Genomic DNA, 57091 nt, shown 5'->3' with positions numbered 1-57091 from the left:
TGTTGCACCGCCAGCCGGTCGGGAATCGCGGTCGGCATCACCAGGGAGCCGAAGTTCTCGCGCAGCTCCGAGACCCGGAACTGGTGCTCGTACGACCGCACGCGCAGCTTGTTCACCAGCACGCCGATCGGCCGCAGCGAAGGATTGCTGTCCTCGCGGATCCGTTCGATCGCTTCGAGCGCGCGCTGGGCGCCCGCGACCGCGTACATTGTGGGCTCAGTCACAATAAGCGCGCTGTCGGCCGCCACGAGTGCCGATTTCGTGAGCCGGCCCAGCGACGGCGGGCAGTCGATGATCGCCAGCTCGTACGGTTCCTCGCGCAACGGGTTCTGGTGCAGCTCGTCGAGCGCGCGGGAAAGGTTTTCCAGGCGGCGGCCGTCGGAGTCGGGTTCGTTGAGCGACTCCAGCTCCTCGGCGCCGACCAGCACGTCGATCTCCTCGCTCCACACGCTGGGCGCGATCGCGCGTTCGAGGACGGCCCGCGCGGGCGTCTCGAGCACGTCGGCGAGCGTCGCGTCGGTGAACGGCGGGTCGAGCGAGGTGGTGGCGTTGCCCTGCGGGTCGAGGTCGGCTACGAGCGCGCGGGTTCCCCTACGCAGCGCGGCCGACGCGATACCGAGCGCGACCGTCGTTTTGCCGACACCACCCTTGAGGCTGAGAACGGCGACCGTGTGCACTCGACACAGCCTACGGGCCGCCCGCCGGTGCGGTAGTGCGGAAGGTGGCGAACGCCGCTGCGGCGCCCACGCGGGTCACGGCAAGTGACCGGCGGCCATTACCCTGTCGCCCATGAAGACCGACACCGTGGCCGCCCGGGGTTCGGGCGCTGTTCGCCGGGCGCTCGAGGCCGAACTGCGGGCCGCCCGCGCCCGCGGCGTGGAGCAGCCGGTCGTCGTCGACGTCGGCGGCGGGAGCGGCGGCTGGGCGGTGCCGTTCGCCTCGGCCGGATGCCTGGTCACCGTGGTCGAACCGAACCCGAACGCGCTCGCGACGCTGCGCCGGCGCGCCGAGGAAGAGGGCGTCTCCGGCCGGATCACGGTGATCGCGGACGACTCCGACGCACTGGGCGCGCACGTCCCGGCCGGGTCGGCGGACCTGGTGCTGGCGCACGGCCTGCTGGAGGTCGTGGACGACCCGCGCGCGGTGCTCGACGCACTCGCCACGGCCGTCTCGCCGGGCGGAGCCGTGTCGGTGCTGGTGGCCAACCGCACCGCGGCCGTGCTGCATCGCGCGCTGGCCGGCCGGATCACCGAGGCGCAGCGGCTGCTGGAAGGTTCTGATGGGGTTGTCGCTGGGGACACCGTACTGCGCAGGTACGACAGTTCCGGCCTGACCGAGTCGCTCGTGGCCGCCGGCTTGGAGGTCACGCTGCTACAGGGCGACCGCGTGATCTCGGACGTCGTGCCGGGCGGAGTCCGCGAGGACGAGCTGGCGGAGTTCGAGCTGAGCGCTTCGGCGGTGCCCGCGCTGCGCGACGTCGCGGGCCGGTTGCACGCGATCGCCCGGCGGGGCTGAGCAGCTCAGTTCCTAGCCGCGCCGCGGTGCGGGAATCGTCCTGGCGGGACCGCGAACCACCCGTAAGCGTGGTCGCCGCGGCCCGAGCGCCGGGAATTGTCGGTGGCGGCAGGTAGCGTCCGGAGGCGTGGGGAGAAACGCCGAACTGCCGAGCGGGATGGCCCGCTACCGCGTCACCACGGGCGCGACCGAGCTGCCGGACGACACCGGCTGCTCGATCCTTCACGTGGACATGGACGCCTTCTTCGTGTCGTGCGAACTGCGCACGCGGCCGGAGCTGGCGGGCCAGCCGGTCGTCGTGTCCGGCGGCGGCCCGCGCTCGGTCGTCGCTGCGGCCAGCTATCCGGCGCGGCGCTTCGGCGTGCGCTCGGCCATGCCGTTCGCCACGGCCAAACGGCTCTGCCCGCAGCTGGTGTGCATCCAGCCGACGCCAGGGCTGTACGGCGAGGTGTCGCGCGGCGTCATGGGGATTTTCCGGCAGCTGACGCCGCTGGTCGAGCCGCTGAGCCTGGACGAGGCGTTCCTGGACGTAGGAGGCGCGCTGCGGCGGCTGGGCACCACTCCGGGCGTGCTGGGGGCGCGGATTCGGGAACGAGTGCAGGCGGAGCACGGGATCTCGTGCTCAGTCGGGGTCGCGAAGGTGAAATTCGTGGCGAAACTGGCGTCGGGGATGGCCAAACCGGACGGGATGGTGATCGTCCCCGCCGCCGAGACGCTGGAGTTCCTGCACCCGCTGCCGGTGTCGGCGCTGTGGGGCGTGGGGAAGCGGACCGAGGAACAGCTGCGGCAGCACGGCTGGCACACGATCGCGGACATCGCCGCCACCCCGCCCGCCCGGCTGCGGCGTTCGGTGGGCCGGGCCGTCGGGGATCACCTGTGGGCGCTGGCGAACGGCCATGACGACCGGGCGGTGGAACCGGAGTCGGCGGAGAAGTCGATCGGAGCCGAGCACACCTTCGACGTCGACGTCCTGAACCGCGACGAGCTGAGTCTCGAGCTGCTGCGCCTGTCCGAACGGGTCGGGGCGACGCTCCGGTCGCGCGAGCTGCGCGGGAGGACGGTGTCGATCAAGGTGCGGTTCGCCGATTTCCGCACCATCACCCGGGCGCGCACCGTGCTCTCGGCGACCGACGTGGCCCGCGACATCCACCGCACGGCGGTCGAGCTGCTGACCGAGCACGCGCCGACCGGAGCGGTCCGGCTGATCGGGGTGCGGGTCGAGGGCCTGGACACCGGAGACGGCGGGGAGCAGCTGTCGTTCGCGAACGATGAGCCGCGCTGGCGGGACGCCGAGGTGGCGGCGGACGTGGCAAGGCTGAAGTTCGGCTCGGCGGCGATTCGGCCGGCTTCGCTGCTTTCTCCAAGGGAGGAGTGAGGCTGGTTGCTCTTCGGGCGGAGTGAGGCTGGTTGCCGAGTCTTTGCGGGACAGCCGTGCTTCACCTGCGGCCGGGCGTTCGCCAAGGTCGGTCGGCTGGGCGTCCACCGCTGTCCGACGCATTCCGGCTGGCCTTCTCCCGACAGGGCGTGCCGGCACTGCCGGGCTTGCCCGTCTCGGCAGGTTCGTGCGGAATTCGCCGGAATGGGAGCTTGGTCGGCGATAAGGGTCCGGTGCGGGGTCAGCGGCGAGGGTCCGGAATAGGGGTTCGCCGGTAGCTCTGAGTCAACAGGCGTCGGGTCGTTCGTGCGGTGGGGGATTGCCGGTCTCGGCGGTCGTCGGGTGAATAAATGCCGGAGGGTATCGATCGGCGGAAGATCGTCCCGGCCGGGGCGTCGGCAGGGCGGGTGGTCGGCGCGAGGACGCTCTCTCTCCGTGACGAGGGACCCCGCCCGGGGGAGGCCGACAGGGCGGCAGGGGGCTCTGGACTGCGCCGAAGGGGGTGACTTCCGTCGCGGTAACGCACTGTCAACCCGCATCTTGCGGGATTTCCCCCGATTCGATCATTTCAGGATCGGGGATCGGGTAGTCGGACGAGCGCGGGGCTCGTATCCTGGACAGTGCCACCCCGCCTGGGGTTGGCTGTTGGGTCCAGGACGTTGCGCGGCCCGGCGCCCGCGACAGCTGTGCCGGAGGAGGAAAGATGCCACTCTCCGAGCATGAGCAGCGGCTGCTCGACCAGATCGAGCGCGAGCTCTATGCCGAGGACCCCAAGTTCGCATCCACGGTGCGAGGCACCCGGTTGCGCCGACCCGCGCGCCGTCGGCGCATCCAGGGGATCGCCCTGTTCGTGGTGGGCGTTGCGCTGCTGGTGCTCGGCGTGGTGATCCCGGTGTTGCGGGTCGCCGACGTGCCGGTGGTCAGCGTGCTCGGGTTCCTCGTGATGTTCTTCGGGGTCATGATGGCCGTCACGTCGCTGCGCCACAGCGACAGCGGCGGCAAGAACAGCCATGACGACGGAGGCGGCGGGGGGAAGCAATCCGGCCGCAAGAGCTCCTTCACGCAGCGCATGGAGGAACGTTTCCGCCAGCGCTTCGAAGGCCAATAGCACGACGGCGAATCCGCGCTTCTCCCCTCGGGGCGGAGCGCGGATTCTCGTGCGCGGGCCCGGACTGCACCGGTTAGCGGGACACGGGTTCCCTGACTGCTGGGTTGCGCCCTGCGGGCAAGGCGCGTGCTCGGCCTGCGCTGGCTTCGGTTCGCTCCGCTCCGGTTCGCTTCGGCTCGGTGCAGGCTCGACGCGCTCCCGGTTCGGGAGATGCTCGGCCGGAGGCCGGAGGCCGGACGCCGGACGCCGGACGCCGGGTGCGCGGCGTCGCCGGGCGGCTGTCGGCGACGCGCAGTGCGATGGCTGGATCCGGCCTGCCGTTGGAACGGTTCTGGGGCAACGCTTCAGGGCGCCGGTTCGGCTGGCGGCCCGGGCTAGTCGGGCGCGGCCCTGCGGTGACCTCGGCTTGAGCGAGGTGCTTTGCTAGCCCGAGCCCGAGCCCGAGCCCGAGCCCGAGCCCGAGCCCGAGCCCGAGCCCGAGCCCGAGCCCGAGCCCGGTCGGGAAGGTCGTTGCGGTTCGCCGAATCCTGAACAGTTGGCGTGCTGGTTGGGTTTGCGGCGTCGGTGTGCCGTGAAATGGCGGACTGCCCGGGCTTTCCGGTGCCCGGAACTTGCGGGCAGACACAATCGGCCCGAACGGCGCCTCCGCGCCCGCGAAATCAGGAAATCTCGGCCTCGATCTGAGCGAGCTGCGCGGCGAGGATTTCTTCGAACGCAGCGTGGCGGTCCGCTCCGAGAGGGCGGACCTCGCGGGCGAAGAAGGCCAACGCGGGAAACCGTTCGGGATCGGCGCCGAGCACCGCGACGCGGAACTGTTCCAGGCCCTGTTCGTACTCCTCCGCGGTGATGGTGCTGATGCCTGCCTCGGACGCGATCAGCGCGGCCAGGAGAAGCACGATGCGGTGGTAGCGCACCGGGACCTGCTCGTCGGGCAGCCCGGACGCGCGCAGGGCCTGCAGCAGTTCCTCCATGACCAGCCGGGATCCGGTGCCGCCGGAGGCGTAGCGGCCCCACACTGTCGCCAGCTGGGGCTGCTCGCCGAAGGCCGCGTGCAGGCGCAGGCTCAGTGCGGTGATGCGCTGCTTCCAGTCGCCTTCGGGGCGGTAGCCGTCCATGGCGGCCAAGAGAATCCGGTCGGCGACGGCGCGCAGCAGTTCGGTCTTGTTGCGGAAATGCCGGTAGAGGCTTGACGGATCAGTCCCGAGCGCCGCGGCGAGTTTGCGGACGCTGAACGACTCGGCGTCGCTCGTGCGCAGCAGGTCCGCCGCCGTGTCCAGGATTTCGTCGGTCGACCATCGCCTGCGGCCCGTCATCTCGCCCCTCTCGTCCGGGCCAGCATAACCTATGCACTTGCTGATGCACACAGTGTGTGCATAATGAGGATAAAGCGCTGGCTGCCTCCGAGGCGCATCCGGCGCATCGACTGGGGAAGAAGGAAACATGAGCGAACTCGCTGCCGAGACCCGACCGCCGGAGCCGGATTTCTCGGTGATCACGACCGAGGAACTCCTGGTTTACCGCGAGGCGGAGAACCGCTTCCGGGCCTCGGGCGTGGCGCGGGCGATTCTCGGGGAGCCGCATCCTGATGCCGCGATCGAGCGGCGGGAGATCGCGCTGCCTGGCCGCGACCTTCCGGTGCGGGTCTATCGGCCCGCGCGAGACCGAACCGGACTGCCGTTGGTGGTCCACGTCCACGGCGGTGGCTTCGTAGGCACGGCCGTGCAGTGCGACTGGACCAACAGTCACCTCGCCGCACGGCTGCCCGCGGTCGTCGTTTCGGTCGAACACCGTCTGCTTGCTGCCGACAGTCCGCTCGCGAACGCTGCCGACGACGGCTGGGACGTGCTTCGCCACGTGGTGCGGCAGGCTGCGGAGTGGGGCGTCGACTCGGGGCGCGCGGCTGTGTTCGGGGAGAGTTGCGGAGCGCTGATCAGCGCGCTGACGGCCGTCCGCGCCAGGGACGCCGGGCTGGAACTCAAAGCGCAAGTGCTGGTCAACCCGGTCGCGGATGTCACCGAGACGATGTTCGACTACCCCTCGATCGCCGAATACGCGTACCGCCCGAGCCGGGCCCTGCCGCTGTTGCAGCTTTTCCGGCGGCTCGCCGTCCCGCCGGGAGCCGACGCCAGCGCCGTTTCGCCACTGTCCACAGAGGACTTGAGCGGGCTCGCCCCGGCGCTTGTGGTGGTGCCGACTCAGGACGCGGTCGCCGACCACGGCCGCCGTTACGCCGAGCGACTGCACGAGGCGGGAACCTCGGTGCGGCTTACCGAATACCCGGGCGCGAAGCACGCGTTCCTCACTCTGCCCGGCGTGGAGCCGCAGGCCGAGGCCGCTCAGGCGGAGATCCTCGCGTTCCTCCGCGCTGCCCTGGCGGAGTGACGGAGGAGCGTCCGCACCGCTTTCCCGGCCATGGCGTCGCGATGGCCGGGAAAGCACTGGCGAGAGCGGCACGGCCGTCGTTGAGGGCTTGCGCATCGAGGGCGCTGCGTCGCCGGAGATCTTCTGTTCTCCCAGGGAAGTTCGGAACTGTCCGAGCCGCACCCTGAATCAGCTTGCCACCGATCACGAGACGCCCCGACGCCACGGCTCTCACCGAGGCACTGGACTCCTCACCGATCTGCGGTAACCGAGTTCACCGCCGTCGGCGAAGCACTGACCGGGGGAACAACCGGCCCCGCATCGACAACGGCGCGGTCCGGCGCAGACTGTCCCGCAGCTGCCCGAAGGCAGGCTCCAACGTCGCGTCCGGGGCCGGTTCGTCGCTGTACCAGCTGCGTTCCACCGCGCCCAGCACGGTGCGCAAAGCCTCCCGGCCAGGCTCGTCCAGGCGGTGGCGTTCGGCGATCTTTCCGCCGGCCACGCGGACCGTGTCGCTGTCGGCGATCGGCAGGTCCCGGTCCGCGCATTCGGCCTTCAGCTCGCGCCACGCCGCGTCGGCCGCGCCGGGGGAGTGCGTCGCGATCGTCTGGAGGTGGCGGCGGCGCACCAGGTCCCGGATCGCGGCGGGGCCGCCGGTCGCCGCCAGGATCAGCACGACGACCAAGGCGAACCACCACGACACGGTCCCGGCGAGCAGGCCGAGCGCGGCGACCAGCAGGACGGCTCCGGTCAGCGGCAGCCACAAGGCGGCCAGGTGCAGCGGAGTCGGTGCGGTGACCGGGTTTCTGACCAGCACGTTGCCGTCGGGCGCGGCGCCCGGCGGGACACCGGACGGGGTCAAGCCGGGCCGGGGGCGGCGGCGCAGGAAGTAAGCCGCCGCGACGGCCGCGGCGCCGAGGACGGCCAGGGCCAGGGCGAGCCAGGTCAGCCAGCTGTCGTCCGGAGTGGTGTCCGCGGGCGCGGCGGGAGCGGCCTGGTCGTGAGTCTTGTCGGCCGACGCGCCGGTGGACGGGGCGGTCGAGCGCGGGGCCTTCGGGAGGTCGTCGGTCGCGTTGGGCTGTTGCGGGTTGTGGGTGTTCTGCTCGAGGTACGGCGGGACGATGCCGCGTCCGTCGGCGAGCGGCGTCGGGTCGAAGCTGACCCAGCCCTTGTCCCCGAAGTACGCCTCGACCCACGCGTGCGCGTCCTGCGAGCTGATCGACTGGTAGTCGCCCTTGGTGACGCCGGGGGTGAAGCCGATCGCCACGCGCGCGGGGATGTGCGCGACCCGCAGCATCACCGCCATCGCCGACGCGTATTGCTCGCAGTAGCCCCGTTTTCCCTTGAGGATGAAGTCGGCGAGCGCATCGGCGTCGGTGGCGTCGGCGGTCTTCGTGTCGTACACGAAACCGTTCTGCGCGCTGAAGTACTGCCACAGCGCGGTGGCCCGGTCGAAGTTGTTCGTCTTGCCCGCGGTGAGCTGGTCGGTCAGCGCCGAGACCCGCCGGTCGACCTGGCCGATCCGCGTGTACAGCGCGGGCACCTCGTCGGATTTCGGCGCGGCGTCCCGCAGTTCGTCGGCGGTCGGCTCCTTCAGCGACGCGGTTTCCACGTACGCCGGCGCGGGTTCGCTCGCCGTGGTGAACACCGAGCCGCTGACCCGGTCGTACAGCCACTGCGGCGGCACGCCCCGGAGCGCGCGCGGGGCTCCGTAGACCGGCAGCCAGTTGTCGACCCAGCGCGTCGGCTGGATCTGGATCTGCCGCGACACTCCGGTGCCGTCGTCGCCGGGCGCGGCGGGCAGCGTGCTGTTCGCGAGCACGCCGGACTGCGCCTGGCCGCCGGCGCGCAGTCCCCAGCCCTTGTTCGGGGTGTAGGTGTCCAAGGTGAACGCGCGCATCAGCCGCCGGTCCGCGCCGAGGCCGCGCACCTGGAACAGTTCGGTGTTCTGGCCCTGGTCGAGCAGTCCGCGCAGCTGCGTGAACGGCGCGATGCCGAAGCCGCCGGTCCCGTCGCCGTCGCCGCCCGGGCCGGAGCCGAACGGGATCTTGCCGACGGTCCCGACCATGGTGATCCCGCCGCCCAGCAGGCCGAGCACGATCGCCGAGCTGACCACGGCCACCGGCGCTTGCGCGAGCCGCAGCATGCTGCCGGACCCGGGCGCGTCGCGGTTGCGCCAGCGACGGTGCCGGTGGTTGCCGTCGAGGGCGAGCAGGCAGGCGAAGGCTCCCGCGCCGAGCACGAACGTCCACCACGGCATCAGTTCGTCCGACAACGCCGCGGGCACCGCGTACACGCAGAGCAGCACGAGCCCGGTCGCCGCGGGCGCTGCGGCGGCGACGGCGAGCGTGTCGACCAGCACCGCGACCAGGCCGACCGCGATCGTGACCAGACACAGGATCGGCTGCGTGCTGTCGACCGGCGGGAGGCCGATCCGGATCTGGTCGGCCGCCGCGGTGAGCGTGGCCTGCAGTTCGCCGAAAGCGGTGGGGCCGGGGAAAATCGTGAGGACGCCCTGCGTCGTGAACGCCCCGGTGATGAGGAACAGCAGCACGAGCAGCTGCCCGAACCCGGCGACGACGGTGGGCGCGCGCAGCGAGCGCAGCGCCAGGCCGGTGCCCGCGACGAGCACGACGGCCACGAAGAGGTACCCGAACCAGGCCCATCCGGAGACGACGCTGGTCAGCGACGTGGCCGCGCACAGCGTCGCGAGCCCGGCGGCGATCGGCGGCAGCACGCTGCTCCGCCACGCGGGCGGCGGATCGGTCGGCTGCGGGGTGGGGGTGTGCGGGATCGGCGGCGCGCCGGACGGGCGGGGAGCGGTGGTGGTCATCGGGTCCCCCTGCGTACTCGTGAGTGGCGATCCCGGTGAGAACCGTGATTGCCGCTCACGACGATGGTCGTTGCGCTCATCGCGTTCCGCCGATCACCGTCGACCGGTGGGTGCCCGCGCGGCACAGCAGCCCCCACACCTCGGGCATCGGCGTCTTCGGACCGGCCACCACGACGCCCCAGCCGGCACCGCGCAGCAGCTCCGCCGATTCCTTCGTCGCCGCGGCGAGGTGGTCCGGCGAGGCCGAACCCGCCCAGGTCGGGGTGTCCAAAAGAACGGCGAGGCTGCGGACGCCGCGCGCCCGGTACCGGGTCAGCTCGTGCACCGATTCCGCGCTCACCGTGCCCAGGATCGCGATCAGTTCCTGTCCTTCGGCCGGATCGTGGCCGAGCGTCACGTCTCGCTGGTGTGCCGGCTGAAGTGCGGCCAGCGCGTCGAGCACCAGGTTGTCGTAGCCTTCGCCGCCGTCGCCGGGAGAGTCCGCGAGGGCGACGCCGTGCTCGGTCACCAGCCGGACCCGGTGCCCGGTCCGTCGCAGGTGCAGCGACACCGAAGCGGCGAACGACACCGCCCACTCCAGGCTCGCCGTCGGACCGCTCCCGTGGTGCGCCGCCGCGCGGTGGTCCAGCAACACAGTTGTGCCGCCGCGCCAAGGGCGTTCCTCGATGCGGACCATGATCTCGTCGCGGCGCGCGGTCGAACGCCAGTGGACTTTCCGCATGTCGTCGCCGGTGCGGTAATGCCGCACGATCACGTCCGGCTCGCCCTGCCCGGAATGCAGCCGGACGCTTCCGTCGTCGCCCGCTCCCGCCCCGGCGCCGCCGGGCAGACCCCACAACGGCACCACGCGCGGCACGACGACCAGCCGCGAATGGCCGATCAGCTCCCGCTCGAACTCGCACAGCCCGAACGGGTCGGTGATCGTCGCGCGCAACGGGCCGACCTGCTGGATCCCGCGCATGCCCGGCCGCAGCGGATACCGCAGCAGCACGCGCCGGTCGTGCGGCAGCCGTTCGACCACGAACCGCGGCCGGGAGCCCAGCGCGTACGGGACGCCGTCCTCCAGCAGCACCTCGCCGCCGGGCAGCCGTCCGCTGCGCCACAGCTCCAGGTCGACCTCGCCGGTCGAGCCCGCCGCCACCCGGTCCGGGCGCAGCGTCCTGGCCGCGCCGAGACGGAGCCGGGTGGCCGAGATGTAGGCGGCGACCAGCAGCGGCAGGGCGACCACGAACACCGCGACCCGCAGCAGGTCGCGTTCGTTGAGCACCAGCGAGCACACCGCGGCCGCGATCCCGGCGGCGAGGAGGCAACGGCCTCGGGTGGTGAGGCCGGACAGCGCGCGCAGCATGCGGATTCCCTGTTTTGGGTAGCGGGACGCGCCTCAGCGGGCCGAGCCCTGGGGGACGGGAACGCGGTGCAGCACCGCGCGGACCACGTCGGTCGCCGATCGGCGGGCGGCGTGCGCCTCGGTGGTGAGCACCAGCCGGTGCGCCAGCACGGGCACGGCGACCGTGTGCAGGTCGTCGGGCACCACGTAGTCGCGCCCGGACAGCGCGGCCTGCGCCCGCGCGGCCCGGACCAGGTGCAGCGTCGCGCGCGGCGAGGCGCCGAGCCGGATCTCCGGCACCTGCCGGGTCGCCGACACGACGTCGACGGCGTACCGGCGGACCTCCGGCGCGATGTGCACGCCGCGGACGGTCTCGATCAGCCGCAGCATCGTCTCGCCGTCGGACACCGGGGTCAGGTCCGCGAGCGGATTGTGCCCGGAATGCTCGTCGACCATGGCCAGTTCGGCCTGCTGGTCGGGGTAGCCGATGGACACCCGCGCGGTGAACCGGTCGCGCTGGGCCTCGGGCAGCGCGTAGGTGCCCTCCATCTCGATCGGGTTCTGCGTCGCGATCACCATGAACGGCGCGCCGAGCGTGTACGTGCTCGTGTCGACCGTGACCTGGTGCTCCTCCATGCACTCCAGCAGCGCGGACTGCGTCTTCGGCGAGGCCCGGTTGATCTCGTCGCCCACCACGATGTTCGCGAACACCGGGCCGGGCCGGAATTCGAACTCGCCGCTCTGCCGGTTGTAGATGGAGACGCCGGTGACGTCGCTGGGCAGCAGGTCGGGAGTGAACTGCACGCGGCTGACGGTGCAGTCGATCGAGCGCGCGAGCGCCTTCGCGAGCGAGGTCTTGCCGACGCCCGGCACGTCCTCGACGAGCAGGTGACCCTCGGCCAGGAGGGTCACCAGCGCGATCCGGATGACGTCCGGCTTGCCGACGAGGACGCGTTCCACGTTCGCGGCGATACGGCGGGCGGTGTCGTGCAGTTCGCCGAGGCCGGCCGCCGGGACCCGCGCCAGCCCGTCCGCGGACTCGACCGCCGGGTACGGCGGCTGCCCGGACCCGTTTCCGTGCGGTCCGGCGGGGGAAGCGGACTGGATTCTCGACGTCACTCGACCTCCTGGTGGCGCAATAGCTGGACGCGAACCGGCGGGGATGCGCGCCTTGTCCAGCGTTCTCCCCAGTGTGTCAAACCCGGGAGAACTGGGCGGCGGAACCCCGAGATCGTTTCATGGTGACGCCCAGCCACCCCGGCACTCCTTCTTACGGGTGATTATGAGGCATTTTCAGGTGATCCCGCTGACCGTATGCACTGTCGTATGCTCCGAAACGAAGTCGCCCGACCACGGTTCGACGTCGGAAGAGGTGCATCCGCGCATGAGCGAGGCCGAGGCGGAACGGAAAGCCGGGCTCCCGGGACTGTCCGGCGGCCGGTTCGCGGTCACGCCCGAGCTGGCGTCCGCGACGTATTCGAAGCTGGGCGAACTGCAGGACGTCGTCGGCGAGATGGTCCGCGAGGCCGCGGTGCTCGGCCGGTCGGTGCCGCTCGGCGGCGGGTACGCCGGCGAGGTCGGCGCGTTCATGGCGAAGTACGGCCTCGGCCGTGACGGCTCGGCGGTCGACCAGCTCACCGCGTTCGGGAAAGAGATCGCCGGGCTGAAGAAACGCATCGGCGGCGCGCTGGAGAAATACCGCGACCAGGACAGCGAAGCCGCCGAAGGCGTGGACTGCACCGGTGGCTGACCGTTTCGCGGCGCGCGCCGCGCTCCTTCTTCTCCCGCTCTCCGGGCTGACGGTGCTGGTTTCGTGCGGCCGGATGCCCGGCATCTCGCACGCCGCGCCCGCCGACGGAGGCCCGCCTGCACCCGCGCCGCCGTCCTCGTCGGCTCCTTCGCTGGCCAAGCTCGACCCGTGCACGCTGCTCTCGCCGCAGGACCGGTCGTCGGCCGGGCTCACCGGGCAGGGCAAGCCGAAGACGATCGGCGAGGCGCGCGCCTGCGACTGGACGGTGCCTTCGACCTTCGGCGTCACCGTCACCCTCGACGAGACCAACGGACTGGCCAACCTCGACCTCTCCGACGGCAAGCGCGCCAAGAAAGACGTCGGCTCGCACCAGGCGGTGCAGGTGTCCGGCAGCCGCGGCACCTGCGCGGTGCTGCTCGACGTCGGCGGCGCGCAGAGCGTGCAGGTCGACGTGAACAACGCGAACTTCGCCGACTCCGCGCTCGCCTGCTCGCGGGCGAGCGACGTGGCCGGACTGCTCGAGCCGAAGCTGCCGTGAACCCCGTGCGAGGAGGAAAGTCGTGACCGACACCCCGGCTGAGGCCCCGGCCCCCGAGCCGACGGCCCGGTACGAAGCGTTCAGCCACGCGGCGCTGGCCGCGCAGGCGGTCGACGGCAACGACCCGGCCGCGGCAGGCGAATCGGGCACGCGGTGGGCCGGGCTGTCGCAACGGCTCGAGGACTCGATCGGCGGGCTGGTCGCGTTGTCCGCGGGCAGCGAGGAGAGCTGGCAGGGCGACGCCGGCGACGCGATGCGGTCGGTGCTCGGCAAAGCGTCCGGCTGGCTAGCCGAAACCTCCGTCGTGTCGGCGAAGGTCGGGGAAGCCGTGCAGGGACAGGCCGAGGTCGCTGCGCGGGCCCGGGCCGACATGCCCGCGCCGGTGGACTTCGACCCGGCGGCGATGATCCGTTCCGCCGCCGCGAGCGGGAACCTGGTGCAGCTGGCCGGGCTGTCGTCCGCCATGGACGAGCGCCGCGCCGAAGCCGAGGCCGCCCGGCAGAAGGCGATCGACGTCCTGCGCACCCGGGACACGGCGTTGCGCGGACTTGTGCCCGAAGGCGGTTTCCCGGCGGTCCCGCCGCTCGGCGCGGGGCCGGCTTGATCAGCCTCTCGGCGTCCGCGTTCGACATCGTCTGGGCCGACCTCGGCCTCGACGCGCCGCCCGCGCCGCTGGCGGTGCGCAGCGTCGGGGAGACCGACGCCGACCGGTCCGCGATCCGCGCGGAGGTCTACCGGAACCTCGGCGAACGCGGCCTCTTCGACGGCCGGCTCGACGCCGCACTGGAGAACAGCCTGCGGCTGCTGGCGGCCGCGGACCGGTACGTGGAGTGCGAGGCGCTCGCGGACATGACCGCCGACGAGCCCTTCCGCGCGGTCGCCGCGATCCGGGGCCGGAACGCGGTGCTGGCCGTGCAGCCGGCGCGGACGATCGGCGTGCGCAGCATCGGGGAGAGCGAACTGGCCTCGGCGATCGTCGACGTGCTGCCCGAGCTTTCGGCCGGTCCCGGCTACGGCGTCCGGCTGCCCGCGGCGGGGGAGCCGCCCGGCGGCGCGCAGGGGGAGGAGCTGCGGGCGATCCAGGCCCGGCCGGTGTACGCGGCGGGGCAGTTCACCGTCCACGTCCGCGACCGGGCCGGGAAACTGACCCGGACCGGCGGGCTGACGTGGTTCGACACGGACGCCGGGGCGTATTCGGCGGTGTCCTCGCCGGGCCGCGGCGGGCAGGAGTGGGTGACGGTGTCGCCGGTCGACAGCCCGCGGCTCGTGGAGCGGGTCATGGAGCTGCTGCCCGGCTGATCCGGGCGGTCTGAAGTGGACGGTCGCGGGCCGCCGCTGTCGACAATGGACGGTTCCCCACTCGCACCCACCCGGGCATCCACGCCTCCGCACCGGACGCGGCGCAGCACCTCACCCGTCCCCACCGGGCACCCCACAACGCCCCCCACTCGCCCCCACCGCGGCACCGGCTGAGCCGGATCGGGCTCCCCACAACGTCCCCGCCTCGTCTCCCGGCCCGTCGCAGCGCCGTCGCGCCGAGCTCCCCACCGCGCCCCCCACCAGACCCCACCGAGGTTCCCCACCTCGCTCCACCCGCCTCCCCACCAGCCCCCACCGGGTCCCCCACCGACCCCCACCACGGGTCCCCACGCTGCCGAAACTCGGACGTTTCACGCGTCCCGAGGTTGCGGAAGACCCCGGTGCGGGGGATCTTCGCCACGGTCCCCCCACCCGGCCCCCACCTGGACCCACCTCCGTGACCTGCGCAAACGCGCCACTCGACGGAGTGGCACGCGCGCAAGACTCGTTGACTGTGGTGAAAAGTGGGGTACGGTGGTGGCCAGTGGGGCGGAAGGGAGCCCCCGAGCCGGAACCGGGCGGGGAGCCAACCGGATCCGGTAGGGAGGTGGAGGCCGGTGTTCCTCGGCACCCACACCCCGAAGCTGGACGACAAAGGGCGGCTCACGCTGCCCGCGAAGTTCCGCGAAGCCTTGGCAGGCGGGCTGATGGTCACCAAGGGGCAGGACCACTGTCTCTTCGTCTTCCCCCGTGCCGAGTTCGAGCAGATGGCCAGGAAGGTCGCCGAAGCCCCGTTCACGAACGAGGCGGTGCGGGCCTACCAGCGCTACCTGTTCGCCGGGACGGACGAGCAACGTCCGGACGGGCAAGGGCGCGTAGCCATCGCGCCGGAGCTGCGCCGGTACGCGGGGCTCAACAAGGAGTGCGTGGTGATCGGCGCGATCACCCGGCTCGAGATCTGGGATGCCCAGGCGTGGCAGGGCTACCTGGACGAACACGAGGACAGCTACGCACAGGCTCGGGAGGAAGTTCTGCCGGGCGTCTTCTAGGAGACGCCCTCAGCGCACCTGCGTCGTCGGGGGACGCGGGTACGCCGTTCGACGCGGATGCCGTGAGGCCTCTGTCCGCTCTTTGACCCTGGCGCACCTTCCCCGGTGCCAGGTCAGCAAGCGGGCGGGCAGGGACCTGACGGCATCCGCCGCATCTTCCCCGGAAACACTCGCGGCAGGAAGGGGGAAGACATGACGGACGAAGCCGAGCACGTTCCGGTGCTGCTGGACCGCATCGTCGAGCTGTTCGCCCCCGCATTGGCCGATCGCGACGCCGTTCTCGTCGACGCGACCGTGGGCCTCGGCGGTCATTCCGACGCGCTGCTCGCCGCGTTTCCCCGGCTCCGGCTGATCGGCCTCGACCGCGATCCCGCCGCGCTCGAGCGCTCCGCGGAGCGGCTCGCGCGGCACGGCGACCGCGTCGACCTCGTGCACACGGTCTACGACGGACTTCCCGAAGCGGTGTCCGGACTGGGACTGTCGCAAGTGGACGGAATCCTCTTCGACCTCGGCGTCTCGTCGATGCAGCTCGACCGCACCGAACGCGGGTTCGCCTATTCGCAGGACGCGCCGCTGGACATGCGGATGGATCCGACCACCGGGTTCACCGCCGCCGACGTGCTCAACACCTACGCGCCCGGCGAGCTGATCCGGATCCTGCGCGACTACGGCGAGGAACGCTTCGCGCAGCGGATCGTCCGCGCCGTGGTGGCGGAACGGGAGAAGGAACCGTTCACCCGCAGCGGAAGGCTGGTCGAACTGCTCTACTCCGCGGTGCCGGCGGCGAGCAGGCGCACCGGCGGGCATCCGGCGAAGCGCACCTTCCAGGCGCTGCGGATCGAGGTCAACGGCGAGCTGGAAGTGCTGCGCCGGGCGATGCCCGCGGCGCTGGGCGCGCTGGCGATGGACGGCCGGATCGTCGTCGAGTCCTATCAGTCCCTCGAGGACCGGCTGGTGAAGCAGGCGCTCGCGGAACTGGCGAAATCCCGGACGCCGGAAGGGCTTCCGGTCGAACTTCCCGGGCACGGGCCGGAATTGAAGCTCCTCACGCGGGGAGCGGAGAAGGCCGGCGAGAGCGAGATCGAGCACAACCCGCGGGCCGCCTCCGTGCGGCTGCGCGCAGCACAACGGATCGGAGAGCCGCGATGACCGCACCTACGAAGTCCCGCCGCTCGTCGTCGACCGCTGCGGAGCGGGCACCGCGGAACACCGTCACCGAGACGGAAGTCCCGGGGCGGCGGCGCACGACGGCCGCCGAGCGCGCGTACGCCCGGCGGGCGCAGCGGGCCGACCTGCTGCGCCAGCGCGCGCCGAAAAGGCCTGTCGCGGAACCGGAAACCGTCGTCGCGAAGACTGCGGGAACGCGGTTCAAGCTGCGCTGGCCCCGGTCGCGCGCGTCGTTCGTGCTCGTGATGATGGGGCTGCTGGCGGTCGGGGTCGCCGCGACGCTGTGGTTCACCACGCAGGCGATCGCTGATTCGTACCGGCTCGAAAAACTGCGCACGGACAGCGCTTCGCTCATGGAGACCAAGGACCGGCTGGAGCGCGAGGTCGCGAAGGCCCAGTCCCCGGCGTCTCTCGCGCCCGCGGCCAAGCAGCTGGGCATGGTGCCCGGCGGCGACCCGGCGCGCATCGTCGTCGGCAAGGACGGCAAGACGACCGTCGTCGGCGAACCGAAGAAGGCCCAGCCGGACGAGCAGGACTCGGCCGCGCCCCCGGCGCAGCCGGCCGCTCCGCCGGAGGGCGGCATCGAAGGCGACCTGTCGGGCACGCCCGCGGGGACCGCGGGAGGGCAGTGATGGCGGCAGGGGGCAACAGCCGTTCCCGGGCGGCGGGCAGCGCGCGGCGGACTTACGCCGCGGGCACCCGCCGCGCGGTCGCGAAACGGGGCAACGGCGGACAGCGCAGCCGGTTTTCCGCGGTGCGCATCATGCTGGTCGTGCTGATGGTGGTGGCGGGCGCGAAACTGGTGCAGGTGCAGTGGTTCGAGGCCCCCACGCTGTCGGCGGCGGCCGAACGGCAGCGCACGCTCACCATCGACATCCCGGCCCAGCGCGGGTCCATTGTGGACCGCAACGGCGCGAAGCTGGCGTTCAGCGTGGAAACCCGCACGCTGTCGGTGAACCTGCGGGCGCTGCACAAGACGATGGACGAGTACGCGAAGAAGTACCCGGACAAGGGCCGCAACTTCGAAACCGAGGTCGCCGGCGCGGCGAAGCTGATCGCGCAGAAGGTCCCGCACCTCACCACCGAGGCAGAACAGCTGGCGCTGCTGCACAAACAGCAGTCCTTCACCTACCTCGTCGACAACGTCGAGCCCTCCGTGGCCGACCAGATCGTCAAGAAGTACGCGTGGATCAGCGTCGAGAAGCGGGCCAAGCGCGAGTACCCGGGCGACACGCTCGCGTCGAACATCGTCGGCCTGTCGAACTGGCGGATGGACGATCCCGACGTCTCGAAGCACAACCTGCACGGCGTGATCGGGTTGGAGAAATCGCGCGACGCGGACCTGGCGGGAACGCCCGGCCGCGAGATCGTGAACACCCAGAACGGCAACGACAATCTGTACCTGCCGGGCACGGAGCACGTGCTCAACGCCGCCGTCCCGGGCTCCGACCTCGAGCTGACCATAGATTCCGACCTGCAGTTCGAACTGCAGCGCCAGCTGAGCGACTACGTCTCGAAGTCGAACGCCAAGGGCGGCCAGGCGGTCATCATGGACGCGAAGACGTCCGAGGTGTACGCGCTGGCCGACGCCAGCACGTTCAACCCGAACGACCCGTCCACGATCAAGGACGACCTGCTCAACAACCGGCCGGTCACCACGCCGTACGAACCCGGTTCGGTGAACAAGGTGATCACCGCGACCGCGGCGATCGACGACAAGATCGCCACGCCCACCTCGACGCTGGAGGTGCCGGGCTCGATCAAGATCGCCGACCGCACCGTGCACGACGCGTGGGTGCACGGCACGCAGACGTTCACCACCACCGGCGTGTTCGCGAAATCGTCCAACGTCGGCACGCTGGAGCTGGCGCAGCAAGTCGGCCCGGACCGGTATCTCGCGCTGCTGAAGAAATTCGGCATCGGGCAGAAGACCGGCATCGGCCTGCCTGGCGAGAGCTCCGGGTACGTGCCGCCGCGCAAGGACTGGTCTGCGTCCACGTTCGGCAACCTGCCGATCGGGCAGGGCCTTTCGATGACCGTGGTGCAGATGGCCGGGATGTACCAGGCGATCGCGAACGACGGCTTGCGCGTCGAGCCGCGGATCGTGAAGGCGAAGAAGAACCCGGACGGCACAGTGACGCCGGAAGCGCCGCCGAAGACCGAGCGCGTGGTGAGCCCGGAAACCGCTAAAACGGTGCGGGACATGCTGCGTTCGGTGGTGCAGAACGCGAAGAGCCCGAACTCGGGCACCGCGCCGTCGGCGGGGCTGGAGGGCTACCAGGTCTCCGGCAAGACCGGCACCGGCCAGCAGATCGACCCGCGCACCAAGGCGTACAGCTCGAGCCTGGCGAACATCACTTTCGCCGGGATCCTGCCCGCCGACCACCCGCGCTTCGTCGTCGGCATCCGGCTCGACGCGCCGGACACCACGCTGCCCGCCGGGCATTCCGCCGGGCCGCTGTTCCACACGATCGCGTCGTACCTGTCGCAGCGGTACCAGATTCCGCTGTCGGACGGTCCGTCGCCGGTGGTGCCGCTCGTCGTCGGCTGACCGCCGCGCCTTGCTAGAGGTACGTGAGGGGAACCCTGAGGGAATCAGATTCCCTCAGGGTTCCCCTCACGTACGTCTGCAGCGCCGGAACGCGCCCGTCGACCGAGGAGAACTCCGCGTACCGTCCGCGCCGCGCCCCTGCCGGGAGAAAACCCCAATGTGGCATTGGGCGCGTCCCACACACCCAATGCCACATTGGTTGCGCTCAACGCACCCAATGTGGCATTGGGGCCGCGTGCCGCGGGAAATGCGGTACCGGGAAACGCGATGCGGGCGGAGCAGGGCGCGGCGGAGCGGGGGATCGTCCACACGGGCCGGTGTGGCACTGGGGAAAGGGTTGTGCCGCAACGATCTTGACCGTCCCGCCTAGCACACTCGCGGCGGGCCCGCGCGTTCGCCGTACCGCGTTGGGTCACCCGGATCCGGCCTCGGTAACCTCTCCGGCGTGTCCGTGTCCTCGTCCCAGCCCCGAAGCGGGCCCGCTGCCGCCTCGCTGCCGGACAGCCCGGCCAAGGCCGCCGCCGCGCCGCCCCGGCCGGCCCGGATCGACCCGGTCCCGCTGGCCACTCTGCTCGCCCGTGCGGGAGCCCGGCTCATCGCCGACCGTCCCGAGGCCGCCGACCTCACCGTCACCGGCGCCACGCTGCGTGCGCAGCACGTGCTCCCCGGCGACCTGTTCGCCGGTCTTCCCGGAGCCCGCGCGCACGGAGCCGACTTCAGCGAGCAGGCGCTCGCCGCCGGAGCCGCGGCCGTCCTGACCGACCCGAGCGGGGCCGAGCGGCCCGCGCTGCGCGACGCGCCGGTGCCGGTCCTCGTGCACCCGGACCCGCGGGCCGCGCTCGGCGAGATCGCCGCGTGGATCTACGGCGAGCCGTCGCTGCACCTGTCGGTCCTCGGCGTCACCGGCACCTCCGGCAAGACCACCACCTCCTACCTGGTCGACGCGGGCCTGCGCGCCGCCGGGCGCACCACCGGCCTGATCGGCACGGTCGAGACCCGGATCGCCGGCGAGCGCCTGGCCAGCGGGTTCACCACGCCGGAGGCCCCGGACCTGCAGGCGCTGCTCGCGGTGATGCTGGAACGCGGCGTCACGCACGTGCCGATGGAGGTCTCCAGCCACGCGCTGGCGCTCGGCCGGGTCAACGGCACCCGGTTCGCGGTGGGCGCGTTCACCAACCTGTCGCAGGACCACCTCGACTTCCACAAGGACATGGAGGAGTACTTCGCCGCCAAGTCCCTGCTGTTCGACGGCCGCTCGACCACCGAGGTCGTCGTGGTCGACAGCGCGTGGGGGCAGGCGCTGCTCACTCCGCAGACGGTGACCGTGTCGATCGAAGCCGGAGCCGACGCGCTGTGGCGGGCCGCCGACATCGAGGCGACGCCGGCGGGGGAGCAGACCTTCACGCTGCTCGGGCCGGACGGGCTCAGCCGCGCGGCGAAGATCCCGCTGCCGGGCACGTTCAATGTCGCGAACGCGGTGCTCGCCGCGGCGATCCTGGACAGCGCGGGCATCGAGGCCGACGACATCGTCGCCGGGCTCGCCTCGGTGGAGGTGCCCGGCCGGATGGAGCGGGTCTACCTCGGCCAGGACTTCACCGCGGTGGTCGACTACGCGCACAAACCGGCCGCCGTGGCACAGGGCCTGGACGCCCTGCGCGCCCGCACCGACGGCCGGATCATCACCGTGCTGGGCTGCGGCGGCGACCGCGACACCGCGAAGCGCCCGATGATGGGCGAGGCCGCGGTGCGCCGCAGCGATCTCCTGATCGTCACCGACGACAACCCGCGTTCGGAGGATCCGGCCGCGATCCGCGCCGCGATGATGGCCGGGGCCCGCGCGGTCGGGCCCGCGGCGGGCGGCGAGGTCGTGGAGATCGGCGACCGGCGCGACGCGATCGCGTCCGCGGTGTCGCTCGCCAGGGCGGGGGACATCGTCCTGATCGCAGGCAAGGGCCATGAGACCGGCCAGGAGGTCCAGGGTGTGGTGCACCCGTTCTCCGACCGGGACGAGCTGGAGGCCGCCATCCGCAAGCGTCTCGAGGTGACCGCGTGATCGAGCTGAGCCTGGCCGAGATCGCCGACGTCGTCGGCGGCAGGCTGCACCGCACCGACGGATCCGCTGTCGTGACCGGCAGCGTCGAGTTCGACACCCGCGAGCTCGGTCCGGGCGGGCTGTTCATCGCCCTTCCCGGCGAGCGCGTCGACGGGCATGACTTCGCCGCGAAAGCGGTCGAGTCCGGCGCGGTCGGCGTGCTGGCCGCGCGGGAGGTCGACGCTCCGGCGATCGTCGTGCCGCCGCTGCCGCCGGGACAGGGCAACACCGGGTCGGTCGCGCTGACCGGCGACACCGACGGCTCCGGGGCCGCCGTGCTGGCCGCGCTGGCCAAGCTCGCGCGGCACGTCGTCGACCGGCTGGCGGCCGGCGGGTTGACCGTCATCGGCGTCACCGGTTCGTCCGGCAAGACCTCGACCAAGGACGTCATCGCGCAGCTGATCGAGCCGATGGGCCCGACGGTCGCGCCGCCCGGGTCGTTCAACAGCGAGCTGGGCCACCCGTGGACCGCGCTGCGGGCCGACGCCTCGACCAAGTTCCTTGTGCTGGAGATGTCCGCGCGCGGGGTCGGGCACATCGCCGAGGCAGCGGTGACCACGCCGCCTCGGATCGGTGCGGTGCTCAACGTCGGCAGCGCGCACGTCGGCGAGTTCGGCTCCCGCGAGGGCATCGCGAAGGCCAAGGGCGAGCTGGTCGAGGCGCTGCCCGAAGACGGTCTCGCGGTGCTGAACTTCGACGATCCGCTGGTCGCCGCCATGGCGAGCCGCACCAAGGCCCGCGTCGTGGGCGTGGGGGAGTCGGCCGGGGCGCAGGTCCGGGCCGCCGACATCACGGTCGACGAGGAGGCCCGCGCGTCCTTCCGGCTGATCACGCCCGAGGGCGAGGCTCCGGTGACGCTGCCGCTGCACGGCGAGCACCACGTCGGCAACGCGCTCTCCGCCGCCGCGATCGCGCGCGAGCTGGGCGCGACCACCGAGGAGATCGCGCAGCGGCTGTCGTCGCTGCAGCGGCGCTCGGAGCGCCGGATGGACGTCACCACCCGCGCGGACGGCGTCACGATCCTCAACGACTCGTACAACGCCAACCCGGAATCGGTCCGGGCCGGGCTGAAGGCGCTGGCCTCGATGAGCCGCTCCGGCCGCCGCGCGTGGGCGGTGCTCGGCGTGATGGGCGAGCTGGGCGAGGACTCGGTGACCGCGCACGACTCGATCGGGCGGCTCGTGGTCCGGCTGAACATCGAGAAGCTCGTCGTGGTCGGCCAGGACGCGGCCGCCATGCACCAGGGCGCGTTCCAGGAGGGTTCCTGGGGCGAGGAGTCGGTGCTGGTACCCGATGTCGAGGCCGCCGTCGCCGTACTGCATGATCAGCTCCGTCCCGGGGACGTGGTGCTGGTCAAGGCGTCCAAGGCCGCCGGTCTCTGGCGGGTGGCCGAAGCGCTGCTGGCCGATCCCGGGAACTCCCCCTCCACGTTGAACTCTGAACGCTCGAACGGTGGTCACGCGTGATCAACATCATGATCGCGGCCGCGGCGGGTCTGCTGGTCTCGATCCTGCTCACGCCCTACCTCATCCGGGTCTTCTCGCGGCAGGGCTTCGGCCAGGAGATCCGCGAGGAAGGCCCGCAGGGGCACAAGTCGAAGCGCGGCACGCCGACCATGGGCGGCGTCGCGATCATCACCGCGATGGTCGTCGGCTACTTCGTCGCGCACCTGATCACCTGGATCGGCAACTCGCGCGCGGCGGCGCCCTCGGCGTCCGGCCTGCTCGTGCTGATGCTCGCGGTCGGGCTCGGCCTGGTCGGCTTCCTCGACGACTTCATCAAGATCCGCAAGCAGCGCAACCTCGGGCTGAACAAGACCGCGAAGCTGGTCGGCCAGCTCGTGATCACCATCCTGTTCGCGGTGCTGTCGCTGCAGTTCAAGGACGCGCAGGGGCTGACCCCGGCGTCGCAGAGCCTGTCCTACGTCCGCGACCTGGCGCTCATCACGTTCCCGTCGGTCGTGTTCGTGATCTTCTGCTACATCGTCATCTCCGGCTGGTCGAACGCGGTGAACTTCACCGACGGCCTCGACGGGCTGGCCGGCGGCGCGGCGGCGATGGTGCTCGCGACGTACGTGGTCATCTCGTTCTGGCAGGCCCGGCTCTCCTGCTCGACCCAGCCGCTCCCGGCCTGCTACGACGTGCGGGACCCGCTCGACCTCGCCGTCGTCGCGGCGGCGGCCACCGGGGCCTGCGTCGGGTTCCTCTGGTGGAACGCCGCTCCGGCGAAGATCTTCATGGGCGACACCGGTTCGCTCGCTCTCGGCGGCCTCGTCGCCGGGCTGTCCATGACCACCCGTACCGAACTGCTCGCCATCGTCATCGGCGGCCTGTTCATGGTCGAGATGATCTCGGTGGTCACGCAGATCGCGGTCTTCCGCACGACGCGGCGGCGGCTGTTCCGGATGGCGCCGTTCCACCACCACTTCGAGCTGGCAGGGTGGGCCGAAACCACGGTGATCATCCGGTTCTGGCTGCTCTCGGCGATCTGCTGCATGTTCGGGCTCGGGCTGTTCTACAGCGAGCAGCTCAATTTCGGAGGCTGAGCCTTGCAGCTTGAGGGCAAACACGTGCTGGTCGCGGGCGCGGGCGTCACCGGGAAATCGGTCGTTCCCGTGCTGCGCGAGCTGGGCGCGCGGGTCACGGTCACCGACGGCAACGCCGAGCGGCTCGCCGAACTGGACGACCTCGGCGCCGAGCTGGTGCCCGGCCTGACCGAACCGCCCGCGGACACCGTGCTCGTGGTGACCAGCCCCGGCTGGCGGCCGACGTCTCCGCTGCTGGTCGCGGCGGCCGACGCGGGCATCGAGGTGATCGGCGACGTCGAGCTGGCGTGGCGGGTCGGGCAGCTGCGCGAGCATCCGCCCGCGTGGCTGGTGATCACCGGCACGAACGGCAAGACGACCACGGTCGGGATGCTGGAGTCGATCCTGCGCGCGGCCGGCGCGGACGCGGTGGCCTGCGGCAACGTCGGCTACCCGGTGCTGGACGCGGTCCGCGGCGGGCATCAGGTGCTGGCCGTCGAGCTGTCGAGCTTCCAGCTGCACTGGTCGTCCACGATCGCGCCGGACGCCTCGGTGGTGCTGAACCTCGCCGAGGACCACCTCGACTGGCACGGCTCGATGGAGGAGTACGCCGCGGCGAAGGGCCGCGCGCACCACCGTTCGCGCGCGGTCGTGCACAACGTCGACGACCCGTGGTCCACGCGGATCGCGGAGGAGCACGCGCCCGACGATGCCCGGCGGATCGGGTTCGTCCTCGACACCCCGCGCGCCGGAGAGCTCGGCCTGGTCGAAGACCTGCTGGTGGACCGCGCTTTCGGGGCTGACCCGGAGACGAGCGCCGAGGAACTGGCCGAGATCGCGGACGTCCGCCCGGCCGGACCGCACAACCTCGCGAACGCGCTCGCCGCGGCCGCGCTGGCCCGCGTGCATGGAGTTCCGCTCGCGGCGGTGCGGAAGGGGCTGCGCGCGTACGAGCCCGCGCCGCACCGCGCGGTGGAGGTCGCCGAGGTCGGCGGCGTCCGGTACATCAACGATTCGAAGGCCACCAACCCGCACGCCGCGCTCGGCTCGCTGCTCGCACACGAAAGCGTGGTCTGGATCGCCGGCGGGCAGCTCAAAGGCGCGTCGGTGGACGAGTTGGTCGCCGCGGTCGGCGGACGGCTGCGCGCGGCTGTCCTGCTGGGCGCCGATTCCCCCGTGATCGAAGCCGCTCTCTCGCGACACGCGCCGGATGTCCCGTGCAACCGCCTCCTTCCGGGTGACGATGAGCCCATGACTGCGGCGGTGAATGCGGCCAGCGCCCTGGCTCGTCCTGGTGACGTGGTGCTCCTCGCGCCCGCCGCCGCCTCGCTGGACATGTTCCGCGGCTACGGAGCGCGCGGCGACGCGTTCGAAGCCGCGGTGCGTGCGCTGGCCGACGGCGCGGCGGGGGCGGCGGATGACAGTCGTTGACGGAGACAAGCCCCGGCCGCGGCGCGTCCGCAAGGAAAGCCCGTTCGTCGCGCTCCGCACCGGGCTGACCGCCTGGCTTTCCCGCCCGCTCGCGTCGTTCCACCTGGTCCTCGCGCTCACCGGCATCCTCACCGTGATCGGCGCGGTGATGGTGCTGTCCGCGTCGTCGGTGGCCTCCTACAACCCGAAAACCGGCAGCGGCGTGTACGCGCTGTTCTTCCGGCACCTGATGTTCGTCGCGCTCGGCGGAATTGTGTTTTGGGTCGGCCTGCGGGTCCGCCTCGAACGGATCCGCCGGATGTCCGCGACGATGACGGTGATCTGCCTCGGCCTGCTGATGCTGGTGCTGACGCCGCTCGGGTCGACGGTGAACGGCTCGCAGGGCTGGTTCAAGCTGGGCGTGTTCACCTTCCAGCCGGTCGAGGCGGCGAAGGTGGCGCTGGCGTTCTGGGGCGCGCACATCCTGGTGATCAAGTACAGCAAGCTGCACCAGTGGCGGCACCTGCTGGTCCCGGTGGTGCCGGTGGCGCTGCTGATGTTCGCGCTGGTGATGATGCAGCCCGACCTCGGCGGCACGATCACCCTCGCGGTGGTGCTGCTCGGCCTGCTGTGGTTCGCCGGCGCGCCGAAACGGCTCTTCGGGGTGATCCTGGCCGGCGGCCTGAGCGGCGTGCTGGTGCTGGCGATCATCGCGCCCTACCGGCTCGCGCGGGTGATGTCGTTCCTGTCGCCGGACGCGGACACCTCGGCCGAGGGGTTCCAGGCGAACCAGGCCAAGCTGGCGCTCGCCGACGGCGGGCTGTTCGGCAAGGGGCTCGGGCAGGGCGCGTCGAACTGGGGCTACCTGCCGAACGTGCAGAACGACTTCATCTTCGCGCTGATCGGCGAGGAACTGGGCTTCGTGGGCTGCGCGGTGGTGCTGGCGCTGTTCGCCGGCGTCGCCGTGGTCGGCCTGCGCATCGCGACCCGCAACATCGACCCGTGGATCCGGATCGTCGCGGGCACGCTGACGGTGTTCCTCGTCGCGCAGGCGGCCATCAACATCGGCTACGTGGTCGGGCTGCTGCCGGTCACCGGCGTCACGCTGCCGCTGATCTCCTACGGCGGCACGTCGCTCGTGATCACCATGCTCATCATGGGCGTGCTGGCCAACGCCGCGCGGCACGAACCCGAGGCGGTGGCCGCACTGCGCTCGCACGGGCCGGGTAAATTCGGACGCCTGCTGCGGCTGCCCGCGCCCGATCCGTACCGCCCGCCGTCCTCCCGCAAGGGAACGCGCGCCGCGGGGAGCGGGACGAAGGCGGCCAGGCCGGCGCCGCGTGCGGCCCGGCCCGCACCGGCACAGGAACGCCGCCGGTCGGCGCGGCGGACTACAGCGAACCGCGGTGCCCGGGGCACCGCGAACCGGAGAGGTCATTGGTGAGCAAGCCCGTCAAGGGAACCGAGCGTTCGGCAGCGGGCCGGGCGCCGGTCGTCGTGGTCGCAGGCGGGGGCACCGCCGGGCACATCGAGCCCGCGCTCGCGCTGGCGGACGCCGTGAAGCGGCTGCGCCCGGACGCCGAAGTGGTCGCTCTCGGCACGGAACGCGGCCTGGAGAACAAGCTCGTGCCCGCGCGCGGGTACCCGCTGGAGCTGATCCCGCCGGTCCCGATGCCGCGCAAGCCGACGCCGGAACTGCTCCGGCTGCCGCTGAAGGTGCGCGATTCGGTCCGCCGCACCCGCGAGGTGCTCGACCGGGTGCACGCGGACGTCGTGGTCGGCTTCGGCGGCTACGTCGCGCTGCCGGCGTACCTCGCCGCGCGCGGCCGCACGCCGATCGTGGTGCACGAGGCGAACAAGTCGGCCGGGCTGGCCAACAAGGTCGGCGCCCGGTTCGCGTCCCGCGTCGCGGTCGCCGTGCCGGGCACGCCGCTGCCGAAGGCCGAGGTGGTCGGCATTCCGCTGCGCCGCTCGATCACGACGCTGGACCGGGCCGCGCTGCGGGCGCAGGCGCGCGAGTTCTTCGAGCTGGACCCGGACGCGCCGACGCTGCTGGTGTTCGGCGGCTCGCAGGGCGCGGCGTCGATCAACTCCGCGATTTCCGGCGCGGCGAAGGACTTCGCCGAGGCGGGCGTCGGCGTGCTGCACGCCCACGGCCCGAAGAATTCCCTTGTGGTGCAAGAGTTTCCCGGCCGCCCGCCGTACGTGCCGGTGCCGTACCTGGAGCGGATGGACCTGGCCTACGCCGCGGCGGACGCGGTGGTGTGCCGGTCCGGCGCGATGACCGCGGCCGAGGTGTCCGCGGTCGGGCTGCCCGCGGTGTTCGTCCCGCTGCCGCACGGCAACGGCGAACAGGCGGTCAACGCCCAGCCCGCGGTCGACGCCGGTGCGGCGCTGATGGTCGCCGACGCCGACCTCACCGCGGAAAAGGTCGCCGAGCTGGTGATCCCGCTGGTGACCGACGCCGACCGGGTCGCGCAGATGAGCGCCGCCGCGGTCGGGCTCGGCCACCGAGAGGCCGACGAGACCCTCGCCCGCATCGTTTTGGAGGCCGCCGGTGCCTGACACGCCCGAACTGCCCGCGCAGCTGCGCCGGGCGCACCTGATCGGGATCGGCGGGGCCGGGATGTCCGGCATCGCGCGGATCCTGCTCGCCCGCGGCGCGGCCGTGTCCGGGTCGGACGCCAAGGAATCGCGCGCGCTGCTTTCGCTGCGCGCGCAGGGCGCGACCCTGTTCGTCGGCCAGAAGGCGGAAAACCTCGGCGAGCTGGCCGAACCGCCGTCGGCCGTCGTGGTGTCGACCGCGATCAAGGAGACCAACCCGGAACTCGCCGCGGCCCGCGAGCGCGGCATCCCGGTGCTGCACCGCGCGCAGGCGCTGGCCGGGCTGATGGCCGGGCACCGCGTCGCGTGCATCGCGGGAACGCACGGCAAGACGTCGACCACGTCGATGCTCACCGTGGCGCTGCAGAACTGCCGGATGGACCCGTCGTTCGCGATCGGCGGCGACCTCAACGAATCCGGGGCCAACGCGCACCACGGCGAGGGCGGCGTGTTCGTCGCGGAAGCCGACGAGAGCGACGGTTCCTTCCTCACCTACGCGCCGTCGGTGGCGGTGGTGACGAACGTCGAGCCCGATCACCTCGACCACCACGGCACCGCCGAGGCGTACGTGAAGGTGTTCAGCGATTTCGTCGGCCAGATCGAGCCGGGCGGGCTGCTGATCGTGTGCGCCGACGACGAGGGCGCGGCCCGGCTGGGCGACGAGGCCGCCGCCGCCGGAGTGCGGGTGCGCCGTTACGGCCGCGCCGCTTCCGGCGAGGGCGACGTGCGCGTGCTCGACTACACGCCCGCGCCGGACGGCGGCGTTGTGCGAGTCGCGCTGGACGGCGGAGAACACGACCTCCGCGTCGCGGTGCCGGGCGAGCACATGGCGCTCAACGCGGTTGCCGCGCTGCTCGCCGGGCTCGAACTCGGCGCGCCGCTGGACGGCATGGCCGCCGGGCTCGCCGCGTTCGGCGGGGTCCGCCGCCGGTTCGAGTTCAAGGGCCGCGCGGGCGACGTCCGCGTGTACGACGACTACGCGCACCACCCGACCGAGGTGGCCGCGCAGCTGCGCGCGGTGCGTACCGCGGCGGGCAACGGACGCGTCGTCGTGGTGTTCCAGCCGCACCTGTTCTCGCGCACGCAGACCTTCGCTGCCGAGTTCGCCGAGGCGTTGTCGCTGGCCGACGAGGTCGTGGTGCTCGACGTGTTCGGCGCGCGCGAGGAGCCGGTGCCGGGCGTGACCGGCGCGCTGATCGCCGACCGCGTCACCGTGCCGGTGCACTACCAGCCCGCTTTCGACGTGGCCGCCGGCCTGGTCGCGGACCTCGTGCGGCCGGGCGATCTCGCGATCACCATGGGCGCGGGCGACGTGACGCAGCTGGGCCCGGAGATCCTGGCCGAGCTGGACCGGAGGGCCGGACGAGCATGACCGGGACCCGGCAGCAGCGCCGTCGCTCGCCCGCGCCTCGCGCGGGCGAGGAGCAGCGTGCTGCCCTGGCCCGGGAACGACGCGGGCGGCGGACCGAGGAGGAACGCCAGCGCACCCGCGCCCGGACCGCCGCGCGTTCGGGCCGTTCAGCTCGCTCTGCGCGGGCGTCCGCGCGGAAGTCCCGGCCGACTCGGGGCCAGGAGATCCGCCGCCGCTGGGTGGCGCTGCTGTCCGTGGTCACCCTGCTGGCGCTGGGGTACCTGCTGTTCTTCAGTTCGCTGCTCTCGGTGAAGACGATCGAGGTGCAGGGCGCGAAAACCGTGTCGGTGGACCAGATCCGCGCGACCGCCGCGGTGCCGGCCGGGCAGCCGATGCTGCGGGCGGACGTCGACGGCATCCGCGACCGGGTGGCGCAGATGCCGGGAATCGCGACGGTCGATGTGTCCCGGTCGTGGCCGACGACGCTGGAGATCGCGGTGACTGAGCGGACCGCGATCGCGTTCTTCGACAGCGGTCCCGGTGGCGACGGGGTGCATCTCGTCGACGGCGGCGGGGTCGTGTTCAAGACGGTGAAGACCCGTCCGGTCGGGTTGCCGGAGCTGAAGCTGCCGAAGGTGTCGGTGGATGACCCGGTCACCCGTGCGGTTACTGCGGTGCTCGGGGTGTTGCCGGAGCAGTTGCTGAAGCAGACGAAGACGGTCACTGCGCAGACCCCGGCGAGTGTCGAGTTCACGCTTTCTACCGGCAAGACCGTGCGGTGGGGGAACGCGGAGAACACCGATCGCAAGGCGAAGGTGCTGGCTGCGTTGCTGACGCAGCAGGGGAAGATCTACGACGTTTCCGCGCCGGAGTTGCCTACCATCACGTCCTAGGCCAGGTGTCCTGGCCGCTCCCTGGGGTTCGCTGGCTCTGAGTTCTCGTATGCCGTACGCTTGTCTGGTTCGTACGCCATACGAGAAGGTGGGGGCATGACGGTTCTGGTTACGGGTGCTACTGGCAATGTCGGGCGGCTGGTGGTTGACGAGCTGGTGGCTCGCGGGGTGCCGGTGCGGGCGTTGACGGTGGATCCGGAGCGGGCGGCGTTGCCTGGCGGGGTTGAGGTGGTGGTCGGGTCGCTGGCCAAGCCTTCGACTTTGCCTGCTGCGTTGGAGGGGGTTTCGGCGGTTTATCTGGCTCCTTATGCGCGGACTGTTTCCCGGTTTTGCGAGTTGGCTTCTTCAGCTGGGATTCGGCGGGTTGTCGCGTTGTCTGGGGCTAGTGTGGGGGATACGCATCCGGCTTCCAGCGGGCATGGGTTTGCTGCTGTTGAGGCCGCGGTGACTGCTGGCGGGTTTGATTGGACGTTTTTGCGGCCTGGGGCGTTTATGATCAATTCGCTGGGGTGGGCTGCTTCTGTTCGGGAGCGGGGGGAGGTTCGGTCGGTTTGCCCCTCGGCTACGCAGACGCCTATTGATTTGGGGGATATTGCTGCGGTGGCTGCTCATGTGCTGAGTACTGAGGGGCATGTGGGGCGGATTTACGAGTTGAGCGGGCCGGAGGGGGTTTCGCTTGCGGAGATGGCTGCGGCTATTGGGGTTGCGTTGGGGAAGCCGGTTCCGTTTGTGGAGTTGACTCCGGAGGAGCAGGTCGCGGAGTGGGTTGCGGCTGGGTATCCGGAGGAGATTGCTTCTTGGTTGCTGGAGATGTTTGAGTTCACTGCTTTGAATCCGCAAGCGCCTACTGGGGTTGTCGAGGAATTGCTGGGGCGGCCTGGGGTTTCTTATGCTGAGTGGGCTAAGGGGAATGTTGCTGCGTTTTCGTAAGTTTTCGGGGGCTCGTCGCCTGGCGGCGACATTGCGCCCGGTGGTTGCGTGGGGCACCCCGAAGCTTGATTGTGACTGCGCCGCGTTTTGGCTTCGTATCGGGGTGCGGGGGTGGTGTGGGTGCCTCGATAGTCGGGTGCGCTGGTGCGGCTGGGTGGCGTGGGTGCTTGGTGGGCTGGGTGCGCGGCCTGCGGTTTGGGCAGTGAGTGCGCGCGGCTGAGTGGATGGTCGCGTTGGGGTTCGCGAGGTGGGGCTGGGCAGCGCCCCAATGTGGCGTTGGGTGCATCTGACGCACCGAATGCCGCGTTGGGTGCGTGGGATGCACCGAATGCCGCGTTGGGTGCGTGGGATGCACCGAATGCCGCGTTGGGTGCGTGGGATGCACCGAATGCCGCGTTGGGTGCATCGTGGCAGTGGCGGTGGTCCGTGAAGGGGCCCTTGAGGGAATCTAAGTCCGTGAAGGAGCCCCTCGCGGCGACCGGAACGTGCGAGTGGGTCGTGAGGGGAACCCTCAGGGAATCAGATTCCCTCAGAGGGTGTTTCGAAACCCAGCGGCGTAGCCAAGCATCGGCTGTGATACGGGCGTGGCGCGGAGGCCATTGCGTGGCGGCGGGCAAGCCGCCATGTAGCACAAGGCTTCAACGACTAGCTGCCCGGGTTTCGAAACACCCTCTCAGGGTTCCCCTCATGCAACCAAGGGGGTCAGGCCAGGGCGGCGTCCAGCGTGATGGTGGTGCCGGAGAGGGCCTTGGAGACCGGGCAGGTTTGTTCGGCGGTCTTGGCCAGTTCGGCGAACTGGTCCGCGGTCACGCCGTCCAGTTTCGCGCGCAGGGTGATGGCGATGCCGCTGATTTCGAAGCCGCCACCGGTGGCCGGGCCCAGGGTGACCTCGGCGGAGACGTCGATGTAGTCGGCTTCCAGGTTTTGGGATTCCAAGACGCCGGAGAGGTTCATCGCCAGGCAGCTCGAGTGGGCGGCGGCGATGAGTTCTTCGGGGCTGGTGTGCCCGTCGGGATTGCCGGACCGGGTCGGGAAGGACACCTCGTAGGTGCCCAGGTTCGACGAGTCGAAGGTGACCTCGCCTTTGCCTTTCTGCAGTCCGCCGGTCCAGTGGGTGGTCGCGTCGCGGCTGGGCATCGCTCTCTCCTTGAATGCGGTCGGGGATGCGTACCCCCATGAAGATAGTGCGCAATTACATTGTGCGCAAGGTAATTCACGAAAACGGGTGGCCTCGTGCGGCAGAATTCTGGGGTGACCAATCCTCCTGAACGTCCTGACCCGCCGATGGCGGGGGACGAGCGCACTCAGCTCACCGGGTTTCTCGACTTCCTGCGGGCCAGCGTGGTGTGGAAATGCTCCGGCCTCTCCGACGACCAGGCTCGCCAGAAGCACGTTCCCAGCGAGTTGACCACGATCGCCGGGTTGTTGTGCCACCTCACGCTCGTCGAGAACTACTGGTTCCGCGTCGTGCTCGACGGGCAGCCGGACGAGTGGGCGGATCGGCTCGAAATCGACCGGGACGCTGAGTTCCGGGTCGCGTTGGAGCTGCCGATGACGCAGTTGATCGCTGATTACGAGGCCGAGACCGAGAAGTGCCGGGCGGTGGTCGCGGCTCGGGGGTTCGAGGACACGGTGTTGTTCAAGGGGGATAAGCCGCTCACCGTGCGTTGGGTTGTCACGCACATGATCGAGGAGACCGCGCGCCATCTCGGGCACTTGGACCTTTTGCGCGAGCTGACCGACGGTCTCACCGGCGAGTGAGCCTCGATCGCGCGCAGCTGGTCGACGACCTCGAACTGCTGCGCGCGACCGTGGCGTGGAAGTGCTCCGGACTCACCGACGAACAGGCTCGCTGGCCCGGCGAGCTGATGACTGCTGCCGGGATTCTGTGGCATCTCGCGTTGGTGGAGAACACCATGTACGACGTCGTCGTCACCGGGCAGCCGGAGCGGTGGGCCGAGCGGCTGGAGGCGGGGCGCGACGCTGCGTTCGAGGTGGGGCTCGACCTGCCGGTCGAGGAGGTGCGCAGCGCTTATCGGGACAATGTCGAGCTGTGTCGCCAGGTCATCGCGGATCGGTCACTGGAGGATCCGGTGGGGTTCGAGGGCGATCAGTTGGTGACCGTGGCGACGGTGGTCGAGTACTTGGTGAAGGAGACCGCGCGGCATCTTGAGTTGTTGCGGGGGCTCATCGGGGAGTGAGTTTCTTCGGGGGCAGCGGCAGGAATCCACTGGTGCGGGCGATGTAGTCGGCGTAGCCGGGGCGGGTCTGCTGCATGCCTTTCTCCAGCATGGGCTTGCCGGTGCCGCGGGCGAGGGTGAAGGTCATCGCGACCGGAGAAAGCACTGTCGCCGCACCGGGCCACGTTGAGCAGGCCAGCAGGTAGAGGCCCCACCAGACGCAGGCGTCGCCGAAGTAGTTCGGGTGGCGGGTGTAGCGCCAGAGGCCGGTGTCCAGGACCTCGCCTTGGTTCGCTGGGTTGGCGCGGAAGCGGCGGAGTTGTTCGTCGCCGATGGTTTCGAAGGCGAAGCCGAGCAGCCAGACCGCCACGCCCAGCCAGGCGGTGACGCCGAAACCCGTGCCGGACATGGCGAATTGCACGGGCAGCGAAACGAACCACAGGACCACGGCTTGCATCAGGTAGGTCCGCACGAAGATCCGGACGCCGGGGTTCTGGCCGGCGCGTTCGACAATCTGCTGGTAACGCGGGTCTTCCGGCTTGTCGCGGTTGCGCAGGTGCAGGTGGACGGCCAGGCGGACGCCCCAGATGACGGTGAGGGCGGCGGTGGTCAGCCGCAGGGCGAGCGGGCCGGTGCCGAAGGGGAACGAGACCACGGCTACGAGGGCGAAACCCAAGCCCCAGAAGGTGTCGATGGTGTCGTAGCGACGGCGCAGGCGGGCGATGCCGAAGGTCAAAGTCACCGCGGCCAGGGTGACTCCGGCGGTGAGGCCGAGCAGCGCGATCATGCCCACTCCCTCGTCCACGGCATTCCGGAGCGGCCGTTCGCGTCTGGTCGCACGGCCAGGATCTGGTCCACGCCCATGCGGTTCTCCTCGAAGGCGAGTGCGCCGCCGACCAGGTACAGCCGCCAGACTCGGGCGCCTGCCTCGCCGATCAACGCGACGGCCTCGTCCCAGTGTTGCTCCAGCGTGTCCGCCCAGGCTCGAACGGTCGGGACGTAGTGCTCGCGCAACACGTGCACGTCGCGGATTTCGAAGCCGGCGGTTTCCAGGTGGCCGAGGGTGCGGCTCAGCGGGCGCATGGTCATGTCGGGGGCGATGTAGCGCTCGATGAACGCACCGCCGCCGGGCGCGACGGCTCCGCGCGACATCTGTTGCAGCAGCAGTCGTCCGGTGGGTTTGAGCATGCGGAACAACGTGGCGGTGTAGGTCGGGTAGTTGTCCTCACCGACGTGTTCGCCCATTTCGATGGAGGCTACGGCGTCGAAGGATTCTCCGGCGAGTTCCCGGTAGTCCTGCCTGCGGATCTCGACGCGGTCGTCCAGGTCGTGCTGTGCCAGGCGGGCTTTGACGTGCTGTACCTGCTCGGCGGAGATCGTGACGCCGACGGCCTCGACACCATGATGCTTCGCCGCGTGCACGAGGAGCGAACCCCAGCCGCAGCCGACGTCGAGGAGGCGCATACCTGGTCGGAGGCCGAGTTTCCGGCAGATCAGTTCGAGTTTGTCGTGCTGGGCGCGGGAGAGATCGGCGGATTCGGACCAGTAGCCCGAGGAGTACGCCATCGAATCGTCCATCAGCAGCTGGTAGAAGGCGTTCGACAGGTCGTAGTGATGCGAGATCGCCGACCGGTCCCGGCCGAGGGTGTGCAGCTTTCCGCGCAGCCGGGCTTCCTCGGCGGGCGGCTTCGGCGGCAGGCCGAACACTCCGAGCCGGGCGGCCAAGCGGATCGCCTCGCCGAAGTCGCGGGCGGACAGCTGCGGCCGGTAAGCCCAGGCTCGCCGGAAGCCTTCGGTGAGATCGCCCTCGACGTCCAGGTCGCCCGACACGTAAGCCCGCGCCAGGCCCAGCTCGCCGGGCGAGTACAGCAGCCAGCGCAGCGCGCGGCGGTTTTTCAGGACGACGGTCGGCCCGGCAGGCCCGGCCTGGTGGCCGTCCCAGGTGCGGACGGCCACCGGGAGCGGACCGCCGAGGATGCGTTCGGCGAAGTCGGCCAGTCGGTGAGCTGCGGATTTCGGCATACCAGGGCTTCGGAGCCGACGGTCGCGCGGATTGGTACCAATCCAAGCTGTCGACCGCGCCGAATGCCTTCCGTGCACCACACCACGGGACAACGCATCGCTGTCATCGGCAGCGGGGTCGCCGGCCTCACCGCCGCGTACCTGCTGCAGCGCCGCCACGAGGTTCTGCTGTTCGAGGCCGACGACCGGCTCGGCGGACACGCCCACACCCACGACGTGCCGAGCGCACACGGCGGGACGGTCGCCGTCGATTCCGGGTTCCTCGTCCACAACGAGCGCACCTATCCGACGCTGCTGCGGCTGTTCGGCGAACTCGGCGTGCGCACCCGCGAGACCGAGATGTCGATGAGCATCCGCTGCGACGGCTGCGGCCTGCAGTACGCCGGGGCGAAAGGCCTGCGCGGGCTGTTCGCGCAGCGGAGCAACGCCGCGTCGACGCGTTACCTGCTCATGCTGGCCGAGGTGAAGCGGTTCCACCGGCACGCCGAACGGCTGCTGTCCCGTGCTGACGCGGGCGACGTCCCGCTCGGCGCGTTCCTGGCGATCGGCGGGTATTCGCAGTACTTCGTGGACCATTTCGTGCTGCCGCTCGTTTCGACGGTGTGGTCCGCCGATCGCACCGACACGATGCAGTATCCGGCGCGGTACCTGTTCGAATTCCTGCGCAATCACGGAATGCTCACCGTGCGGAACTCGCCTACGTGGCGGACGGTCGTCGGCGGTTCGCGGGAGTACGTCGAGCGGGCGGCGAAACAGCTGACTGCCGTGCATTTGTCCACTCCGGTTCGCTCGGTGCAGCGGACCGCGCGCGGCGTCGAGGTGCGCGATGATGCCGACACCGCGCACCGGGTCGACCGGGTTGTGGTGGCGACCCACGCCGATCAGGCGTTGCGGCTGCTGGCGAATCCCACCGCAGCGGAACACGAACTGCTCAGCACCTTCCGCTACTCGCGCAACGAAGCCTTGCTGCACACCGATCCGGCCGTGTTGCCGACCGCGGCTGCCGCCCGCGCCTCCTGGAATTACCGGACGCCTGGCTGCGGTGCCGATCTGCACGCCGTCCAAGTCACTTACGACCTGAACCGGCTGATGGGTCTCGAGGAAGCGACGACGTACGCCGTCACGCTCAATCCGAGCGACGGCCTCGATTCCGCCGCGGTGGTCGCGAAAATGTCTTACGAACACCCGATCTATACGCCGGAATCCGTTGCCGCGCAAAGGCGTCTGTCGGAATTGAACGACGGGGTCATCGCGTACGCCGGTGCTTATCAAGGCTGGGGATTCCACGAGGACGGCTGTTCCTCCGGCGTCCGCGCCGCGGCCAGTTTCGGGGTGACCTGGTGACCGCTCTCTACGACGCCACTGTCGCGCACGTCCGCCGGGTCGATCCGCCGTACTCGTTCGCACACCGGATGTACCTGTGGCTGACCGACCTCGACCGCCTGCCGCGGCTGCCGTGGTGGCTCCGGCCGTTCGCGCGCTTCGACGGCCGCGACCACTTCGACCGGGACGAGCCCGGCGACATCCGGTCCAAACTGGACGCTTGGCTCGCGCACCGCGGAGTGGACTTGCGCGGCGGGCCGGTGACGATGCTCGCTTCGGCGCGTGTTCTCGGGTACGTGTTCAATCCGATCACCGTCTACTGGTGCCACACGCCCGACGGCGCGCTCGCCTGCGTGGTCGCCGAGGTGCACAACACCTACGGCGGCCGGCATGCCTACCTGCTCCAGCCGGGGGAAGACCTTCGGGCGGACAAGGAGTTCTACGTGTCGCCGTTCCAGGAGATGACGGGGGAGTACCGGATGCACCTGCCGCGCCCGGACGCGCTGCTGGCGTTGACCGTCGTCCTGCACCGCGACGGCGACGCCGCGCTGACGGCTACGCTGCGAGGAGTCCGCCGTCCGGCCGGGATCCGCACGCTCGCGCGGTTCCTGCTGGGCCGGCCGCTGCAACCGCAGCGCGTCGCCGCGCTGATCCGTCGCCACGGGCTCGCGCTGTGGCGGCGCAAGGCCCCGCTCGCCGCCCGGACCGGACAGAACACGGCAGGAGTCCTCCATGGATGAGAGCGCACGCCCGGCCGACCGGCTCTCGGCGGTGCCGTCGTCGCCGAGCGCCGAGGACCTGATGGCGCTGGTCGCGAAGGGGGACGAACGCGCCTTCGAGCGGCTTTACGATCAGCTCGCCGGTCCCGTCTACGGGCTCGTCCGCCGCATCGTGCGGGACCCCGCGCAGTCCGAGGAGGTCGCGCAGGAGGTGCTCGTGGAGCTGTGGAAGACCGCCACGCGCTACTCGGCGGCGAAGGGCAGCGTCCTGAACTGGGCGATGACCCTCGCGCACCGGCGCGCGGTCGACCGGGTGCGGTCCGCGCGGGCGAGCACCGAACGCGAACGGAAAGCGACCTTCGAAGCCGCGCGCGGACGTCCGTTCGACGAGGTCGCCGAATCCGTCGCGACCCGGCTGGAACGCTCGCAGGTGCGGCGCTGCCTGAAGACGCTGACCGAATTGCAGCGGGAATCCGTCCTCCTGGCCTACTACCAGGGCTACACCTACCGCGAGGTCGCCGACGTGCTGGACACGCCGCAGGGGACGGTCAAGACCAGACTGCGCGACGGATTGATCCGGCTGCGCGACTGCCTGGGGGTGACGGCGTGACCAGTCCGGAGATGCACACGTTGGCCGGCGCGTACGCGCTCGACGCGCTGTCGGAGGTCGAGCGGGCCCAATTCCGTCGTCATCTCGACCAGTGCGAGGCCTGCGCACAGGAAGTGCGGGAACTGAGCGAGACCGCGGCCCGGCTCGGCGCGGCGATGGACGAGCAGCCGCCGTCCGGCCTCAAGGACCGAGTCCTCGCGGAGATGCGCACGACCCGCCAAGTGCCGCCGCGAACCGATTCCGCCGAACCGCGCCCGCGCGGCCCGCGCCGCTGGCCGATGCTGATCGCCGCCGCCGCTGCCGTCGTCGGGCTCGCCTTGGCCGGCGTGTTCGGCGGGATCGCTCTGCACACCAGCAGCCAGCTCACCAGCGCACAGTCCGAATTGGACGCCGCGCGCGACCGGTACCTGCCGGTGGCCGAGTTGCTGACCGCGCCGGACGCGCGGACCGAGCACGTCGTGTCGCCGCGCGGGGGCGGCGGCACGGTGGTGGTTTCGCGGAAGCTGGACCGCGTGATGTTCATGCAGTCCGGGCTGCCGCCGGTCCAGTCCGGGAAGGTGTACGAGGCCTGGCTGATGGGCCCGGATCTCGCGCCGCGACCGGCCGGACTGCTGCCCGGGGGACCGTCGGGTTCGCTGGTGGTGGCGGACGGTTTGGCTGGTGCGCAGCAGTTCGCGATCAGTGTCGAGCAGGCAGGTGGGGCGCCGTCGGGGAAGCCGTCGAGCGACGTCGTGCTGGTCACTTCGGTGCCCGCATAGCAGACCGCGCGCCGGGCTTCGCGGCGGGCTCCGGCCTTGCGCACGGCTTCGCGTTGTGGCAAAACACCTTTGCCGCTCACGGCGTGGCTACTGGATTAGAGCTTGCGCGGCGCCTACCGTCCTGCCTTGACGCCGGTGGTTGACATAACTCTCACTCTCGGGTTGAGGTTGAGGGTTTCCGGCCCCGGCGGGCGGCATGTGCACATCACGATCAGGAAGGCGGACCCGATGACGCCCCCGCACAACTACCTTGCGGTGATCAAGGTCGTCGGCATCGGCGGCGGCGGCGTGAACGCCGTGAACCGGATGATCGAGGTCGGCCTCAAGGGTGTCGAGTTCATCGCGGTGAACACCGACGCCCAGGCACTGCTCATGTCCGACGCCGACGTCAAGCTCGACATCGGCCGGGAACTCACCCGCGGACTCGGCGCCGGAGCCGCCCCCGAGGTGGGGCAGAAGGCGGCCGAGGACCACCGCGAGGAAATCGAAGAGGTCATCAAGGGCGCCGACATGGTGTTCGTGACCGCGGGCGAGGGCGGCGGCACCGGCACCGGCGGCGCGCCGGTCGTCGCGCAGATCGCCCGCAAGCTCGGCGCGCTCACGATCGGCGTGGTGACCCGCCCCTTCACCTTCGAGGGCAAACGCCGCGGCAAGCAGGCCGAGGACGGCATCCAGCAGCTGCGCAACGAATGCGACACGCTGATCGTGATCCCGAACGACCGGCTGCTGCAGCTCGGCGACATCGGCGTGTCCCTGATGGACGCGTTCCGTTCCGCCGACGAGGTGCTGCTCTCCGGTGTCCAGGGCATCACCGACCTGATCACCACGCCGGGTCTGATCAACCTGGACTTCGCCGACGTCAAGAGCGTCATGTCCGGCGCGGGCTCCGCGCTGATGGGCATCGGCTCCGCGCGCGGCGAAGGGCGGGCGATACAAGCCGCGGAGAAGGCGATCAATTCGCCGCTGCTGGAAGCGTCGATGGACGGGGCGCACGGCGCGCTGCTGTCCATAGCGGGCGGATCGGACCTCGGGCTGTTCGAGATCAACGAGGCCGCGTCGCTCGTGCAGGAATCGGCGCACCCGGACGCGAACATCATCTTCGGGACGATCATCGACGACTCCCTCGGCGACGAGGTCCGCGTCACGGTGATCGCGGCCGGCTTCGACGCCGGCGCGCCCACGCACAAGAAACTCGACCCGCCCGCGTTCGGCGGCAAACAAGGCAACGGCACCGCGTCCGCCGCGGCGGGCCAGGTCGGCGGCGGTTCGGCTCCGCAGTCCCCGCCGCAGACCGGGGCGACCCCGGTGCCGCCCGCGGGCAGCTCCGGCTACCCGGTGGCTCCGCCGCGGACCCCGTCGTCGGGCCTGCCGCAGCCGGGCACCGGTACCCCGCCGGGCGGCCTCCCGCAACCCGGAGGCGGCACGCGGGGGTATTCGCCGATCGGTTCGGGTTCTGCGACGGGCGGTCTGCCGAGCCGCCCGACGACGGTCCACGACGACCCGACCGACGACGACGTGGACGTGCCGCCGTTCATGCGGCGGTAAGCACGGTTTTCCGGCAGGCGGCCGTCCCGACACGTTCGGGGCGGCCGTTGTCGTATCTCGTGAGTGTTTATGCCGGTTCTAACCGGCATTGCCGCGCACGAGGCTCGGGAGGGCAGCCGCCGCGGTTTTTGGCAGGATGGCGGGGTGCGAGTACGACGAGTGGTCACGACCAGGGCGGGCGGGGCTTCCCGGCCGCCGTACGAGAGTTTCAACCTCGGGGACCACGTCGGCGACGACGCGGGCGACGTCTACGCCAACCGCAAGCGGCTGGCGTCCGAGCTCGGTCTCGCCGAGGACAAGCTGGCCTGGATGGAACAGGTGCACGGCCGCACCGCGACGGTCGTGGACGGCACCGAGACGTTGGCAGCCGAAGCCACCGACGCGCTGGTGACTGACCGTCCGGGCGTCGCGCTCGTGGTGCTGGTCGCGGACTGCGTTCCGGTGCTCATGGCGGATCCGGAAGCGGGCGTCGTCGCCGCGGTGCACGCGGGACGGGTCGGGGCGCGCGTCGGCGTGGTGCCCGCCGCGCTGGAGGCGATGCGCGAACTCGGGGCCGAACCGAACCGGGTCGAGGCGTTGCTGGGGCCGGCGATTTGCGGCGATTGCTACGAGGTCCCGGCCGCGATGGCCGCCGACGTCGAGAAGCATCTGCCCGGCAGCTCCTGCAAAACGCGCAAGGGCACGACCGGTCTAGACCTGCGAGCGGGGCTCTGGCAGCAGCTGGCCGACCTGGGCGTCGGACGCGTCGGGGCGGACCCGCGGTGCACGGCGGAGGACAAGACGCTGTTCAGCTTCCGCCGCGACGGCACCACCGGCCGGATCGCCGGCATCACCTGGCTGGAAGAGGAGAAAGCGTGACCGAGGAGCGGCGGGCGGAGCTGGCGGCGTCGCTGGCCGCGGTCGAGGAGCGCATCGCGAACGCCTGCGCGGCGGCCGGGCGGTCCCGCGACGAGGTGCGGCTGCTGGGCGTCACCAAAACCTTCCCGGCGACTGACGCCGCGCTGCTCACCGACCTCGGACTGCTGAACCTCGCCGAAAACCGAGACCAGGAAGCCGGTCCGAAGGCGGCCGAGGTCGCGGAACTGCGTCCGGATGTCACGCCGCGCTGGCACATGGTCGGGCGGCTGCAGCGGAACAAGGCGCGCTCGGTGGTGCGCTGGGCGGCCGAGGTCCAGTCGGTCGACTCGGTGCGGCTCGCCGACGCGCTCGCCCGCGCGGTCGCGGCCGCGCAGGAGGCGGGGGAACGGACCGGACCGCTCGACGTATTGGTCCAGGTGAGCCTCGACGGCGACGTCGCGCGCGGCGGGACCCTGCTGGAAGACGTCGACGCCCTCGCCGACCACATCGCCCACACGGGGGAGCTGCGGTTGCGAGGCGTGATGGCTGTGGCCCCGTTAGGGGAAGACCCGGGCACTGCTTTTGCCCGGCTGTCCCGCTCGGCGGAAAGAGTTCGCGCCCGGTATCCGGAAGCCGCTGACGTGTCCGCCGGAATGAGCCATGATCTGGACCAGGCGATCCGGCACGGCTCGACGTGTGTGCGTGTCGGAACCGCGTTGCTCGGCGGGCGCGGTTTAGCCTCGCCGTAGGGAGCCCGCCCGGTGGTCACGTTTCGTGTCCGGCCGGTCGGGGCACAACGGTGCGGGAGCGGCAAGGGCTAGGGAGAGGCTATGAGCGCGCTGCAGAAGCTGAAGGCCTACTTCGGGATGGTGCCCGCGGACGAAGACGGCTACGACGACGGTTACGACGAGTACGACGACGGCTACGACCAGCCGCCGGCCCGGACCCGGGCGCGTTACCGCGACGTCGAAGAGAGCTACGACGAGCCCGCCGCGCGCGTGCGGTCGCGGGCGATGGCGGCCGAGCCGTCCACGCACGGCGCGCTCGCCGTGGACCGCCAGCCGGAGCCGGTCGCCCGGCTGCGGCCGGTCGCCGAACCGGTCGCCGCGCCGGCCCGGGACCCGCTCAGCCGGATCACGACGCTGCACCCGACGAGCTACATCGAGGCGCGGGCGATCGGCGAGCACTACCGCGAGGGCATTCCGGTGATCATCAACCTCACCGAGATGGAGAACGCGGACGCCAAGCGGATCGTGGACTTCGCGGCGGGGCTGGCGTTCGCCGTGCGGGGGTCGATGGACAAGGTCACCAACAAGGTGTTCCTTCTCTCACCGCCCGATGTGGACGTGACCGCCGAGGACCGCCGGCGGATCGCCGAGGGCGGATTGTTCCTGCGCGGGTGAACACGGCCGGACCGCTGGGCGCAGCCAGACGTGATTTTGTCGACTATGTCGCCCTCGGGGCGGCTGGTCGCGCCCAACTCGGCCGTCCCCCGCTAGAGTGGTCGCCGTGAATGCTGTGTGGCTTGCGATCTGGTACGTGCTGTTTGCCTTCTGGCTGCTGCTCACGGCCCGGATCGTGGTCGAGCTCGTGCGGACTTTCGCACGGGAATGGCGTCCCGCCGGAGGGGTTGCGGTGACGCTCGAGACCATCTACACAGTGACCGACCCGCCGGTGCGGTTGTTCCGCAGGATCATTCCGATGGTCCGGATCGGCGGCGTAGGACTGGACTTGTCGATTATGGTGCTGCTGTTGGTTGTGTTCTTCGCGATGCAACTGACACCCAGGTGATCGGGGAAAACCCGGGTGTGTCCTGCAGGCCATGGAGTGCGTGAGGTGATCTGATGTCGTTGACCCCCGCTGACGTGCATAACGTCGCGTTCAGCAAGCCGCCCATCGGCAAGAGGGGCTACAACGAGGACGAGGTGGACGCGTTCCTCGACCTGGTGGAGACCGAGCTTGCCCGGTTGATCGAGGACAACAACGAGCTGCGGCAGCAGGTGGAGCAGCTCGACGCCGAGCTGGAGTCGACCCGCTCCGAGCTCGAGAACGCGAAGGTCGCCGGCCCGCCGCCGGGCCGCGACCCCGAGCCGTCGCGGCGGCTCGCCCCGGTTCCGCCGCCCGCGTCGGCGATGGAGCAGACCCAGGCGCACTCGATGGTTCCCGACAGCGGCGAGCCGAATGTGCAGGCCGCCAAGGTCCTCGGCCTGGCGCAGGAAATGGCCGACCGGCTCACCGCCGAGGCGAAGACCGAGTCCGACGGGATGCTGGCGGAGGCGCGGACCAAGTCCGAGCAGCTGCTGTCCGACGCGCGGGCGAAGTCCGACTCGATGGTGAACGAGGCGCGCACCCGCGCCGAGACGATGCTGAACGACGCGCGCACGCGCGCCGAGACGCTGGAGCGCCAGGCGCGCGACAAGGCGACCACCATGGAACGCGAGTCGCAGCGCAAGTACACCGAGACGATGAACAACCTGAACGCCGAAAAGGGCGCTCTGGGCAAGAAGATCGAAGAACTCCGCACGATCGAGCGCGAATACCGCACCCGGCTGCGCGGATTCCTCGAGTCCCAGCTGCGCGAGCTCGACGACCGAGGCTCCGCGGCCCCGGCGTCGGCGTCGTCGGGTTCGAGCCAGTCCTCGACCGGGACCAGCGGTCAGGGTTACTCGTTCGGCCCGCGCGCCGAGGCCGGCTGACCCACTGCCGATACGCACCCCGCCGGATGACCTTCCGACCCGGCGGGGTTTCGGCGTGTCCGGATCCGGTGCCGCCACGGTGGGGAATCGGCGGGGTACGCCGCGTGGGCGGGTCGCATCCGGAAAACGGGCGGCCCGTGTTGTAATTCAGCGTGCTCTACATCGTCCTTCTTCTGGTGCTGGCGGCTCTCGGGCTGCTCGTCACGGCGCTCATCACGGGCACCTCGCTGTGGGCCTGGGTTTCCATCGGCCTTTCCGTGCTCGCCGGGCTGCTTTTGCTCGTCGACTGGCTGCGGCGGCGCAAGCGCGCGGACGCCGGTGACGCCGCGGACTCCGACGCCGAGCCGGAGACGGATTCGGACGCCGACCCGGATTCGGAGAAGAAGGACGAGGCGGCCCCGGCCGAGGAGGACGCCGAGCAGACCGCGCTGCTCCCCGCGACGGGAGAGCTGGGCGATCCGGCGGACGTGCCGGAACCGAAGGCCGAGAAGCCCGCTTCGGAAGGCGAGCCCAAATCCGAAGCCAAGGCAGTGCGCGACACTCCGCCCGGCGTCGAGGAAACCGCGCCGGAGGACCTCGAGGTGGTCAAGGAACTCGAGGACGAGGTCGTGGTCGTCGACGAGTACCCGCGCTACCACCTGGTGGACTGCGGCTGGCTGTCCGGTCGCGACACCATCCCGATCGGCGTCGGCGAGGCGCGGCAGCTGGGCTTCACGCCGTGTGCGCGGTGCGGTCCGGACGCGGTGCTTGCCGCGGCGCATCGCTGACTCCCAGCACCTCTTCCAGTACCCGTGCGCCATTCTCGGTGAGCTGAACCGCTCGATGCGCCTTCGCGCGTGACCGGAGCCATCCTGCGTCCATGAACCGTCGGGTGACGGCTGCGCCCAGCGCTCCCGCCAGGTGATGGCGCTGCTCCGTCCAATCCAGACAGAAGCGCAGCAGTGGACGACGGCTCTCTGCGGCTGCCTCGACATCCACGCCTAACGCGGCGAAGACCTCGTCGGCGGCAGGACCCAGCACGTACGGATGTTCTTGCAGCTGCGAGGAGATCCGGTCCCCGGGCCGTCGCCGGGTGGTCGGGTCACCGTCCACAGTGGCCAGTGCGCCGCGGTCGAGCAAAGCCGCCGTCACGGTCACGCCCAGTCGCCCGGCGACGTGGTCGTAGCACAATCTCGCCGTGCGCAAGGCTTCCGCGCGCGTGCCTTCCCGCAGCGAGCGGACCGGGCGCGCGGGGGAGTGCCGGGCGAGCGCTTCCAACAGATCCGGGGCCGCACCGGCGATGCGGTAAAACCGGTGCCGGCCGGACTTTTCCGCAGTCACCAAGCCCGCAGCCAGCAACTTCGACAGGTGCGCGCTCACGCCCTGCGCGGTCAGACCCGCCTCGCCAGCCAGTACCGACGCGGCCAGCGACCGGCCGTCCGCCAGCGCCATCATCACCCGGACCCGCGCCGGATCGGCGAACAGGGCGGCGGTGCGCGCGATGTCGGCGTCTCCTTCCATGCCTCCAGCATGCCCCCGGCACACTTCCACCGCGACGGAAGCGTTCCCGGTGTCTGCTGGACCCATGCGCACCGCGATCTTGTTCACCATGTGCGCCGGGATGTTCCTGGTGCAGCTCGACGTCACCGTCGTCAACGTCGCTCTCCCCACTCTCGGCAGCGAACTCCACGCGGACGTTCCGCAGGTGCAATGGGTGGTGGTCGGGTATTCGGTCGTGCTCGCCGCGTTGCTGCTGACCGGCGGAGCGCTCGGCGACGTCCTCGGGCACCGCGGCGTGGTGCTGACCGGGCTGGCCGTTTTCGGGGCTGCTTCGGCGGCGTGCGGGCTGGCGCAATCGGCGGGCTGGCTCGTCGCGGCTCGAGCGGTGCAGGGCGTCGGGGCGGCGTTGTTGCTGCCGGGCACGATGGCCGTCATCACCGGGACGTTCCCCGGACGCTCGGAACGGGCCCGGGCATTGGGGATTTGGGCCGGGATTTCGGCGCTCGCGCTGCCCGCTGGACCGTTGCTGGGCGGGATTCTCGTGCAGACGGCCGGGTGGCGGCCGGTGTTCTGGCTGAACGTCCCGATCGTCGCCGCGGCGGCCGTCGCGACTCGCCGGATGGTGCCGCCGGACGTCCGGAAACCGGGCCGCGTCGACGTTCCCGGGGCGGCGACCGCGGCCCTGGCGCTCGGCTCTGGCGTGTACGCGGTGATCGCGAAGACGCCGTGGGTCGGGTTGCTGGCGGTGGCGGCGGCCGTGGCGTTCGTCGTGGTGGAACGGCGCGTTGCCGAACCGATGCTGCCGCTGTCGCTGCTGCGGTCCCGGCAGACGGCGGGCGCGAATCTGGTGTCCGCGGCGATGAACTTCGTCGGGCTCGGTTCGGTGCTGGTGTTCACGCTCTACCTGCAGGACGTGCTCCGCGCGGACCCGATTGCCGCCGCGGTCGCGTTGCTGCCGATGTTCCTGCCGCTGGTCCTCGTCGGCCCGGTCTCCGGGAGGCTCACCGCGAGGTTCGGCCCGCGCCCGCAGATCGTGACCGGGCTCGTCCTCGGCGCGGCGGCGATGCTGAACCTGCTGCGGATCGGCCCGGACACCGGGTACGGCACGTTGCTGCCGACGCTGCTCGTGCTCAGTGTCGGGATGGGACTGCTGACCGCTGCCGTGGTGACCGCGGCAGTGGCCGACGCGCCGGGGGAGCGCGCGGGGATCGCGGGCGGGATCAACAACGCGGCCCGGCAGGCCGGCGGCGCGCTCGGGGTGGCGGTTTTCGGTGCGGTGGCGGGAGAACCGGCGGCGCACGCGGCGTTCGTGCACGGCCTGCATCTGCTCGGGTTCGTCTCGGCGGGGCTGTGGCTCGCGGCGGCGGTGCTCGCGGCGGTGACGGTGCACGCCAGGGCAGGGCGAAAGCGAGTTGCGGCGACGGGTTAATCTGGTGTCAGCAAGGCGTCGATCCGGCCATCACCGGGGAGCCTCCGGAAGAACCGGGCGCTCGCCGCCCGCAGTAGAACCGGACGGGTGCGGCCCGTGACAGCCGTGCGAACGAGTGGCCCGGGAGCAGCGTGCCGGGCAAGCGGGGTGGTACCGCGTGACGCGCGAGCGTCTCGTCCCCGTGTGGGCGGCCGCCGGTCGCCCGTACGAGCGACGAACGCAAGGAGCACCCGGATGTACCCCCAGGCTTCGCCGGGCGGAGAGACCACGGTCCCGTCCCAGCCGTCGTTCCCCGCGCTGGAGGAGAGCGTCCTCGCGTACTGGGAGAGCGACCGGACCTTCCAGGCGACCATCGACGCCCGCCCCGAGGGCACCAACGGCGACAACGAGTACGTCTTCTACGACGGCCCGCCCTTCGCCAACGGCCTCCCGCACTACGGGCACCTGCTCACCGGGTACGTAAAGGACATCGTCCCGCGCTACCAGACGATGAAGGGCAAGCACGTCGAGCGGCGGTTCGGCTGGGACACCCACGGCCTGCCCGCCGAACTCGAGGCGATGCGGCAGCTCGGGATCACCGAGACGACCGAGATCGAAGAGATGGGCATCGCGAAGTTCAACGAGGCTTCGCGCGAATCCGTGCTGCGCTACACCGACGAATGGCGCGAGTACGTCACCCGCCAGGCCCGCTGGGTCGACTTCGACAACGACTACAAAACGCTCGACGTCACCTACATGGAGTCGGTGCTCTGGGCGTTCAAACGCTTGTGGGACAAGGGACTCGTCTACGAGGGCTACCGCGTCCTGCCCTACTGCTGGCGCGACGCGACGCCGCTGTCCAACCACGAGCTGGGCATGGACGCCGACGTCTACCGCAACCGGCAGGACCCGGCCGTCACGGTCGGATTCCGCTTGGAGGGCAACGACAACGAGCTCGACGGCACCTATCTGCTGATCTGGACCACGACGCCGTGGACGCTGCCGTCCAACCTCGCGACCGCGGTGCACCCCGAGGTCGAGTACGTCGTGGTGGAGAACGACGGCAAGCGGTTCCTGCTCGCCGAAGCGCGCGTGGCCGCGTACGCCCGTGAACTCGGCGAGGAGCCGACGGTCGTCGCGCACTACACCGGTGCGGACCTGCTCGGAACCCGTTACGCACCGCCGTTCCCGTACTTCGTCGGCACGGAGAACGCGCACCGTGTCCTGTCCGCGGACTACGTCACCACCGAGGACGGCACCGGCGTCGTGCACATCGCGCCCGCTTACGGCGCCGAGGACAAGGTGGTCACCGACGCGGCCGGGATCACCCCGGTCACGCCGGTCGACGAGCACGGCAAGTTCGACGCCACCGTGCCGGATTACGCCGGGCAGCAGGTGTTCGACGCGAACCCGAACATCGTGAAGGACCTCAAGAACGGCACCGGCGGCGCGGCGGCGCAGGGCGCGGTGCTGCTGCGGCACGAGACCTACGACCACTCGTACCCGCACTGCTGGCGCTGCCGGAACCCGCTGATCTACCGCGCGGTGTCGTCCTGGTTCGTCGCGGTGACGCAGTTCAAGGACCGGATGGTCGAGCTGAACCAGCAGATCACCTGGTACCCGGAGAACGTCAAGGACGGCCAGTTCGGCAAGTGGCTGGAGAACGCCATCGACTGGTCGATCTCCCGCAACCGCTACTTCGGCACGCCGATCCCGGTGTGGCGCAGCGACGACCCGGACTACCCGCGCATCGACGTCTACGGCTCGCTCGACGAGCTGGAGGCCGACTTCGGGGTGCGGCTGGACAACCTGCACCGGCCCTACATCGACGAGCTGACCCGGCCGAACCCGGACGACCCGACCGGCACATCCACCATGCGCCGCGTGCCGGACGTGCTCGACGTGTGGTTCGACTCCGGGTCGATGCCGTACGCCCAGGTGCACTACCCGTTCGAGAACGCCGACTGGTTCGAGCACCACTACCCGAGCGACTTCATCGTCGAGTACATCGGGCAGACCCGCGGCTGGTTCTACCTGCTGCACGTGCTCGCGACCGCGCTGTTCGACCGGCCCGCGTTCCGCACCTGCGTGTCGCACGGCATCGTGCTCGGCTCCGACGGCCAGAAGATGTCGAAGTCGCTGCGGAACTACCCGGACGTCAACGAGGTCTTCGACCGCGACGGGTCCGACGCCATGCGGTGGTACCTCATGGCGAGCCCGATCCTGCGCGGCGGCAACCTCGTCGTCACCGACCGGGGGATCCGCGACGCGGTCCGCCAGGCCGTGCTTCCGCTGTGGAACTCGTACTACTTCCTTGCGCTGTATGCGAATGCCGAAGGCAAGCAAGGACAGTGGCGCACGGATTCCACGCACCTGCTCGACCGGTACGTGCTCGCGAAGACGCACGAGCTCGTCACCGACGTCGAGGCCGCGATGGACGGCTACGACATCGCGGGCGCGTGCCAGACCGTGCGGGACTTCCTCGAGGTGCTCACGAACTGGTACGTCCGCCGGTCGCGGGACCGGTTCTGGGCGGGCGAGCAGGACGCGATCGACACGCTGCACACGGTGCTGGAGGTGACCTGCCGGGTCGTCGCGCCGCTGCTGCCGCTCACCACGGAAACGGTGTGGCGCGGGCTGACCGGCGGCCGTTCGGTGCACCTGACCGACTGGCCGAACGCGCTCGACCTTCCCGCCGACGCGGCGCTGGTGACCGCGATGGACAAGGTGCGGCAGGTGGCGTCGTCGGCGCTGGCGCTGCGCAAGGCGAACAAGCTGCGGGTGCGGCTGCCGCTGGCGAAGCTCGTCGTCGCGGCCGAGGACGTCGAACCGCTGCGCGGGTTCACCGAGATCCTGCGGGACGAGGTGAACGTGAAGTCGGTGGAGCTGACCACCGACGTCGCGGCGCACGGCACGTTCGAGGTCGCGGTGAACGCGCGGGCGGCCGGGCCGCGGCTGGGCAAGGCTGTGCAGCAGGTGATCAAGGCGGTCAAGGCGGGCGACTGGACGACGAACGCGTCCGGCGCGGTCGTGGCGGCGGGCGTCGAACTGGTCGAGGGCGAGTACGACCGGCGGCTGGTCGCGGCCGGCGGCGGCGCGGCGGCCGAGCTGCCCGGCGGGGCCGGTCTGGTCGTGCTGGACACCGAGGTCACCGAGGAGCTGGCGGCCGAGGGCCTGGCGCGCGACCTGGTCCGCGTGGTCCAGCAGGCCCGCCGCGAGGCCGGTCTCGACGTCGGCGACCGGATCTCGCTGACCGTGGACGCCACCGACGAGGTGAGCGCGGCGGTGCGCAAGCACGAGGAGTTCGTGGCCTCCGAAACGCTCGCGACGTCGGTGTCCTACGGCGAGGTGGCCGAGGGCTTCGACGGGACGGTCGGCGAGGGCGTGAAGGTCCGCGTGGCGGTCGCGAAGGCGTGATCCGCCTCCCGCGAGCCGGGTCGCTGGGCATTCGCTCCGCGTGGCCGCGGTGAACGTACGTGAGGGGAACCCTGAGGGAATCAGATTCCCTCAGGGTTCCCCTCACGTACCTCAGCGGGAGCGGGAAAGCCGCGCGGCCCAGCCGGTGCCGCCGGACGGGCGGCCCTCGGCTCCTCCGCGCGGGGAAGCGTCTGCTAGGGATTTCCCATGACTTCAGAAGCCGCCGCCGAACCGGCCGTCGAGGGGCTGGCCGCCGGCTTGCGCCAGCGGCACCTCGCCATGCTCGCGATGGGCGGCGTGATCGGTTCGGGATTGTTCGTCAGCTCCGGCGTCGGGATCAAGCTCGCGGGGCCTGGCATCGTGCTGTCCTTCGTGCTCGCGGGAGCGCTGGCGATGCTGGTCATGCGCATGATGGCCGAAATGGCCGCCGCGATCCCGGCCAGCGGGTCGTTCTCGGTGCACGCCGAGCGCGCGTTCGGGCCGTGGGCCGGGTTCGCCATCGGCTGGCTGTACTGGGCCGCTTTGGTCGTCGTGCTCGCCGTGGAGGCGACCGCGGCCGCCATCATCGTGAACAGCTGGCTGCCCGGCATTCCGCAGTGGGCGCTGGTCCTGATCTTCATGGCTGTGCTGACCGCGGTCAATTTCACCGCGGTGTCCCGGTTCGGCGAGCTCGAGTTCTGGCTGGCGCTGATCAAAGTCGTGGCGGTCGTGGCATTCCTGGTTCTCGGCGTGCTCGCGTTCCTCGGGGTGCTTCCGGGCACGTCCTTCGTCGGCACCGCCAATCTTCTCGGCCAGGGCGGGTTCCTGCCCCACGGATGGCAAGGCGTCGGCACCGGGTTGCTCGCCGTCGTCTTCACCTTCGGCGGCCTGGAAGTGGTGACCATCGCGGCCGCGGAATCCGACGATCCCGCGCACGCCGTCGGCAAGGCGGTCCGCAACGCGGTCGTGCGGATTTCGGTGTTCTACATCGGTTCCATGCTGGTCATCGTCTCGCTCCTGCCGTGGTCGAGCGTCCAAACCGGACAGAGCCCGTTCGCCGCGGTGCTCGAGCGGATCGGGATCCCGGCGACCGGGCAGATCATGAACGTCGTCGTGCTGTTCGCCTTGCTGTCCACGCTGAACAGCAACATGTACGGCGCGGCGCGCATGGTGTATTCGCTGGCGCGGCGCGGACACGCTCCGTGCGCACTGACCAAAGTGGACCGTAATGGCGTGCCTGTCTTCGCTGTCGCGGCCTCGGTGTTGTTCGGCTTCGTCGCCGTGGCGCTCAACGCGCTTTGGCCGGACACCGTCTTCCAGTACCTGCTGAACGCGGTCGGCTCGGTGCTGCTGATCGTGTGGATCATGGTCGCCTGCACCCAGTTGCGAGTGCGGCGGCAGCTGGAACGCACCGCGCCGGACAGCCTGACCGTGCGGATGTGGGGCTTCCCGTACCTGACGTGGGTCACCCTCGTCGCGATGGTCGCGATCCTGGTGGTGATGCTCGGCGACCACGACGCCAGGATCCAGCTGATCAGCTCGGGAATCCTGGTCGCGGTGCTGGTCGTGGCCGGGATCTGGTGGCAACGCGCCCGACGGAAGGCCGACCAGACTGTATAACGACCTATACGGCACCGCATTGATCACGAATTTGTCGCGTTCTCCGAGGTAACACCCGGTTCCGTGCAGCGATGGGCAAGCTGAGCCAGGGACGCGGGCGGACCGCGTGGGGCGAGGGGGATGCGACGGTGAGTCCTGCCGGGAAGAAGGGCGTGCTGATCGGCGGCGCGCTGGCCGTGGTCGGGATAGTGGTGGCGGCGGTCGTGCTGCTCAGCGGCGGGGGATCGACGGCGGCAACGCCAGGTTCGGAGCCTCCATCGACCGCCGCGCAGCCCAACGATCCGACGTCGGCGGCCCGCGAGTATCTGCTCGCCTTCGGTGCGAAGGACGCCGACACGGCCAGCAAAGCGACCGACGCTCCGACGGACGCCTCTTCCGCGCTCCAGGACGCGTGGGCGTCGCTTCGGCCCACGCAGCTGACCGCCAAGCTCGGCGACGTCGGCGCGGCGCAGGGCGACAAGGCCACGGCGGGCTACACCATCACCTGGAACCTCGGCCCCGGCCGCACCTGGACGTACACCGGCAACCTCGGCCTCGTCCAGGCACAAGGCAAGTGGCGGGTCCACTGGGCGCCGACGGTGCTGCACCCCAAGCTCGAAGCCGGACAGCGGCTGGCGATCGCGTCCTCGGACGTTCCGGCGGTGGTCGACCGCGACGGCAAGCCGCTCGTCGTCTCCGGCAGCGGCGGGCTGAAATTGGCTGATGACAAGGCGTTCCCGTTGCTCCGTTCAGCGCTCACCGGGCACGGGCAGGCGTCCGAAGCCTTCGCGGTCGAGCGCGTGGACGCGTCGGGCAAGAGCCAGGAGACGCTGTTCGGCAATCCCGAAGGCGACCACAAACCGGCCAGCACCGGGCTCAGCCTCGCGACTCAGAACGCGGCTCAGGCAGCGGTGGACGGGTATCGCGGCAAGGCGGTCCTCGTCGCGATCCAGCCGTCTTCCGGCGACGTGCTCGCGGTGGCGCAGAACAGCAACGTCACCAACGCGGCGTCGGCGTTCAGCGGCCAGTACGCGCCGGGCTCGACGTTCAAGATCGTCACCGCGACCGCGGCGCTGGAAGCGGGACTGGTCACGCCGGATTCCTCGGTTCCGTGCCCGCTGACCGACCGGATCGGCACCCGCACGCTCTCCAACGAGGGGTTCGACCTCGGCACGACCACCGTGCACAAGGCGTTCGCGAAGTCCTGCAACACCACGTTCGCCCGGCTCGCGTCGCAGCTGCCCGCCGACGGGCTCGCGAAGGCGGCCACCCAGTTCGGCCTCAACGCCGACTTCGGGATCAGCGGCCTGTCCACCGAGCTGGGCCGCGTCGACCCGGCGGCGAACGCCGACGAGCAGGTCGAGGACGGCATCGGCCAGGGAAAGGTGCAGGTCAGCCCGATGGGAGCGGCGGTGATGGCGGCGACCGCGGCGTCCGGCCGCAGCGTCGTGCCGAAGCTGTGGGCGGACGGCACCAAGGTCAACACCGGCTACACCCCGCCGCCGGGCTCGGTGCTGTCGGCGTTGCGCGGGATGATGCGCGAGGTCGTCACCGGCGGCACGGCGACCGGGCTGTCGCACTCTGGCTCGGTGTTCGGCAAGACCGGCACCGCGCAGTTCGGCGACGGCGCTGAGGCGCACGGCTGGTTCGTCGGCTACCGCGGCGACCTGGCGTTCGCGGTGTTCCTGGAGGGGGCCAACGACTCCAAACCGGCCGTCTCGCTGGGCGCGAAGTTCCTCGACGCGCTGTAGTTCGGCCGCGGCCGAAGCATCCGCGCTCTACCTTAGGAGCATGGAAACTGTCGCCTTGGCCGAAGTCGCCGCCGTGCTCGCCGATCCGAGCCGCGCGACCATGTGCCTCGCGCTGCTCGACGGCCGCGCTTGGACGGTCGGCGAACTGGCCGCAGCGGCGCAGGTCGCGGTCTCGACGGCCAGCGAGCACGTGACGCGGTTGGCCGAGGCGGGGTTTGTGGCCCGGGTGAAGCAGGGGCGGCACGCGTACGTGCGGCTCGCGAATCCGCGGGTTGCTGAGTTGATCGAGCATTTGGCGCAGCATGCCGAGCTGAAGCGGCCGTCCGGGCTGCGGACTTCGTTGCGGGTACAGCGATTGTCCTTCGCGCGCAGTTGTTACGACCATTTGGCGGGCACGCTCGGGGTCGCTCTGCGGGACGGGATGGTCGAGCGGGGCCTGATCGACGTGTCGGACGGGCTCGCGCTCACCGACACCGGACGCGAGGTGCTGGCCGATCTCGGCGTGGCGGTCCCGGATCGGCCGCGCCGGCCGCTGCTGCGCGACTGTCTCGATTGGACAGAGCGGCGCGAGCACCTCGCCGGCGTGGTCCCGGCAGCGGTGCTGGAGCGGGCGGTCGAGGCGGGATGGCTGACGCGGGACCAGCAGCGCGCGGTCCGGGTTCTGCCCGGTGCGAGGGGGCCGTTCGCCGCGCTCGGTGTCGATCTCGCGACGGTGAGTGCCGCCCAGGCGTCGTAACACACCTGGGTGGTCCCCCGCACCGGTGGTGCGCGCTCGGGAACCGGACACTGCCTCACTATTCTGGACGCCTGCGGGCGACCGGGAGGGAGGCGGGCGAGTGAACGAGCTTCCCATGGTGCTGGGCGTCGGCGCGCTGGTTCTGGTCGTCTCGGTCGTCGCGGTGCGGGTGTCCATCCGGCTCGGATTCCCGTCGCTGCTGCTGTATCTCGGAATCGGCGTCGTGCTCGGCGAGGCCGGGTTCGGCATCCGCTTCGACAATCCGGCGCTCACCCAGTCCCTCGGCCTCGCCGCGCTCGTCCTGATCCTCACCGAAGGCGGGCTCACCACGCGCTGGTCCGCGGTGAAACCCTCGCTGGGGCCCGGAATCCTGCTGTCCACAGTGGCCGTGGTGATCAGCATCGCGGTCACCGGCGCGGCCCTGCACTGGCTGCTCGGCCTGGATTGGCGGCTGGCTCTGCTGTGGGGCGCGGTCCTCGCGTCCACCGACGCCGCGGCGGTGTTCTCCGTGCTGCGCACCGCCGGGGTCGGCAAACGGCTCGTCGGCGCGCTGGAGCTGGAATCCGGCATCAACGACGCGCCCGCCTACATCGCGGTCGTCGTGCTCGCGTCCGGCGAGGCGGTCGACTGGTCGCTGCCGCTGCTGGTGGTCTACGAACTGCTCACCGGCCTCGTGCTCGGTCTCGCGTTCGGCTGGCTGGGCGCGCAGGCGCTGCGCCGGGCCGCGCTCCCGGCGACCGGTCTGTACCCGCTCGCCACGGTGGCGGTGTGCGTGCTCGCGTACTCCTCGGGGCAACTGGCGCACGCGTCCGGCCTGCTCGCGACCTACGTCGCCGGCCTGGTGCTCGGGAATTCCAAACTGCCGCACCGGTCGGACACCCTGTCGTTCGCCGAAGGACTCGGCTGGCTCGCGCAGATCGGCTTGTTCGTGCTGCTCGGTCTCTTCGCGTCGCCGACCCGGCTGCTCGAAACGCTGATTCCAGGCCTGGTCGCGGGTGCGGTGGTGCTGCTGCTCGCCCGGCCGCTGTCGGTGGTTCTGTCCCTGCTGCCGTTCCGCTTGCCCTGGCGAGACCAGGCATTCCTGTCCTGGGCGGGCCTGCGCGGCGCGGTGCCGATCGTGCTCGCGATGATCCCGCTGTCCGAAGGAGTGCCCGGCGCACAACGGCTCGTGGACGCGGTTTTCGTGCTCGTCATCGTGCTCACGATCCTGCAGGGCGCGACGCTGAGTCCGCTCGCGCGGATCCTCGGGCTCACGAAGGCGGCGCAGGCGCACGAGATCGAGGTCGATTCCGCGCCGCTCGACGAACTCGGCGCGGAACTGCTGCAGGTGCGCATCCAGAAGGGGTCGAAGCTGCACGGCGTGTACCTGTCGGAGCTGCGGTTGCCCGCCGGTGCGACGGTCAGTCTCGTGGTCCGCGGCGGTACCGGCTTCACGCCGCAGAAAACGAGCCGGTTGCAGGTCGAAGACCAGCTTTTGGTGGTCACGACCGCCGCCGACCGCGACGCGACCGAACGGCGGATCCGGGCGGTTGACCGGGCCGGCCGCCTCGCGCGTTGGCACGGCGAATCCGGGGCCTGAGTTTTCTGTCCTTTGTGGACGCTCCTTGTGACTGCCGTCTCAGATCACGAGACGGGTCTGGTTTCTTTCGGCGGTTGTCCGCTATCGTCGGTTTCAGGTCATGAGTGCCAGCGCGAAGCCCCGGCTTGCTGGCCGGCAACCCTCCTACCGCGGTGGGGTGCCCCGGGTGAGGACCAGGCCGGTCGCGCAGCGCGACGGGCAAGCGCGGGCCCCTCGCCGGGGGTCCCCCGGAACGCCGAGGAGGCGCCGTCATGACTCTCGCACTCGACCGGTCCACTGTTGTTCCCGCTGTGGCTGGCGCGTCGCTGCGGGTGCCGCTGGTGACGGGCGGCGACATCGGTTACGCCAATCTCGATCACGCGGCCAGCGCGCCCTGTCTGGACGCGGTTCGTTCGGCGGTGGACGAATTTCTTCCCTGGTATGCCAGTGTGCACCGTGGGGCCGGGTTTGCTTCGCAGGTCTCGACGCGGTTGTACGAGCGGACTCGTGGTGTGTTGCGTCGGTTCGTGGACGCTCGTAGTGGCGACTCGGTGATCTTCACTCGCAATACGACTGATGCGTTCAATCTGCTGGCGAAGGCGTTGCCGCGTAAGACTTCTGTGGTTGTTTTCGACAGTGAGCACCATGCCGCGTTGCTGCCGTGGCGGGGGCCGAATGTCCGGCGGGTGCAGTTGCCGCGGACTCGGCTTGCTGCGGTGTCCGTTGTGGACGAAGCGCTGGCGGAATGCCCGCAGGGGCCTCGGTTGGTGGTTGTCGCTGGGGCTTCGAATGTGACTGGCGAACTGCTGCCGGTTGCCGAGATCGCTGCGGTGGCTCGGAAGCACGGGGCTCGGGTGGCGCTGGATGCTGCTCAGCTTGCGCCGCATCGGCGGATTTCGTTGCGGGAGTTGGATGTCGACTACGTCGCGTTGTCCGGGCACAAGTTGTACGCGCCGTTCGGGGCTGGGGCGTTGGTCGGGCGCAGCGACTGGTTGCGGGCGGCTGAGCCTTATCTCGCCGGTGGTGGGGCGACCAAGCTGGTGACTGAGGAAGCTGTCGTGTGGAACAGCGGTGAGGAGCGGCACGAGGCTGGGTCGCCTAACACCGTTGGGGTGTATGCGCTTGGGGTGGCTTGCGAGCAACTGGCGGCTGAGTGGGATGCCATCGGGGCGCATGAGGCTGCGTTGCTGGAGCGGTTGCGCAAGGGGCTTGAGGGGTTGCCTGGGTTTGCCGAGCTGCGGTTCTTTGACGCGCCGGTGGATCGGGTTGGCACGGTGAGCTTTGTGGTCGACGGGTTTGAGCCTGGGTGGCTGGCGGCGGTGTTGTCGGCTGAGTATGGGATTGGGGTGCGGGACGGGGCGTTCTGCGCGCATGTCGCGGCTCGGCGGTTGATTCGGGAGGCCGGCGGAGAGGGGCAGCAGGCGGTTCGGGTGAGTCTCGGGTTGGGGAGTACCGAGGAGCACGTGGATCGGTTGGTGCTGGCGTTGCGACAGATCGTGGCTCGGGGGGCTCGGTGGGAGTACGCGAAGGTTGACGGGCGGTGGGCTCCGGTGGGGGATACGCGGGAGTTGCCGGGGTTTTGTGTTTGACGGTGTGGGTTTTTGGGTGATCGCTTCAGGGTGATGTGCCGGAGGTTGGTGCCGGGTTGGGGTGATGTGCCGGGGTGGTGGGGCCGGTTTTCGGGGGTAGCTCGCCAGCTGTGTTTTTGGCGTCGGCTTCGCCGCCGCGGGCGGGATCGCTTTTATGCCGGCGTTTGGGGGCTGACCGGCGTGACGGGCCTTCGGCCTATCACGCCGG

At 70.7% G+C, this 57091-nt stretch carries 50 protein-coding genes and 1 riboswitch (1 of these 51 cut by a window edge); of the genes, 41 read left to right on the top strand and 9 right to left on the bottom strand.

The annotated features are described in order from the left end of the window. Window positions 1–677 carry the 5' portion of a ParA family protein gene (locus ACWDNU_RS26700; protein WP_370935915.1) on the bottom strand. 175 nt of this gene lie to the left of the window's left edge, so only the first 677 of its 852 coding nucleotides appear in the window; the start codon lies at window positions 675–677; its stop codon lies off the left edge, out of view. A 112-nt stretch (window positions 678–789) separates the two neighbouring features. Here ACWDNU_RS26700 and ACWDNU_RS26695 point away from each other — a divergent pair, with 112 nt between their 5' ends. The 3 genes from ACWDNU_RS26695 (at window position 790) to ACWDNU_RS26685 (ending at window position 3998) form a co-directional block, all read left to right on the top strand. Then, window positions 790–1515, top strand: a complete 726-nt coding sequence (locus tag ACWDNU_RS26695) for a methyltransferase domain-containing protein (protein WP_370935916.1) — start codon at window positions 790–792, stop codon at window positions 1513–1515. Window positions 1516–1672: 157 nt separating this feature from the next. Further along, window positions 1673–2890 (top strand): DNA polymerase IV, encoded by a 1218-nt coding sequence (gene dinB, locus ACWDNU_RS26690; protein WP_449670906.1) that lies wholly within the window; start codon window positions 1673–1675, stop codon window positions 2888–2890. A 703-nt stretch (window positions 2891–3593) separates the two neighbouring features. Further along, the gene (locus ACWDNU_RS26685; RefSeq protein ID WP_043827044.1) at window positions 3594–3998 is read left to right on the top strand and encodes a DUF3040 domain-containing protein; all 405 of its coding nucleotides are present in this window, start codon (window positions 3594–3596) and stop codon (window positions 3996–3998) included. A gap of 659 nt (window positions 3999–4657) precedes the next feature. Here ACWDNU_RS26685 and ACWDNU_RS26680 read toward each other — a convergent pair. Next, on the bottom strand, window positions 4658–5311 hold the full coding sequence (locus ACWDNU_RS26680) for a TetR/AcrR family transcriptional regulator (RefSeq protein ID WP_370935918.1): 654 nt from the start codon (window positions 5309–5311) through the stop codon (window positions 4658–4660). 127 nt (window positions 5312–5438) lie between these two features. Between ACWDNU_RS26680 and ACWDNU_RS26675 the strand changes: the two genes are divergently transcribed. Continuing rightward, window positions 5439–6380, top strand: coding sequence for an alpha/beta hydrolase (locus ACWDNU_RS26675; RefSeq protein WP_449670903.1), 942 nt, complete (start codon window positions 5439–5441; stop codon window positions 6378–6380). Window positions 6381–6633: 253 nt separating this feature from the next. Here the strand turns inward: ACWDNU_RS26675 and ACWDNU_RS26670 are convergent, their stop codons facing one another. From ACWDNU_RS26670 to ACWDNU_RS26660, 3 genes are all read right to left on the bottom strand, one after another. Then, entirely contained in the window at window positions 6634–9192 is a 2559-nt protein-coding gene (locus ACWDNU_RS26670) for a transglutaminase family protein (RefSeq protein WP_449670902.1), read from the bottom strand. Window positions 9193–9268: 76 nt separating this feature from the next. Beyond that, on the bottom strand, window positions 9269–10540 hold the full coding sequence (locus ACWDNU_RS26665) for a DUF58 domain-containing protein (RefSeq protein WP_370935921.1): 1272 nt from the start codon (window positions 10538–10540) through the stop codon (window positions 9269–9271). A gap of 33 nt (window positions 10541–10573) precedes the next feature. Continuing rightward, a complete protein-coding gene (locus ACWDNU_RS26660) occupies window positions 10574–11638 on the bottom strand; it encodes an AAA family ATPase (RefSeq protein WP_370935922.1) in 1065 nt (354 codons plus the stop codon). A 265-nt stretch (window positions 11639–11903) separates the two neighbouring features. On the opposite strand from ACWDNU_RS26660, the gene ACWDNU_RS26655 reads away from it, so the two are divergent. From ACWDNU_RS26655 to ACWDNU_RS26575, 17 genes are all read left to right on the top strand, one after another. Beyond that, on the top strand, window positions 11904–12269 hold the full coding sequence (locus tag ACWDNU_RS26655) for a hypothetical protein (protein ID WP_182893379.1): 366 nt from the start codon (window positions 11904–11906) through the stop codon (window positions 12267–12269). Further along, window positions 12262–12807 carry a DUF3558 family protein gene (locus ACWDNU_RS26650; RefSeq protein WP_449670901.1) on the top strand — a complete coding sequence of 182 codons (546 nt, stop codon included), beginning with the start codon at window positions 12262–12264 and terminating at the stop codon, window positions 12805–12807. The genes ACWDNU_RS26655 and ACWDNU_RS26650 overlap by 8 nt, the downstream gene beginning before the upstream one ends. Window positions 12808–12829: 22 nt before the next feature. Beyond that, window positions 12830–13411, top strand: a complete 582-nt coding sequence (locus tag ACWDNU_RS26645; protein ID WP_449670900.1) for a PE-PGRS family protein — start codon at window positions 12830–12832, stop codon at window positions 13409–13411. Further along, entirely contained in the window at window positions 13408–14106 is a 699-nt protein-coding gene (locus tag ACWDNU_RS26640; RefSeq protein ID WP_449670899.1) for an ESX secretion-associated protein EspG, read from the top strand. The genes ACWDNU_RS26645 and ACWDNU_RS26640 overlap by 4 nt, the downstream gene beginning before the upstream one ends. A gap of 617 nt (window positions 14107–14723) precedes the next feature. Further along, a complete protein-coding gene (mraZ, locus tag ACWDNU_RS26635; protein ID WP_009080393.1) occupies window positions 14724–15155 on the top strand; it encodes a division/cell wall cluster transcriptional repressor MraZ in 432 nt (143 codons plus the stop codon). 192 nt (window positions 15156–15347) lie between these two features. Then, window positions 15348–16304: a 16S rRNA (cytosine(1402)-N(4))-methyltransferase RsmH gene (gene rsmH, locus ACWDNU_RS26630; RefSeq protein WP_370935927.1), complete on the top strand. Its 957-nt coding sequence runs from the start codon at window positions 15348–15350 to the stop codon at window positions 16302–16304. Next, window positions 16301–16954 carry a hypothetical protein gene (locus tag ACWDNU_RS26625; RefSeq protein ID WP_449670898.1) on the top strand — a complete coding sequence of 218 codons (654 nt, stop codon included), beginning with the start codon at window positions 16301–16303 and terminating at the stop codon, window positions 16952–16954. Before rsmH ends, ACWDNU_RS26625 begins: the two co-directional genes overlap by 4 nt. Continuing rightward, window positions 16954–18873, top strand: coding sequence for a peptidoglycan D,D-transpeptidase FtsI family protein (locus ACWDNU_RS26620; RefSeq protein WP_449670897.1), 1920 nt, complete (start codon window positions 16954–16956; stop codon window positions 18871–18873). The genes ACWDNU_RS26625 and ACWDNU_RS26620 overlap by 1 nt, the downstream gene beginning before the upstream one ends. A 493-nt stretch (window positions 18874–19366) precedes the next feature. Next, complete coding sequence (locus ACWDNU_RS26615) at window positions 19367–20926, top strand: UDP-N-acetylmuramoyl-L-alanyl-D-glutamate--2,6-diaminopimelate ligase (protein WP_449670905.1); 1560 nt, start codon at window positions 19367–19369, stop codon at window positions 20924–20926. Further along, window positions 20923–22431, top strand: a complete 1509-nt coding sequence (locus ACWDNU_RS26610) for a UDP-N-acetylmuramoyl-tripeptide--D-alanyl-D-alanine ligase (protein ID WP_449670896.1) — start codon at window positions 20923–20925, stop codon at window positions 22429–22431. The genes ACWDNU_RS26615 and ACWDNU_RS26610 overlap by 4 nt, the downstream gene beginning before the upstream one ends. After that, entirely contained in the window at window positions 22428–23510 is a 1083-nt protein-coding gene (mraY, locus tag ACWDNU_RS26605) for a phospho-N-acetylmuramoyl-pentapeptide-transferase (RefSeq protein ID WP_449670895.1), read from the top strand. Before ACWDNU_RS26610 ends, mraY begins: the two co-directional genes overlap by 4 nt. 3 nt (window positions 23511–23513) lie before the next feature. Further along, a complete protein-coding gene (murD, locus tag ACWDNU_RS26600; RefSeq protein ID WP_449670894.1) occupies window positions 23514–24920 on the top strand; it encodes a UDP-N-acetylmuramoyl-L-alanine--D-glutamate ligase in 1407 nt (468 codons plus the stop codon). Beyond that, on the top strand, window positions 24907–26343 hold the full coding sequence (gene ftsW / locus ACWDNU_RS26595) for a putative lipid II flippase FtsW (protein WP_449670893.1): 1437 nt from the start codon (window positions 24907–24909) through the stop codon (window positions 26341–26343). The genes murD and ftsW overlap by 14 nt, the downstream gene beginning before the upstream one ends. Continuing rightward, entirely contained in the window at window positions 26340–27464 is a 1125-nt protein-coding gene (gene murG / locus ACWDNU_RS26590; protein ID WP_370935934.1) for an undecaprenyldiphospho-muramoylpentapeptide beta-N-acetylglucosaminyltransferase, read from the top strand. Before ftsW ends, murG begins: the two co-directional genes overlap by 4 nt. Next, entirely contained in the window at window positions 27457–28875 is a 1419-nt protein-coding gene (murC, locus tag ACWDNU_RS26585; protein WP_449670892.1) for a UDP-N-acetylmuramate--L-alanine ligase, read from the top strand. Before murG ends, murC begins: the two co-directional genes overlap by 8 nt. Then, on the top strand, window positions 28872–29747 hold the full coding sequence (locus tag ACWDNU_RS26580) for a cell division protein FtsQ/DivIB (RefSeq protein WP_449670891.1): 876 nt from the start codon (window positions 28872–28874) through the stop codon (window positions 29745–29747). Before murC ends, ACWDNU_RS26580 begins: the two co-directional genes overlap by 4 nt. 96 nt (window positions 29748–29843) lie before the next feature. Further along, window positions 29844–30677 (top strand): NAD(P)H-binding protein, encoded by an 834-nt coding sequence (locus tag ACWDNU_RS26575; protein ID WP_449670890.1) that lies wholly within the window; start codon window positions 29844–29846, stop codon window positions 30675–30677. A 702-nt stretch (window positions 30678–31379) separates the two neighbouring features. On the opposite strand, the gene ACWDNU_RS26570 is transcribed toward ACWDNU_RS26575, so the two are convergent. Continuing rightward, the gene (locus ACWDNU_RS26570; RefSeq protein ID WP_449670889.1) at window positions 31380–31814 is read right to left on the bottom strand and encodes an OsmC family peroxiredoxin; all 435 of its coding nucleotides are present in this window, start codon (window positions 31812–31814) and stop codon (window positions 31380–31382) included. 114 nt (window positions 31815–31928) lie between these two features. Here ACWDNU_RS26570 and ACWDNU_RS26565 point away from each other — a divergent pair, with 114 nt between their 5' ends. Further along, entirely contained in the window at window positions 31929–32438 is a 510-nt protein-coding gene (locus ACWDNU_RS26565) for a DinB family protein (RefSeq protein WP_449670888.1), read from the top strand. After that, window positions 32435–32878, top strand: a complete 444-nt coding sequence (locus ACWDNU_RS26560) for a mycothiol transferase (RefSeq protein ID WP_449670887.1) — start codon at window positions 32435–32437, stop codon at window positions 32876–32878. The genes ACWDNU_RS26565 and ACWDNU_RS26560 overlap by 4 nt, the downstream gene beginning before the upstream one ends. On the opposite strand, the gene ACWDNU_RS26555 is transcribed toward ACWDNU_RS26560, so the two are convergent. Then, entirely contained in the window at window positions 32865–33644 is a 780-nt protein-coding gene (locus ACWDNU_RS26555; RefSeq protein ID WP_449670886.1) for a DUF1295 domain-containing protein, read from the bottom strand. The genes ACWDNU_RS26560 and ACWDNU_RS26555 overlap by 14 nt on opposite strands. Beyond that, a complete protein-coding gene (locus ACWDNU_RS26550; protein WP_449670885.1) occupies window positions 33641–34879 on the bottom strand; it encodes a class I SAM-dependent methyltransferase in 1239 nt (412 codons plus the stop codon). The genes ACWDNU_RS26555 and ACWDNU_RS26550 overlap by 4 nt, the downstream gene beginning before the upstream one ends. Window positions 34880–34942: 63 nt before the next feature. Between ACWDNU_RS26550 and ACWDNU_RS26545 the strand changes: the two genes are divergently transcribed. From ACWDNU_RS26545 to ACWDNU_RS26495, 11 genes are all read left to right on the top strand, one after another. Beyond that, on the top strand, window positions 34943–36223 hold the full coding sequence (locus ACWDNU_RS26545) for an NAD(P)/FAD-dependent oxidoreductase (protein ID WP_449670884.1): 1281 nt from the start codon (window positions 34943–34945) through the stop codon (window positions 36221–36223). Then, a complete protein-coding gene (locus ACWDNU_RS26540) occupies window positions 36217–36942 on the top strand; it encodes a DUF1365 domain-containing protein (RefSeq protein ID WP_370940717.1) in 726 nt (241 codons plus the stop codon). The genes ACWDNU_RS26545 and ACWDNU_RS26540 overlap by 7 nt, the downstream gene beginning before the upstream one ends. After that, the gene (gene sigK, locus ACWDNU_RS26535; protein WP_449670883.1) at window positions 36935–37531 is read left to right on the top strand and encodes an ECF RNA polymerase sigma factor SigK; all 597 of its coding nucleotides are present in this window, start codon (window positions 36935–36937) and stop codon (window positions 37529–37531) included. Before ACWDNU_RS26540 ends, sigK begins: the two co-directional genes overlap by 8 nt. Further along, window positions 37528–38289 (top strand): anti-sigma factor, encoded by a 762-nt coding sequence (locus ACWDNU_RS26530; RefSeq protein ID WP_449670882.1) that lies wholly within the window; start codon window positions 37528–37530, stop codon window positions 38287–38289. The genes sigK and ACWDNU_RS26530 overlap by 4 nt, the downstream gene beginning before the upstream one ends. Window positions 38290–38517: 228 nt before the next feature. Then, window positions 38518–39834: a cell division protein FtsZ gene (gene ftsZ / locus ACWDNU_RS26525; RefSeq protein WP_344284881.1), complete on the top strand. Its 1317-nt coding sequence runs from the start codon at window positions 38518–38520 to the stop codon at window positions 39832–39834. A gap of 144 nt (window positions 39835–39978) precedes the next feature. Beyond that, window positions 39979–40692 (top strand): peptidoglycan editing factor PgeF, encoded by a 714-nt coding sequence (gene pgeF / locus ACWDNU_RS26520; RefSeq protein WP_449670881.1) that lies wholly within the window; start codon window positions 39979–39981, stop codon window positions 40690–40692. After that, window positions 40689–41420: a YggS family pyridoxal phosphate-dependent enzyme gene (locus ACWDNU_RS26515; RefSeq protein ID WP_370935948.1), complete on the top strand. Its 732-nt coding sequence runs from the start codon at window positions 40689–40691 to the stop codon at window positions 41418–41420. The genes pgeF and ACWDNU_RS26515 overlap by 4 nt, the downstream gene beginning before the upstream one ends. 81 nt (window positions 41421–41501) lie before the next feature. Then, the gene (locus ACWDNU_RS26510) at window positions 41502–42074 is read left to right on the top strand and encodes a cell division protein SepF (RefSeq protein WP_370935949.1); all 573 of its coding nucleotides are present in this window, start codon (window positions 41502–41504) and stop codon (window positions 42072–42074) included. 115 nt (window positions 42075–42189) lie between these two features. Then, window positions 42190–42462 (top strand): YggT family protein, encoded by a 273-nt coding sequence (locus ACWDNU_RS26505; protein ID WP_037367937.1) that lies wholly within the window; start codon window positions 42190–42192, stop codon window positions 42460–42462. Window positions 42463–42515: 53 nt separating this feature from the next. After that, entirely contained in the window at window positions 42516–43367 is an 852-nt protein-coding gene (gene wag31, locus ACWDNU_RS26500; protein WP_116205401.1) for a DivIVA-like cell division protein Wag31, read from the top strand. Window positions 43368–43519: 152 nt separating this feature from the next. Further along, window positions 43520–44134: a hypothetical protein gene (locus ACWDNU_RS26495; RefSeq protein ID WP_449670880.1), complete on the top strand. Its 615-nt coding sequence runs from the start codon at window positions 43520–43522 to the stop codon at window positions 44132–44134. Here ACWDNU_RS26495 and ACWDNU_RS26490 read toward each other — a convergent pair. Beyond that, window positions 44079–44867, bottom strand: a complete 789-nt coding sequence (locus ACWDNU_RS26490) for an ArsR/SmtB family transcription factor (protein WP_449670879.1) — start codon at window positions 44865–44867, stop codon at window positions 44079–44081. The two genes, ACWDNU_RS26495 and ACWDNU_RS26490, sit on opposite strands and share 56 nt — an antisense overlap. A 64-nt stretch (window positions 44868–44931) precedes the next feature. Between ACWDNU_RS26490 and ACWDNU_RS26485 the strand changes: the two genes are divergently transcribed. From ACWDNU_RS26485 to ACWDNU_RS26455, 7 genes are all read left to right on the top strand, one after another. Next, window positions 44932–46275, top strand: coding sequence for an MFS transporter (locus ACWDNU_RS26485; protein ID WP_449670878.1), 1344 nt, complete (start codon window positions 44932–44934; stop codon window positions 46273–46275). Window positions 46276–46509: 234 nt separating this feature from the next. Then, window positions 46510–49671 carry an isoleucine--tRNA ligase gene (gene ileS / locus ACWDNU_RS26480; RefSeq protein ID WP_449670877.1) on the top strand — a complete coding sequence of 1054 codons (3162 nt, stop codon included), beginning with the start codon at window positions 46510–46512 and terminating at the stop codon, window positions 49669–49671. 207 nt (window positions 49672–49878) lie between these two features. Beyond that, on the top strand, window positions 49879–51270 hold the full coding sequence (locus ACWDNU_RS26475; RefSeq protein ID WP_449670876.1) for an amino acid permease: 1392 nt from the start codon (window positions 49879–49881) through the stop codon (window positions 51268–51270). A 71-nt stretch (window positions 51271–51341) separates the two neighbouring features. Next, a complete protein-coding gene (locus ACWDNU_RS26470; RefSeq protein WP_449670875.1) occupies window positions 51342–53000 on the top strand; it encodes a penicillin-binding transpeptidase domain-containing protein in 1659 nt (552 codons plus the stop codon). Between the two features lie 40 nt (window positions 53001–53040). Then, on the top strand, window positions 53041–53736 hold the full coding sequence (locus ACWDNU_RS26465; protein WP_449670874.1) for an ArsR/SmtB family transcription factor: 696 nt from the start codon (window positions 53041–53043) through the stop codon (window positions 53734–53736). A gap of 115 nt (window positions 53737–53851) precedes the next feature. Then, on the top strand, window positions 53852–55315 hold the full coding sequence (locus ACWDNU_RS26460; protein WP_449670904.1) for a potassium/proton antiporter: 1464 nt from the start codon (window positions 53852–53854) through the stop codon (window positions 55313–55315). A 96-nt stretch (window positions 55316–55411) separates the two neighbouring features. After that, a riboswitch (SAM riboswitch) is annotated at window positions 55412–55526 on the top strand. Between the two features lie 40 nt (window positions 55527–55566). Continuing rightward, entirely contained in the window at window positions 55567–56883 is a 1317-nt protein-coding gene (locus ACWDNU_RS26455; protein WP_449670873.1) for an aminotransferase class V-fold PLP-dependent enzyme, read from the top strand. Window positions 56884–57091 lie beyond the last annotated feature (208 nt).

It is taken from the genome of Amycolatopsis sp. NPDC003676 (assembly GCF_053587275.1).
Note: the sequence above shows the minus strand (reverse complement) of the source record. Positions and strands in the feature narration are given on the sequence as shown.

Bases quoted from the DNA above. Each gene is read 5' to 3' on its own strand.
- ACWDNU_RS26695 (WP_370935916.1), top strand. From the start codon at position 790: ATGAAGACCGACACCGTGGCCGCCCGGGGTTCGGGCGCTGTTCGCCGG.
- dinB (WP_449670906.1), top strand. From the start codon at position 1,673: ATGGCCCGCTACCGCGTCACCACGGGCGCGACCGAGCTGCCGGACGAC.
- ACWDNU_RS26685 (WP_043827044.1), top strand. From the start codon at position 3,594: ATGCCACTCTCCGAGCATGAGCAGCGGCTGCTCGACCAGATCGAGCGC.
- ACWDNU_RS26680 (WP_370935918.1), bottom strand. From the start codon at position 5,311: ATGACGGGCCGCAGGCGATGGTCGACCGACGAAATCCTGGACACGGCG.
- ACWDNU_RS26675 (WP_449670903.1), top strand. From the start codon at position 5,439: ATGAGCGAACTCGCTGCCGAGACCCGACCGCCGGAGCCGGATTTCTCG.
- ACWDNU_RS26670 (WP_449670902.1), bottom strand. From the start codon at position 9,192: ATGACCACCACCGCTCCCCGCCCGTCCGGCGCGCCGCCGATCCCGCAC.
- ACWDNU_RS26665 (WP_370935921.1), bottom strand. From the start codon at position 10,540: ATGCTGCGCGCGCTGTCCGGCCTCACCACCCGAGGCCGTTGCCTCCTC.
- ACWDNU_RS26655 (WP_182893379.1), top strand. From the start codon at position 11,904: ATGAGCGAGGCCGAGGCGGAACGGAAAGCCGGGCTCCCGGGACTGTCC.
- rsmH (WP_370935927.1), top strand. From the start codon at position 15,348: ATGACGGACGAAGCCGAGCACGTTCCGGTGCTGCTGGACCGCATCGTC.
- ACWDNU_RS26625 (WP_449670898.1), top strand. From the start codon at position 16,301: ATGACCGCACCTACGAAGTCCCGCCGCTCGTCGTCGACCGCTGCGGAG.
- ACWDNU_RS26620 (WP_449670897.1), top strand. From the start codon at position 16,954: ATGGCGGCAGGGGGCAACAGCCGTTCCCGGGCGGCGGGCAGCGCGCGG.
- ftsW (WP_449670893.1), top strand. From the start codon at position 24,907: ATGACAGTCGTTGACGGAGACAAGCCCCGGCCGCGGCGCGTCCGCAAG.
- ACWDNU_RS26580 (WP_449670891.1), top strand. From the start codon at position 28,872: ATGACCGGGACCCGGCAGCAGCGCCGTCGCTCGCCCGCGCCTCGCGCG.
- ACWDNU_RS26575 (WP_449670890.1), top strand. From the start codon at position 29,844: ATGACGGTTCTGGTTACGGGTGCTACTGGCAATGTCGGGCGGCTGGTG.
- ACWDNU_RS26570 (WP_449670889.1), bottom strand. From the start codon at position 31,814: ATGCCCAGCCGCGACGCGACCACCCACTGGACCGGCGGACTGCAGAAA.
- ACWDNU_RS26555 (WP_449670886.1), bottom strand. From the start codon at position 33,644: ATGATCGCGCTGCTCGGCCTCACCGCCGGAGTCACCCTGGCCGCGGTG.
- ACWDNU_RS26550 (WP_449670885.1), bottom strand. From the start codon at position 34,879: ATGCCGAAATCCGCAGCTCACCGACTGGCCGACTTCGCCGAACGCATC.
- ACWDNU_RS26545 (WP_449670884.1), top strand. From the start codon at position 34,943: ATGCCTTCCGTGCACCACACCACGGGACAACGCATCGCTGTCATCGGC.
- sigK (WP_449670883.1), top strand. From the start codon at position 36,935: ATGGATGAGAGCGCACGCCCGGCCGACCGGCTCTCGGCGGTGCCGTCG.
- ftsZ (WP_344284881.1), top strand. From the start codon at position 38,518: ATGACGCCCCCGCACAACTACCTTGCGGTGATCAAGGTCGTCGGCATC.
- ACWDNU_RS26510 (WP_370935949.1), top strand. From the start codon at position 41,502: ATGAGCGCGCTGCAGAAGCTGAAGGCCTACTTCGGGATGGTGCCCGCG.
- wag31 (WP_116205401.1), top strand. From the start codon at position 42,516: ATGTCGTTGACCCCCGCTGACGTGCATAACGTCGCGTTCAGCAAGCCG.
- ACWDNU_RS26490 (WP_449670879.1), bottom strand. From the start codon at position 44,867: ATGGAAGGAGACGCCGACATCGCGCGCACCGCCGCCCTGTTCGCCGAT.
- ACWDNU_RS26485 (WP_449670878.1), top strand. From the start codon at position 44,932: ATGCGCACCGCGATCTTGTTCACCATGTGCGCCGGGATGTTCCTGGTG.
- ileS (WP_449670877.1), top strand. From the start codon at position 46,510: ATGTACCCCCAGGCTTCGCCGGGCGGAGAGACCACGGTCCCGTCCCAG.
- ACWDNU_RS26475 (WP_449670876.1), top strand. From the start codon at position 49,879: ATGACTTCAGAAGCCGCCGCCGAACCGGCCGTCGAGGGGCTGGCCGCC.
- ACWDNU_RS26470 (WP_449670875.1), top strand. From the start codon at position 51,342: ATGGGCAAGCTGAGCCAGGGACGCGGGCGGACCGCGTGGGGCGAGGGG.
- ACWDNU_RS26465 (WP_449670874.1), top strand. From the start codon at position 53,041: ATGGAAACTGTCGCCTTGGCCGAAGTCGCCGCCGTGCTCGCCGATCCG.
- ACWDNU_RS26460 (WP_449670904.1), top strand. From the start codon at position 53,852: ATGGTGCTGGGCGTCGGCGCGCTGGTTCTGGTCGTCTCGGTCGTCGCG.
- ACWDNU_RS26455 (WP_449670873.1), top strand. From the start codon at position 55,567: ATGACTCTCGCACTCGACCGGTCCACTGTTGTTCCCGCTGTGGCTGGC.